Here is a 57,671-nt window from a genome sequence, read left to right on the forward strand (position 1 = left end):
CGGCTCGGCCAGCGTCAGGGCCTGCGGCTCGGCCAGCGTCACGGCCTGCGACTCGGCCAGCGTCAGGGCCTCAAAGCTGGTCGCAGTCCACAAGCACAGTGCGCGCGCCAAGATTTCCGGTGGCGTGGTTCTTGACCATACGGGCGTCGAAAAATTCAGCGCGGACGAATGGTGCGAATACCACGGCGTGAAGGTCTCCCGAGGCGTCGCCACGCTTTACAAGGCCGTTAACGACGAGTGGACGACCAGCCGAGGCGTGGACTACTCGCCAGGAAGCAAGCCCGCATGCAACGACTTTAGCGACACGGACGCGTGCGGAGGCGGTTTGCACTTCGGACCGACACCCGCACACGCGCTTTCGTACTTCCCGGAGGCGACGAAGTTTGTCGCAGTCGGCGTGCGCGTGTCGGAGTTGCGTCCGATCAACGGCGGCCCCGCGAAAGCAAAGGCGCCGCGCGTGGTTAGCGCATGCGTTGAAGTCGATATCCACGGCAAGGAGGTGACATGACCGCCGTCGTATTCGAACTGCTGGCCGAGCGCCGCAAGCGCAACCCGACCGCGCTCACGCCAGAGCAGCGCGCAGCCCACGCCGTCCACTGCGAGGGTGTGCGCATTGCGGCTCCCGACGACCTGGTGCAACAGGCGTGCGAGCTTGCCGCAGGCACCCTCGATTGCGGCGAGCAGATGCAGATCGCCATCAGCCGCGCGAACACATGGCTGCGCAACGCCATGCGCCAGCGCCAGCACTACACGGGCGGCGACCTGCCGCCGGCTGCGTGAGGAGATCGACATGCAACGCGAACACCGACTCGAAGGCCAGCTTGCGCCCTGCCCGTCCTGCGACCGCCAGCCGCGCGCGGTGAACACGCTGGGCCGCGACCTATGGCACCTGGAATGCGCGCCGTGCGAGCTGCGCACGACCAAGCGCGCCACGTTACAGGAAGCGGTCGAGGCGTGGGAATCGCTCCCGCGTGCTGTGGCCGTCTGAGTTCCCCCAGCCGGCCGCGCCGCGCAACCCCTCCGACACAAGCGGCGCGGTCGGCACCTACAACAACACCGCGCCGGACGGTTATCCGGCAGAGGACGACATGAACAGCGTAGCCACCATTGAACAATCCAAGTCTGTCGGCGTTCTGGCGACGCTAGCCAGTCATTACGGCATGGACAAGGGCGCATTCGTCCAGACGATCAAGGCAACCGTGATGAACGGCACCGACGTGAGCAACGAACAGCTTGCGGCGTTCTGCCTTGTCGCCAAGGAACACAAGCTCAATCCGTTCACGAAGGAAATCTTCGCGTTCCCGAGTCGCGGCGGCATCGTGCCGGTGGTCAGCGTTGACGGCTGGATGAAGCTAATCAATTCGCATCCCGACTTCGATGGGATGGAGTTCAAGGATAACGTGACGCCGGATGGTCAACTCCTGTCGATCACCTGCCGCATGTTCCGCAAGGGCCGCTCTCACCCCGTCGAAGTGACGGAGTACATGGCCGAGTGCAAACGCAATACCGATGTTTGGCGGCAATGGCCTGCTCGGATGCTGCGGCACAAGGCGACGATTCAGGCCGCACGTTATGCCTTCGGATTCGCCGGCATCATGGAGCAGGACGAGGCCGAGCGCATGGGCGATATCGACGGCGCACGAAAAGATGAAAACGTCGTCCCGGGCGTTTTTGTCGAGGACAAGCGGAAGGCAAGGCACGACGAAGCGGCCGAGCAGTATGCCGCCTCAATCGAGCTGATCAAGGATCGCATCAGCGAGTGGGACGCGACCCAGGACAGTGACGCGCTTTACACCGCGGCCGAGGCTTGGGCGGAAATTCCTTCCGCAGCGCAAATGGATTTGTGGTTGGCCCCGACAAAGGGCGGCATCTTTACAACTCACGAGCGCGACGTAATCAAGTCGAAGCTCCCCAAGATCGAGCAGGAGAAGTCCGAGTGAGCGACGCACAATTTATCAGCGGTCTGATCGTGAAAGCGCCGCACGAGCGCGCGCCGGAGTACGTCAAGGCGAAGCTGTCCATCAAGCGCGAGGAACTGATCGCGTGGCTGCAAGGGCAGGCTGGCGAGTGGATCAACGCGGACGTGAAGGTATCGGCTGGCGGGAAGTGGTACGCGGTGGTCGATATGTGGAAGCCGGACAACGCGAAACAGGCGCCGCGTGAGAAGCGGAAGAGCACGCCGGCCGGCAGAGACGTTCCGCCGCCAGACGACGACCTTCCGTTTTAATGCCGCGCCCGGCCTGGTCCCGTGAAACGCGGTCAAAGCAGTCAGGCACGGAGGCAACGCGAGCCCGGCGCCTTTGCGGGCTAACGCCTGAATTAAGCCGCGCCATTGGCGTCGGCTTGAATGAATTGTTAGGGCGCTGCCCGAGGAGAATGAAATGCCGAACAACTGCCATTGCGATCAGATGGGACTGGGCGATCCGACGCAAACATGCGGCGACTGCCCGGAGGACTACAAGCGCGCACGTGTTTTCAGCCCAGGTAGTGCGATTGAGCAGGAGGTTCAGATGCTCCGTGAGCTTCTGGCCGACGCCGATCACGCGCTTGCTGACCTGGGAGCGTGCGACATCCCGGATTGCGATGAACCGAACTGCTTGAAGGTGCGGCAGCGGATCGCCGCCATTCGGCTGCAACGCGTTGTTAGACCGCAGACATTGAGGGCTAGACATGAAAGAAACGAAGTGGCAAAGGGCCGAACGCTACGCGAAGCGCCTGATTGCCAATCTTGAAGGCAACAACGGAACTCTTGGTGAGTTGAGTCACGAGCGTATTGCACAAGTTGCTTTCCGGGATGGCGTTGAAACTGGGCTACGGGATGCAAAGCGCTCATATGGTATGAGCCGGGCGACTGCGACAAAACTTCTTGCTCTCGCGCAAGAGCGGGCGATGCTGAAGAACAAGCTGCGGTCTAACACCGAAGCTAAGCCGACCCGCGAAGCGGGTTCGGCTTGAGCGCCTTGTTAGGCGTCACGCGACAACAAACGGAGAACGACATGCAACATCGTGAACCTTTTTGGCTGGTCTGGAATCCGCAGGGTTACAACCCGCAGCGCAAACACAACACCAAGGAAGGCGCGACACGCGAGGCCGAAAGGCTTGCGCGAGCAAATCCCGGACAGACCTTCATTGTCATGGAGAGCGTTTGCGCGCTGGTGGTGGACAACATCCAGCGCACCGACTTGCGTCCCGGCAATGAACTGCCCTTCTGACGCCTAACAACCAAGTTCAGCCGTGACGCGATGCGGCATCGGCTGCAACGCGTGGTTAGGCATCAATTTTGAAAGGATGGTGGACGGCATGGAATTGGTACTGATTCGCGGGCTTCCCGGTAGCGGCAAGACGACTATGGCGCGCACGTTGGCGCTGGTTGGTTACGAACACCACGAAGCTGACCATTACTTTGAGCGTGAAGGCGCTTACAAGTTTGACCCTTCCGAGTTGCCAAAGGCCCATGCCCAATGCTTGGAGCGCACCAAGGACAGCCTCACTCGCGGGGTCAGCTGCGTTGTAGCCAACACGTTTACGCGGCGATGGGAGATGCAGCCTTACTTGGATGCCGCTAAGGCTATCGGCGTTCCGGTGCGCGTGATTGAGGCGAAAGGTGAGTGGGAGAACTGCCACGGCGTGCCGGCTGATGCGATTGAGAGGATGCGGGAACGGTGGGAATCAGTTGATGCCTAACACCTGAGCTAACCCGCGCCGCCGTGAGCGCGTGATTTCACAGTGAACCCGAAGCGGCGTCGGGTTGAATGAACTGTTGGGCGGCAACGATATGGAGATACGTATGGGAACAGAACACACGCCAGGCCCGTGGCATCAGCTTGCTGATGGATTCATCTACGCGAAGGATGGCGGGCGCGTAGCCGACCCTAAGCCATGGTCACCGGCGCATAAGGCGCGCACAGACGAGACGGTAAAGGCCAATGCTCGATTAATCGCAGCGGCTCCAGATCTACTCGACGCACTGATCGACCTTTTGCACCAATCCAAGCTCTCGAAAGACGAGGGTGGGTGGGATTTTGAGCAGGCCGAAGAGGCAATCGCGAAAGCAACCGGCTTGACGCCTAACAAGCGTTATCCGCCGAATCCGCTGGATACCACCGACTGAGCGAGGTAGTAACCGTGGCTGAGAACATCAACGATGGTGAGGCGACTGACCACCTGCGGCCGGAGGTAAGGGAAGCTGTCGAATACTGCGCTGAGGTTTTCGACGCTTCCGACAATGGCGAATGGGCGACTGTTCGCGCCGAGCTTGAGCGCCAGGCGGCGGAGATTGCGGAACTGCGCAAGGAGCGCCGCAAGCTGCGGAAGGTATGCGCTGCGGCCTATCAGGCAGCCGGCGCGTACAGCCTGCCCGTGCGGTTCCTCGACGCGCTCTTTGACGCCGCGCAAGGCGACATTGAGGCGAGGCAGAAAACGGACGCGCTGCTGCCGTGCGAAACGCCGGACTTTGTGCTTGAGCGCGACGAGCTGCGCGCGGAGATCGCGGAACTGCGGGCCAAATCAGCCGACCGCGACAGCCACGACCTGACCGAATGCATGCGTGAAATGTGCGTCGAACTGGCTGATGCCGGCGTCATCCCGCCGGGGTTTGCGCCCATGTTCGTAGTGGACGCCGTGCTGGCGCTGAAGACCGAGCGCGACGAACTGCGCGCCAAGCTCGACAACCCCGGCACCACGCACAGCGAGGGTTGCTGGACGTGGGGTCCAAAGCATTACGGGTGCGCGGAGAACCGCATCCAGGAACTGGAGGCCGAGCTTGCGGCGATGCGGGCGGAGTGGGATGCGGAATGACCGGCGACATGCAGCACGGCGGTACAAAGCCACGCGAGCCCGCGCGCTCTGGCGCCGAACAGGATGTTGTCTCGCGCTACTGGCGGCGGATGTGCTGCTACCTCGGCAGGCCCGGCGTTGCGGCATGGATCAAGCGCGCCATCCGCAGGCGCGAGCGGCGCGGCGCTATACCACTTGACGATGATTCGGTGGGGTAACGAATGAGCGACGGCCAGACCTGGTTCACCGTGAAGGAGGCAGCCGAATACTGCCGCTGCTCCGTGCGCGCCTTCTACCGTATGGGGATCGCCGCGCATGACTCCGGCGGCAGGAAGACCTATCATCGCGCGACCTTGGACGCAGCATTGCTCGCACGACCATGGCAAGGCTCTACAAGCGCGGCCCCTGCTACTACCTCGACTGGATCGAGAACGGCGAGCGTTTCCGCCGGTCCCTTGGCAAGATTGGCGCCCGTGAGGCTGAGGCCGTACAAGCCGAAAAAGAAGCCGAACTGCGCGGCCTGATCACGCCGACCCGTGGCGTCACCGTGGCGACCGTCATCGCGGACTATCTGCGCTGGTACGAACACGCCCGGCCCACCACCTACCGGCGCGCCCGCAGCGACCTGCAAAAGTTTCTCGACGCCTTCGCGCCGCTTGCTGCCGAGGGGATCGACCCGAACCAGGTGGAGATGTGGGTGATTCGTCACGCCGCCCGTGGATCGGCACATAAGGCCGTCAAGCTCGCCAAGGCCGCCTTCAAGCGTGCGATGAAGGCACGTCCCGCACTGATCCAGCACAGCCCGCTGGCGCTCGTGAGCGTGTCCGAGCCGCCCGTGAGCCGCGCGCCCGACTACTACCGCCCCAAACAGTTGGAAGCCCTCTACAAGACCGCCAGAGGGCCGCTGTGGCGCTTCCTTGCCAACACGGGGCTACGCAGGGGGGAGATAGCGAAAGCGCGGCGTAGCGACGTACGCGACGGCTCAATCTACGTGCAGAGCACTTCCGAGGGCAGGACGAAATCCGGGAAGTGGCGGATGGTGCCGCTGAACGCGGGCGCGAGGGCTGCGCTCAAGCGGCTTGGGAAGGATCGACTGGTAGAGGCCCACGCTGATACGCTGGGCGACTGGTTCGATGAGGACCGTCGGGCGGCCAAGGTGGGCGGCTCGCTGCACTGGCTGCGACACACGTTCTGCACGGCGCTCGTGCAGTCAGGCGTGCCGCTGAACGTGGTCAAGAATTTGGCCGGACATAGCTCGATCAGCGTCACGGAACGCTACGCCCATCATGCGCCCGGGCACGGCGTGGACGCCGTGAAAATGCTTGCGAAGTGGCACAGAAAAAGGCACAGTGGCACCGCAAGTGATTGAGGCCCCGTAGCTCAGCTGGATAGAGCGTCCCCCTCCTAAGGGGAAGGTCGCACGTTCGAATCGTGTCGGGGCCGCCATGCCTTCCCCGCCCGCCGGGTCCGGCGCCGGCCTCTGCTAGAATCGCGGCTTTACGCGGCGCCTCCGCGCCCGCCCGCTTTCCGCAGGAGCCTCCATGTCGCAGCAGATCCTCCAGGCGCTCGGCCTCGCCGAGACCAACTCCGGCACCTACCTCGGCAACGGCGAGTGGTCGAAGACCACCGACGCCGGCGTGCTCGCGCCGGTCAATCCGGCCACCGACCAGGTGATCGCCAGGGTGTACGCGAGCTCCGCCGCCGATTACGAGACGATCGTCCGGCGCGCCCAGGAGGCGTTCAAGGTCTGGCGCGCGACGCCCGCGCCGAAGCGCGGCGAGGCGGTGCGCCAGTGCGGCGAGGCGCTGCGCCGGCACAAGGACGCGCTCGGTTCGCTGGTCGCGCTGGAGATGGGCAAGATCAAGCCGGAAGGCGACGGCGAAGTGCAGGAGATGATCGACATCGCCGACTTCGCCGTCGGCCAGAGCCGCATGCTGTACGGCTACAGCATGCACTCCGAGCGTCCGGGCCACCGCATGTACGAGCAGTGGCACCCGCTCGGCCTGGTCGGCATCATTTCCGCGTTCAATTTCCCGGTCGCGGTGTGGGCCTGGAACAGCTTCATCGCCGCGATCTGCGGCGATATCAGCATCTGGAAGCCGTCGCCGAAGGTGCCGCTGTCGGCGATCGCGGCGATGAAGATCTGCAACGAGGCGCTGCGCGCCGGCGGCTTCCCCGACATCTTCTTCCTGTTCAACGACGCCGGCACCGAGCTGGCGGCGAAGTTCGTCGACGACCACCGCATCCCGCTGATCAGCTTCACCGGCTCCACCGCGGTCGGCCGCCAGGTCGGCGTGCGCGTGGCGCAGCGCATGGGCCGTTCGCTGCTGGAGCTGGGGGGCAACAACGCGATCATCCTCGACGAGAGCGCCGACCTGAAGCTGGCGATCCCGGCGATCGTGTTCGGCGCGATCGGCACCGCCGGCCAGCGCTGCACGACCACGCGCCGCCTGATCGTGCACGAAGCCATCGCCGCCGCGGTGGTGGAGAAGCTCGCCGCCGCGTACAAGCAGGTGGAGGCGAGGATCGGCGATCCCACGGACCCGAAGACGCTGATGGGCCCGCTGACCGACAAGGGCGCGGTGCAGCGCTACCTCGCCGCCATCGAGAAGGCCAAGGCCGCGGGCGGCACCATCGTCACCGGCGGCAAGGCGCTGACCGACCGCCCGGGCAACTTCGTGCTGCCGACCATCGTCACCGGTCTGAAGAATTCCGCCGAGGTGGTGCAGACGGAAACCTTCGCGCCGATCCTGTACGTGCTGCCGTTCAAGACGCTGGACGAGGCGATCGAGATGCAGAACGCCGTGCCGCAGGGCCTGTCCTCGGCGATCTTCACGCAGAGCGTGAAGGCCTCCGAACGTTTCCTGTCGGCGGCCGGCTCCGACTGCGGCATCGCCAACGTCAACATCGGCACCTCCGGCGCCGAGATCGGCGGCGCGTTCGGCGGCGAGAAGGACACCGGCGGCGGCCGCGAGTCCGGCTCGGACGCGTGGAAGGCGTACATGCGCCGGCAGACCAACACCATCAACTGGTCGGACGCGCTGCCGCTGGCGCAGGGCATCAAGTTCGATCTTTGACGGGACTCGGGACTCGGGACGAGCGAAACATCCGGCGTCATTCCCGCTTGCGCGGATGACGACGCTGCGATCGCTCCGGAGAGGACACCGCCATGAGCACGCCACTGCCTGCACGCCGCACCAGCAGCCTCGCCATCATCAGCCTGGTGTTCGGCGTGCTGTGCTGGTTCGCGCTGCCGGTGATCGGCGCGCTGATCGCCGTGGTCTGCGGGCACATGGCGCGCGGCGAGATCCGGCAGAGCCGCGGCGAGCTGGACGGCGACGGCATGGCGGTCGCCGGCCTGGTGCTGGGCTGGCTGCATCTGGCCGCGGCGATCCTGGCCGTGATCTCGGCCTTCCTGTTCTTCGGCGGCCTGCTGTGGTTCGCGCACTTCTTCAACGGTTGAGCCCTTCGTGTACGCCCTCGCCCGCCCGCTGCTGTTCTGCCTCGACGACGAGCGCGCGCACGATCTCGGCCTGGCCGGCATCGAGACCGCGCACCACCTCGGCCTGAGCGCGCTGCTGGCGAAGCGGCCCGCGCCGCTGCCGACGCGCGCCTTCGGGCTGGAATTCACCAACCCGGTCGGCCTGGCCGCCGGCCTGGACAAGAACGGCGCGCACGTCGACGCGCTGGCCGCGCTCGGCTTCGGCTTCGTCGAGGTCGGCACGGTGACGCCGCGGCCGCAGCCCGGCAACCCGAAGCCGCGCATGTTCCGCCTGCCGGAACACCAGGCGGTGATCAACCGCATGGGCTTCAACAACGACGGCATCGACGCGCTGGTGCGCAACGTCGAGCGCGCCCGCTACGGCGGCGTGCTCGGCATCAACATCGGCAAGAACAAGGACACGCCGAACGAGCGCGCCGCCGACGACTATCTGCTCTGCCTCGAGCGCGTGTACGCGCGCGCCAGCTACGTCACCGTCAACATATCCTCGCCGAACACGCAAGGTCTGCGCGACCTGCAGGGCGAGGAGGCGCTGAAGCGCCTGGTCGGCACGCTGCGCGACGCGCAGGAGCGCCTGACCGTGCGGCACGGCCGCTACCGCCCGCTGCTGCTGAAGATCGCGCCGGACCTCACCGAAGCCGAGCTGGACGGCATCGCCGAGGCGCTGTCGCAGGTCGGCGTCGACGGTCTGATCTGCACCAACACCACCGTCGACCGCGACGCCGTCGCCGGCGATGCGCGCGCGCAGGAAAGCGGCGGGCTGTCCGGACGCCCGCTGTTCGCGAAATCCACCGCCGTGTTGCGCGGCATGGCGCAGCGCCTCGGCGACCGCATCCCGCTGGTCGGCGTCGGCGGCATCCTCGGCGGCGAGGACGCCGCCGCCAAGATCCGCGCCGGCGCGTCGCTGGTGCAGTGTTACACCGGCCTGGTGTTCCGCGGGCCGGCGCTGATCGGCGAATGCGTGGAGGCGATCCGCGCCCTGCGGACGCGCGCCGATGCGGCCTGAGCGCGTCGACATGGGCGGCTACGCGCTGACCGAGGACGCGCCGCTGGCCGGCCGCAACACGCTGCGCGTCGCCGCGCGCGCGGCGCTGCTGGCCGAGGTGCGCGACGACGCCGCCCTGCCCGGCCTGTTCGCGCAACCGGCGCTGCGCGACGGCCAGGTGTTCGTGCTGGGCGAAGGCTCCAACGTGCTGTTCACCCGCGACTACCCGGGCACCGTCGTGCACCTCGCCACGCGCGGCGTCGAGGTGCTGCAGGAGCGCGACGGCGTGGCGCGCGTGCGCGTCGCCGCCGGCGAGCGCTGGGACGATTTCGTGCGTTGGTCGCTCGGCCAAGGTTTCGCCGGGTTGGAGAATCTGATCCTGATCCCGGGCACGGTCGGCGCCGCGCCGATCCAGAACATCGGCGCCTACGGCGTCGAGGTCGGCGAATTCGTGCACGCGGTGGAGGCGTTCGATCGCCGCACCGGCGCCACCGAGCGGCTGGATCGCGCCGCCTGCGCGTTCGCCTACCGCGACTCCGTGTTCAAGCGCGAGCCGCAGCGCTGGGTGGTGATCGCCGTCGAATTCGACCTGCCGCACGCGCACGCGCCGAGGCTCGACTACGCCGGCGTGCGCGAGGAGCTGGCGGCGATGGGCGTGGACAAGCCCGCGCCCTACCACGTCGCCGAGGCGGTGGTGCGGCTGCGCACGCGCAAGCTGCCCGACCCGGCGGTGATCGCCAATGCCGGCAGCTTCTTCAAGAACCCGCGCGTGCCGGCGGCGCAGGCCGCGGCGCTGCAGCGCGAACATCCCGCGCTGCCGGTGTGGCCGGGCAGCGACGGCATGGCGAAGCTGTCCGCCGCCTGGCTGATCGAAGCCAGTGGTTTCAAGGGCTTGCGCGAAGGTGATGCGGGCATTTCGAACCGCCACGCCTTGGTGCTGGTCAACCACGGCCGTGCCAGCGGCGCCGAGCTGTGGGCGCTGGCCGGGCGCGTGCGCGAAGGCGTGCGCGCGCGCTTCGGCGTGATCCTCGAGCCGGAGCCGGTGATCGTCTGAACCGCGTGGGGCGGCGGGCGGCGACGGGCGCACATCGCCCGCCATGCAAGCGCGCGGCCTCGGTTACCTCGCCGTGTTCGCCCTCGCCCTGCCGCCGCCGGCGGCCGCGGCGCCGGCGGACGCGGGACTCGCGCCCGGCCTCGCCGCGTGATGGAACGCCGCGTGCGCGACTGCTGCGAAGGCCCCGCGCCGCCGCTCACGCCGCGCGGCGCGGTCGCTCCAGGTTCGGCAGGAACACCGTGAGGATGCCGAGCAGCGGCAGGAAGGCGCACAGCCGGTAGACGAACTCGATGCCTTGGTGGTCGGCGAGCCGGCCGAGCACCGCGGCGCCGATGCCGCCCATGCCGAAGGCGAGGCCGAAGAACAGGCCGGAGATCGCGCCGACGCGGCCGGGAATCAGCTCCTGCGCGTAGACCAGGATCGCCGAAAAGGCCGACGACAGGATCACGCCGATGATCACCGTCAGCACGCCGGTCATCGCCAGGCCGGCGTAGGGCAACGCCAGGGTGAACGGCGCGACGCCGAGGATGGAACCCCAGATCACGTACTTGCGGCCGATGCGGTCGCCGACCGGGCCGCCGATCAGCGTGCCCGCCGCCACCGCGGCCAGGAACACGAACAGGTGCAGTTGCGCGGCCTGCACCGACAGGCCGAACTTGTGGATCAGGTAGAAGGTGAAGTAGCTGCTGATGCTGGCGAGGTAGAAGTATTTCGAGAACACCAGCGCGAACAGCACCGCCAGCGATAGCGCGATCGTGCGCCGCGGCAACCGCGGGTGCGCATGCTCGGCGGCGCGCGGACGCCTGGCGCGTTCGGCCAGGTGGTTGCGGTACCAGCCGCCCACCTGCACCAACACGACGATCGCCAGCAGCGCGGCCAGCGCGAACCAGGCGACGCTGCCGCGCCCGCGCGGCACCACGATCCACGCCGCCAGCAACGGGCCGAGCGACGATCCGACGTTGCCGCCCACCTGGAACACCGACTGCGCGAGCCCGTGGCGGCCGCCGGACGCGAGCCGCGCCACGCGCGAGGATTCGGGATGGAACACCGAGGAACCGCTGCCGATCAGCGCGGCGGCGACCAGCAGCATCGGGAAGGTGCTCACCGTCGCCAGCAGCAGCAACCCGGTCAGCGTGAAGCCCATGCCGACCGGCAGCGAATACGGCATCGGCCGCCGGTCGCTGTACAGCCCGACCAGCGGCTGCAGCAGCGAGGCGGTGAGCTGGTAGGTCAGCGTGATCAGGCCGACCTGCGCGAAGCTGAGCGCGAAACCGCTCTTCAGCAGCGGATAGAGCGCCAGGATCAACGACTGGATCATGTCGTTGAGCAGGTGCGAGAAGCTGATCGCGCCGAGCACGGAAAAGGCGGTGCCGTCCCGGGACGGCGCGGCGGGAAGCGCGAGTTCGTCGGTGCGGGTCTGCATGGCGATGGACGGGGTTCGGGAGGTCGGCCGACGACGCGCCTGCCGTTGCGCGACCGCGACGCGCACTCTAGAGTGCGCGGCGACGGCCCGCAAACGCGCTCGGGTCAATTTTCGTCGAATTCGGGCCATGCCCCATGCGCAACACCCGCGTCGACGCCTACGAAGACACGCCGCGCGACGTGGTCGCCGTCGGCAACGAATACGCGCCGCACCAGCGCCTGCCCGCCCACCGCCACTGCCGCGGCCAGCTGCTGTACGCCGCCACCGGCGTGCTGACCGTGACCACGCCGCAGGGCAGCTGGGTGGTGCCGCCCGAACGCGCGATCTGGATCCCGCCCGGCGTCGACCACGAGGTGCGCATGGGCGGGCGCGTCTCCACGCGCAGCGCCTACGTGCGCGCGGCAAGCGCCGCGGCCGCCGGCCTGCCCGAGCACTGCCGCGTGATCGCGGTCTCGCCGCTGCTGCGCGAGCTGCTGATCGCCGCGGTCGACTTGCCGGCGCACTACGACCTCGACGGCCGCGACGGCCGCATCATGGCGCTGATCCTCGACGAGATCCGCACCCTGCCGATGCTGCCGCTGAACACGCCGCTCGCGCGCACGCCGCGCCTGGCGCGGCTATGCCGCGCGTTGCTGGAAGCGCCCACGCTGGCGCTGCCGGTGGATGCGGCGGCGGCGAAGGCCGGCATGAGCCGGCGCCATTTCACCCGCCGGTTCCGCGCCGAGACCGGCATGAGCTTCGCCGCCTGGCGCCAGCAGGCCTGCCTGCAGGTCGCGCTGGCGCGGCTCGGCGCGGGCGAGCCGATCACGCGCGTCGCGCTCGACCTCGGCTACGCCAGCCCGAGCGCCTTCGGCGCGGTGTTCCGCCGCGTGCTGGGCGTGCCGCCCAGCCGCTACTTCGCCGCCTGAGGCTTCACGCCAGCGCCTCGGCGGCGGCGACGATGTCGGCCTCGCCCGGCAGCACCAGGAACGCGGCGCCGGCCAGCGGCGTGTAGGTGTCGGCGCCGACCACGCGCTGCAGCGGCATCTTGCCCAGCCCGGCCTCGACGATCGCGGTGATGATGCCCTCGCCCACGCCGGCGCTGCGGCGGCCTTCGTCGACCACCAGGATGCGCCTGGCGGTCTTCGCCTGCTCGGCGATGAAGGCCTCGTTCAACGGCACCAGCCAGCGCAGGTCGACCACGCGCACCTTCCAGCCGAGCTTGCGTTCGATCGTGCGCGCGGCGCGCAGGCTCATCGGCACGCCGTTGCCGAAGGTGAACACGACGAGGTCCTTCGCCTTCGGCTCGTACACGCGGCCTTCGCCCAGCGGCATCGCCTGCTCCGGCGGCGGATAGGCGAACTGCCAGGCGCCGTCGCCGGCCTCGTGGAGGTCTTTGGTCATGTACAGCGCGATCGGCTCGAGGAACGCGCACACGCGGCCGTCGACCTTGGCCAGCGCCATCATCGTGCGCAGCATCGTCGCCGCGTCGTCGCCGCGCGAGGGGCAGCCGACCACCAGGCCGGGGATGTCGCGCAGCGCGGCGATCGAGTTGTCGTTGTGGAAGTGCCCGCCGAAGCCGCGCTGGTAGCCGAGGCTGGCGATGCGCATGACCATCGGGTTGCGGTACTGGTCGTTGGAGAAGAACTGCAGCGAGCAGGCCTCGCCGCGGATCTGGTCGCAGGCGTTGTGGAAGTACGCGAGGTACTGGATCTCGGGCATCGGCAGCATGCCCATGTTGGCGTAACCTTGGGCGAGGCCGAGGATGATCGTCTCGTCCAGCAGCGTGTTGAACACGCGCGTGCCCTTGAACGCCTTGTGCAGGCCCTTGGTCACCGTGTACACGCCGCCCTTCTGCGCCACGTCCTCGCCGAACAGCAGCGCCTCGGGATACTTGCAGAACAGGTCGTGCAGCGCGGCGTTGATCTGCAGCGCGAGATGCCGCGGCGGCAGCTTCTCCGGCAGCTTGTCGGCGCCGCCGAACACGGCGAGGCGCCGGTCGGCGTAATCGGCGCGCGCGGCCTCGGCGGCCACCGCGTCCGGCGTGTACGGCGCCAGCGGCGCCATCACGTCTTCCAGGCGGTCGAGCTTCGGCCGGCGGTCGGCTTCCTCGGCGGCGGCGAAGCAGCGCTTGCGGATCGCCTCGTAGTGTTCGAGCAAGGATTCGCGGGTGAACAGGCCGGACTCCAGCGCGATCGCCGCCGAGCGCAGCAGCGGGTCGGTGGCCTCGACCGCGACCAGCTCCTCGATCGAACGCCATTCGATCTCGAAGTCGGTGCCGGCGTGGCCCATCACGCGCGTGGTGCGCAGGTGCAGGAAGGTCGGCCGGCGCGTCGTGCGGCAATGCTCGATCGCGCGCGCCACGTCGGCGTAGCCGGCGGCGAGGTCGAGGCCGTCGGCGAAGAAATAGTCGAGGTCGCGGCGGCCGCGGAAATTGGCGGCGATCCAGTCGGTCGGCGTCTTCACCGAGATGCCGATGCCGTTGTCCTCGCACACGAACAGCACCGGCGCCGGCAGCTTCTGGTAGGCGGTCCAGGCGGCGGCGTTGAACGCCGTCTGCGCGGTGGCGTGGTTGCTGGAGGCGTCGCCGAACGAGCAGATCACGATGGAGTCCTGCGGCACCGGCAGCGCGTGGCCGATGCGCCGCGCCTGCTCGATCGCCACCGCCGTGCCGAACGCCTTGGGCAGGTGCGAGGCGATGGTCGAGGTCTGCGGCAGCACCCACAGCGGCTTCGAGCCCCACACCTTGTGGCGGCCGCCGGAAGCCGGGTCTTCCTTGCTGGCGGCGAACGACAGCGCGGAATCCATCACCGGGTCCATGCCCGGCAGCTTGCGGAAGCGCTCGGCCATGAAGCCGCCGGAGCGGTAGTGCAGGAACGCGGGGTCGGTGTGGCGGGTGAGGCGCGCCACCATGGCGTTGCCCTCGTGGCCGGAGGAGCCGATCGTGTAGAACACCTTGTTCTGCACGCGCAGCACGCGCGCCATCAGGTCGAGATGGCGGCTGATCAGCTGCGACTCGAGCAGTTCGAGGAAGTCGCGCACCGTGCACGCGCTGCCCGGCAGCACCGGCGCGTCGGCGGCCGGCGCGCGCCGCGGTTCGCCGCGCCACTCGCGCACGAACTCGCTGAAATTCTGGTCGACGATCTCGGCGCGGTTGAAACCCTTGTGGCGGGCGGGGATCGGGCGGGGCGTGGCGGCCATGGCGGTCGGCGAAAGGGGGCGTGGCAAAGTCGCCAAGGATACCACCCCGCCCCTTCCGCTCCGGAAGGCGCTTGATCCCGGACAGGGCGGCCCGGCGGCCCTCCGGCTAGGGTGGCGCGCCCACGGGAGCGACGCCATGAGCTACCACGACCTGCGCGAATTCCTGCAAGCCCTCGAGGCCCGCGGCCAGCTGAAACGGGTGACGGTGCCTGTCGACACCCGCCACGAGCTGACCGCGTTCTGCCAGCGAGTGCAGAAGCGTGGCGGCCCGGCCCTGCTGTTCGAGCGCGCCGGCGGCAGCCGCCTGCCCTTCCTCGGCAACCTGTTCGGCAGCGTCGAGCGCATCGAGATGGCGGTCGGCGGGCGTCCGCTGGCCTCGCTGCGCGAGCTGGGCGAGCTGCTGGCGGCGCTGAAGGAGCCGCGCTGGCCGGGCAGCCTGCGCGAAGCGCTGGGCGCGCTGCCGGCCTATGCGCAGCTGGCGCACGTGGCGCCGCGTCAGGTCGACACGGCCGCCTTCCAGGAGCACGTGCGCGAAGGCGCGGACGTGGACCTCGCCGAACTGCCGATCCAGACCTGCTGGCCGGAGGATGCCGGCCCGCTGATCACGCTGGGCCTGGTGATCACCCGCAGCGAGCGCCTCGGCCGCCAGAACATCGGCATCTACCGCATGCAGGTGCTCGGCCCCAACCGCGTGATCATGCGCTGGCTGGCGCACCGCGGCGGCGCGCAGGACTACGCCGAATGGCGCGAGCGCCGTCCGAACGAGCCGTTTCCGCTGTCGGTGGCGATCGGCGCCGACCCCGCCACCACGCTGGCCGCGGTGGCGCCGGTGCCGGACACGCTGTCGGAGCACGAGTTCGCCGGCCTGCTGCGCGGCAAGCGCGGCCAGGTGGTGCGCTCGACGCTGACCGGCCTCGACCTGCCGGCCTCCGCCGAGATCGTGCTGGAAGGCCACATCCATCCGGGCGACACCGCGCTGGAAGGCCCGTTCGGCGACCACACCGGCTACTACAACGCGCAGGACCACTTCCCGGTGTTCACCATCGATCGCGTCAGCCGCCGCAGCGACGCGATCTACCAGGGCAGCTGGATGGGCCGCTCGCCGCACGACGAGCCGTCGATGCTGGCGATGGCGCTGAACGAGCTGTTCGTGCCGATCCTGCGCCGCATCTTTCCCGAGATCGTCGACTTCCACCTGCCGCCGGCGGCGTGCTCCTACCGCGTCGCCGTGGTCAGCATCCGCAAGCGCTACCCGGGCCACGCGCGCCGCGTGATGTTCGCGGTGTGGTCGTACCTGCGCCAGTTCACCTATACCAAGTTCGTGATCGTCACCGACGACGACATCGACGTGCGCAACTGGGACGAGGTGCTGTGGGCGGTGTCGACGCGTGTCGATCCGGCGCGCGACACCCTGCTGGTCGATCGCACGCCGGTCGACTATCTCGACTTCGCCAGCCCGCAGAGCAATCTCGGCGGCAAGCTCGGCATCGACGCCACGAACAAATGGCCCGACGAGACCGACCGCACCTGGGGCCGGCCGATCCGCGCCGATGCCGCCGTCGAGCAGCGCGTCGACGCCCTGATGCGCGAGGTGTTCGGCGCCGTTGACGCATGTCAATGAGGCTCGCAGGCCGCGTGATTACGCTGCGCGGGCACCGCCCGGTGTGCGCAGGGAAACCACGATGCAGCTGATCTGCCCCGCCGGCAGCCTGCCTTCGCTGCAGGCCGCCATCGACCACGGCGCCGACGCGGTGTACGTCGGCTTCCGCGACGAAACCAATGCGCGCGCGTTTCCCGGTCTGAACTTCGACGACCCCGACCTGCACGCCGGCGCCGCTTACGCGCACGCGCGCGGCCGCAAGCTGTACGTCGCGCTGAACACCTATCCGACGCCGGCCGGCCTGCCGCGCTGGCAGGAAGCGGTGGACCGCGCCGCCGACCTCGGCGCGGATGCGCTGATCGTCGCCGAGATGGCGGTACTGGAGTACGCGACGAAGCGCTATCCGAAGATGGCGCGCCACCTGTCCGTGCAGGGCTCGGCCACCACCCGCGCGGCGCTGCAGTTCTACTACGAGGAATACGGCATCGCCCGCGCGGTGCTGCCGCGCGTGCTGGCGATCCAGCAGGTCGAGCGTCTCGCCGAGAAGACGCCGGTGCCGCTGGAAACCTTCGCCTTCGGCAGCCTGTGCATCATGGTCGAGGGGCGCTGCCAGCTCTCCAGCTACACCACCGGCGTGTCGCCGAACCGCCACGGCGTGTGTTCGCCGGCCAGCCACGTGCGCTGGGGCGAGGAACCGGACGGCCGCACCGCGCGCCTCAACGACGTGCTGATCGACAAGTTCGCCGAAGGCGAGCCCGCCGGCTATCCGGTGGTGTGCAAGGGCCGCTACTACGTCAATGGCGAGGTGTTCCACGCGCTGGAGGAGCCGACCAGCCTGAATACGCTCGACCTGCTGCCGCGGCTCGCCTCCAGCGGCATCGCCGCGCTGAAGATCGAGGGGCGGCAGCGCAGCCCCGCCTATGTCGCTACCGTCACCGGCGTGTGGCGCAAGGCGATCGACCGCGTGATGAAGATGCGCGAGAGCTTCCGCGTCGAGAGCGCCTGGCAGAAGGATCTGTCGCGCGTCGCCGAAGGCACGCAGACCACGCTCGGCCCCTACCACCGTCCCTGGCATTGAGGTTCGCATGCGCCTGACCCTGGGCCCTATCCAGTATTTCTGGCCGCGCCTGCGCGTGCTCGAGTTCTATGCCGAAATGGCGCAGCTGACGCTGGACACGATCTATCTCGGCGAGACCGTGTGCAGCAAGCGCCGCGAGCTGCGCGGCGCCGACTGGCTGGAGCTGGCGCGCGAGCTCGCCGCGACCGGCAAGCAGGTGGTGCTGTCGACGCTGACCCTGCTGGAGGCGGAGTCGGAGCTGTCCAGCGCCAAGCGCATCGTCGAGAACGGCGAGTTCATGGTCGAGGCCAACGACATGTCGGCCGTGCAGCTGCTGCGCGAGCGCCGCCTGCCGTTCGTGGTCGGCCCCGGCGTGAACGTCTACAACCAGCGCGTGCTGGCGACGATGACGCGCTCGGGCATGCAGCGCTGGGTGCTCGGCGTCGAGCAGGGCCGCGACCTGCTGCACGAGATGCGCGAGCACGCGGCGGCGGAATCCATCGCCATGCCCGAGGTCGAGGTGATCGCCTGGGGCCGGCTGCCGCTGTCGTATTCCGCGCGCTGCTTCACCGCGCGCGCCTACAACGTACCGAAGGACGACTGCGGCTTCCGCTGCATCAACCATCCCGACGGCATGCCGCTGACCACGCGCGAGGGCGAGCCCTTCCTCAACATCAACGGCGTGCAGGTGCAGAGCGCCAAGGTCTGCGACCTCGCTCCCGAGCTGCCCGAACTGGCCGCTGCCGGCGTCGACCTGCTGCGCCTGTACCCGCAGTCGGAAGGCACCGCGGACGCGGTGCGCCGCTTCCGCGCCGCGATCGACAGCGGTGTCGCGCCGTCAGAGCGCGTCGGCGACTGCAACGGCTACTGGCACGGCGGCGCGGGCATGGCCACGCTTTGAGCCCTCCGCGCGGCGGAGGGGGCGGAAACGCGCCGCCAGGGGAATCGCCGCAAACGCTACTCGGTACGCGGCCTCGCCGCGCGCGGAGTTCAGGCAGCCTTGCCGCGATAGGCGTCGCGCGCGGCGGCCGCGAAGCGCGCGCTGCGGTTCAGCAGAATGCGCAGCGCGAGCGGCAGGCTCTCCCAGGGCAGCTGGTCGAGCAGGTTGCGCGCGGTCAGGCCGAGTTCGGTATCGCCGGTCACGGCCAGGCGGCGCTGGAAGAACAGCGTGTCCGGGTCTTCCATCCGGCTGGCCAGCAGCAGGAACTCGATCGCCTTGCCGCGCACCGCCGCCTCCGCCTCGGTACCGGGCGCGCAGGCGTGCAGACGCGTGTCGTCGCCCTCCAGCACCCAGCGCAGGTTGAGGTCGGTCACCTCGATCGCCAGCCGGCGTCCGCGCATGAAGGCGAGCTTGCCGGCGCGCTGCGGCGCAGCCAGCACGTGATTCACCGCGGCTTCCAGCAGGCGCGCGTGCCACGCGTAGGGCACGGCACGCAGCGGCACGGCCAGCCGCTCCGGCGGCGGCAGCAGGCGCAGCAGTCGCATGGCGGGGTCTCCGGCGTCGGGAAGGCGGACCATAGCGGGTAGCCGCGGGGCGCCGCCCTGATCCAGGTCAGGCCGCCGCTGCAGCTCCACCGCGCTATCGACGGCCGCACGCAGCAGGCGTTCACCGTCCTCTGCCGCGAGCCCACGTCGCTGCGCCCGCGAGCGTGCACGTTCCAGCACCGCGCCTTCCCGCGCCTCGTCGCGTATCGCCAGACCGAAGGCGCGTTTGCAGGCGCCGATCCCGCGCACGATGCGCTGGCGCAATGCCAGCAGGTCCACCAGCGCGTCGTCGATGGCGTCGAGCACGCCGCGGCGCAGGCGCAGGGTCAGCGGAATCGCTTCGCGTTCGGTCGGCATCGGCGGTCTCCGCGCGCATGGATACTCCAGCCGCGCGCCTCCCGCCTTGCCGCACGTCAAGCCGGCCAGGCTCGGCTTACTTGCCTGCCCCCTCCTTGGCGGCCGGCAGCTTCATCGCATTCGGATCGTAGGTGCAGCCCGGATAGACCGTGGCGATCTCCGCGATGTTCGGGCTGACGCAGGCGTACTGCACGGTCGGCTTGCCGTCGGCGCCCTTCACCACCCTGGGCAGGAAGCGCACGAAGGCGTTGTCCACGCCGATCGCGCCGGTGAACTTGATGGTGATCACGCCGCCGTGGCCGACGAACACCGCCTGGATCTCCTCGGTGGTGAGCGTGTACGGCGGCCCCATGTTGACGTCGCGGTTGCGCTCGGGCGGCGTCGAGCTGTTGAGGATGGCGTTCGCCACCGACTGCTTGGTGGTCGCCACCAGTAGCGAGTCGAGCGCCAGCCGCAGGGCTTCCGGCTTCAGCGCGGCGGAGGCGGTGCCGGCGGCCAGCAGGGCCGCGGCGGCGATGGAGGCGGTCAGCGTGCGGGTCATCTCGGTCTCCTGCCGTTCGGCACTCAGAACGCGTTGATGCCGGTAAGTTCGCGGCCGACCACCAGCTGGTGCACGGTCTCGGTGCCCTCGTAGGTGATCACGGACTCCAGGTTCAGCGCGTGACGGATCGCGGCGTGCTCGGTGGTGATGCCGGCGCCGCCGAGGATGTCGCGGCACTCGCGGGCGATGTCCAGCGCCATGCGCACGTTGTTCCACTTCGCCAGCGACACCTGGGTCGGCTGCATGGCGCCCTTGTCCTTGAGGCGGCCGAGCTGCAGCGACAGCAACTGCGCCGTGGTGATGCGGCGGGCCATGTCGGCCAGCTTGAGCTGGATCGCCTGGTTGGCGGCGAGCTTGCGGCCGAACAGCACGCGCTCCTGGGTGTAATCCAGCACTTCCTTCAGGCAGGCCTGGGCGGCGCCGATCGGCCCCCAGGTGATGCCGTAGCGGGCCTGGGTCAGGCAGCCCAGCGGGCCCTTCAGACCCTTCACGTTGGGCAGGCGGTTGGCCTCGGGCACGCGCACGTTGTCGAAGAACAGCGCCGAGGTCACCGAGGCGCGCAGGCTCATCTTCTTGTGCACTTCCTGCGCGGTGAAGCCCTTGCTGTCGGTGGGCACGATGAAGCCCTGGATGCCGTCCTCGGTCTGCGCCCAGACGATGGCGATGTGCGCGAGGTTGCCGTTGGTGATCCACATCTTCGCGCCGTTGATCACCCAGTCGCCGCCGTCCTTGCGCGCGTGGGTCTTCATGTTGGCGGGATCGGAGCCGCCGTGCGGTTCGGTCAGGCCGAAGCAGCCGATGACCTCGCCCGCCGCCATCTTCGGCAGGTAGTGCAGCTTCTGTTCTTCGCTGCCGTAGGCGTAGATCGGATACATGCACAACGAGCTCTGCACCGAGGCGAAGCTGCGCAGGCCGGAATCGCCGCGCTCCAGCTCCTGGCAGATCAGGCCGTAGCTGACGCCGCTCATGCCGGCGCAGCCGTACTTCTCGGGAATGGTCGCGCCGAGCAGGCCGAGCGCGGCGATCTCCGGGATCAGCTCCCTGGGGAAGCGCGCCTGGTCGAAACAGTCGCCGATGATCGGCAGCACCTTCTCGTCGACGAAACGCCCCACCGTGTCCTGCACCATGCGCTCCTCGTCGGTCAGCAGCGCACGCACGTCGTAGAGGTCGAGGGGGTTCAGGCTGGCGGCCATTGCGGGTTCCCGGCGGAAGGTGAAAGCCGCCATTCTACCGGCGCCGCCGCCGGGGGTCACGGCGGGGCGCGACGGCGCTCAGCCGGCGTTGCGCACGCCGTGCGGGACGTGGCCGGCGGCGACGTGGCGACTGGCCGATTCGACGTTGGCGCGCAGGTCGTCGAAGAAGATGTCGGCGCCGAAGGCCTTCAGGAACGGCCCCTTGTCGCGCCCGCCGAGGAACAGCGCCTCGTCGATACGCACCCCCCACTGGCGCAGGGTGCGGATCACGCGCTCGTGGGCCGGCGCCGAGCGCGCCGTGACCAGCGCGGTGCGGATCGGCGCGTCCTCGGCGGGGAACGCGGCCTGCAGGCGGCACAGCGCGGCGAGGAAACCGCGGAACGGCCCGCCCGAGAGCGGCTCGCCGGCACGCTCGGCCTCGAGGCGGTGGAACGCCTCCAGCCCCTGCTCGTGCGAGACGCGCTCGGACTCGTCGCCGAACAGCACCGCGTCGCCGTCGAAGGCGATGCGCAGCTGCGCGGAGGTGTCGCCGGCCGCCCGCGCCGGCAGGATGGTCGCCGCCGCCACGCCGGCGTCGAGCGCGCGCGCCACGTCCTCGGCGTTGGCGGACAGGAACAGGTCGGCGCCGAACGGCTGTACGTAGTCGGAGGTCGGCGCGCCGCTGGTGAATGCCGCGCGCACGATGTCCAGGCCGTAGTGCTTGATCGAGTTGAAGATGCGCAGGCCGGTGTCGCCGGAATTGCGCGACAGCAGGATCACCTCGACGCGCGGCGCCGCCGGCGAGCGGCTGTTCAGCGCCAGCAGCTTGCGCACCAGCGGGAAGGCCACGCCCGGCGGCAGCACCTCGTCCTCGTGCTCGATCTGGTAGCGCCGGTAGGCGTCCAGCCCCTCGCGCTCGAACAGCGCGTGGCTGTCGCCGAGATCGAACAGCGCGCGCGAGGAGATCGCCACGACCAGACGGTCGTCCCGCACGGATTCGGGGGCATGCACGTTGGGCGCGGCCATGCGTCAAGTGTAGCGTCGGGAGGGAGCGGCGAGCAGGGCGCGGGGTCGAGGGAGCCGGGTAAAGGGAGCGGCCAATGCGTTGTCGTCGCAGCCTCGTCCCCCGCTCCCTGCTCCATCCCCCCGCCCCTAAAGCACGAACTGCTCGTCCAGGATGCGTTGCTCCAGCCGGTGGTCGGCGTCGAACAGCAGGGTGACGCGGTGTTCGCGCGCTTCGGCGATTTCGACGTCGGCGACGTCGCGCACCTCGATGAAATCGGCGGTGGCGCTGACCGGCCGGTTGCGCGGGTCGCGCACGCGGAAGCGCACTTCGGTGGTCGCCGGCAGGATCGCGCCGCGCCAGCGCCGCGGCCGGAACGGGCTGATCGGCGTCAGCGCCAGCACGTTGGCGTCCAGCGGCAGGATCGGCCCGTGCGCGGACAGGTTGTAGGCGGTGGAACCGGCGGGCGTCGACACCAGGATGCCGTCGCAGACCAGTTCGGCCAGCTTCACCGCGCCGTCCAGCGATACTTCCAGGTGCGCGGCCTGGTTGGTCTGCCGCAACAGCGACACCTCGTTGAAGGCCAGCGCCTCGTGGCGCCTGCCGGCGGCGTCGGTGGCGCGCATCGCCAGCGGGTGCAGCGTCGCCGGATGCGCCGTCGCCAGGCGCTCGCGCAAGCCGTCGGCGTGGTAGCGGTTCATCAGGAAGCCGACACGACCGAACTTCATGCCATAGACCGGCAGGCGGCGCGCGAACGGCTGGTGCAGCGTGCGCAGCATGAAGCCGTCGCCGCCCAGCGCCACCACCACGTCGGCCTCTTCCACCGGCACGTCGCCATAACGGCGCGCCAGCTCGGCGCGCGCGCCCTGCGCCTCGGCGGTGGGGTTGGCGACGAAGGCGATGCGTTGCGACATGCGGCTTCCCCGCTGGGACGACGGCGCATGTTAGCTCACCACCGGGGCGGCATCGCGAGCCCGCCCCGCGCGCCGCCGAAACGGCGCCGGCGCGCGCTGCGCTTCGGGCACATCTCGCACCAGCCTGCGCGCAGGCGACCGCGACGCGCGTCGCAACGTGCATCGGCGCGCCGGTCGCGGGCACGCTCGCCCCTGCCGGCGCGGGGTGATGCGACCCTGTGGCGGGAGCCTGCCTGCAATCCCTGAGCGGGCGGCGGACTACGCCGCGCCGGCCTGCGCGAGCTGCGCCAGCCGCCGCAGCGCCACCGAGGCGATCGGGTAGTCGACGCTCTGGCTGCGGATCTCCGCCAGCATGCCCAGCGTGAACTTCAGCCCGGCGTCGTCGCGGCCGAGCCACGCGGCGACGGCGCCGTCGGCCTTGCCCTTGCCGATGCGCGAAAGCACCTGCACCGCCAGCGTGCGGTGCTGCGCGTTCAGCTCGTCGCGCAGCGAACCGCGTGCCTGGGCGTGCCAGCGGCTCTCGACGGGCAGCAGCTCGATCTGCTCGCGCAGCCAGTCCAGTTCCAGCGCCTCGCCCAGCTCGAAGAACACCGCCGCCACCTGCGCCTCCGGCTTGCCGCTGTCGCGCGCGACCTCGACCACGTCCAGCGCCGCGCCCAGCACCGGGATGGTCGCCAGCTGCTGCGCCAGCGACGGCGGCAGGCCGCGTTCCTTCCACGCTTCGACGTCGGCGGCGAACGCGGCCTGCCCCGCCGCGGTCAGCGCGGCGGGCAGCGCGCGGCGCAGTTCGGCGACGCCCGGCGCGTAGCGCTCGACGTTGCCGGCGATGTCCAGGCTGCCGCCCGGCCGGTTCAGCAGCCAGCGCGTCAGGTGGCGCAGCAGGTGCCAGATCTTCAGCATGGCGTCGCTCTGCACGGCGTCGCCCACCTTGCCGTCCAGCGCCTCGATCTCGCCCCACAGCGTGCGCGCGTCGAGGATCTCGCGCGCCGCGGAGTAAGCCTTGGCGATCGCCGCCGGCCCCTGGCCGGTGTCCTCCTGCATGCGCAGCATGAAGGTGGCGCCCATGCGGTTGATCGTCGAGTTGGTCACCGCGGTGGCGATGATCTCGCGCTTCAAGCTGTGCCGCTGCATGTGCGCGGCGTACGGCACGTGCAGCGGCTCGGGGAAGTAGCGCACCAGCTCCTTCGACAGGTACGGATCCTCCGGCACGTCGGAGTCGAGCAGCTGCTGGTAGAGCTTGATCTTGTCGTAGGAGAGCAGGATCGCCAGCTCCGGACGCGTCAGGCCCATGCCGCGCGCCTTGCGCTCGGCCAGTTCGGCGTCGCTCGGCAGCGACTCCACCTGGCGGTCGAGCAGGCCTTCGCCCTCCAGCGTGCGGATGAAGTGCGCCATCGAGCCCAGACGCGACACCGACATGCGCTCCATCAGGCTGATCGCCTGGTTCTGCCGGTAGTTGTCCCACAGCACCAGGCGCTCGACCTCGTCGGTCATCGCCGCCAGCAGCCTGTTGCGCGCCTCCAGCGTCAGCTCGCCGCGCTGCACGGCGTCGTTCAGCAGGATCTTGATGTTCACCTCGTGGTCGGAGGTGTCGACGCCGGCGGAGTTGTCGATGAAGTCCGTGTTCAGCAGCACGCCGTGCTGCGCGGCCTCGATGCGGCCCTTCTGCGTGAAGCCGAGGTTGCCGCCCTCGCCCACCACCTTGCAGCGCAGATCGGCGCCGTTGATGCGGATCGCGTTGTTGGCGCGGTCGCCGGCGTCGGCGTTGGTTTCCGAGGACGCCTTGACGTAGGTGCCGATGCCGCCGTTCCAGAGCAGGTCGACCGGCGCCTTCAGGATCGCCGACATCAGCTCGGCGGGCGACATCTGCGTCACGCCCTCGGCGATGCCGAGCGCGGCGCGCACCTCGGGCGAGACCGGGATCGACTTCAGCGAGCGCGCGTAGACGCCGCCGCCCGCGGAGATCAGCGACTTGTCGTAGTCGTCCCACGACGAGCGCGGCAGCTTGAACATGCGCTGGCGCTCGGCGAACGATTTCGCCGCGTCCGGGTTCGGGTCGAGGAAGATGTGGCGATGGTCGAACGCGGCGACCAGGCGGATGTGCCGCGACAGCAGCATGCCGTTGCCGAACACGTCGCCGGACATGTCGCCGATGCCGACGCAGGTGAAGTCCTCGCGCTGGCAGTCGCGGCCGAGCGCGCGGAAGTGGCGCTTGACCGACTCCCAGGCGCCCTTGGCGGTGATGCCCATGCCCTTGTGGTCGTAGCCGTTCGAGCCGCCGGAGGCGAAGGCGTCGCCCAGCCAGAAGCCGTACTCGGCGGAGATCGCGTTGGCGATGTCGGAGAACGTCGCCGTGCCCTTGTCGGCGGCGACCACCAGGTACGGATCGTCGCCGTCGTGGCGCACCACCGCGTCGGGATGCACCACCTTGCCCTCGACCAGGTTGTCGGTGACGTCGAGCAGGCCGCTGATGAAGATGCGGTAGCAGGCGATGCCCTCGGCCAGCACCGCGTCGCGGTCGCCGCCGGCCGGCGGGCGCTTGACGAAGAAGCCGCCCTTCGAGCCGACCGGCACGATCACGGTGTTCTTCACCATCTGCGCCTTGACCAGGCCCAGCACCTCGGTGCGGAAGTCCTCGCGGCGGTCGGACCAGCGCAGGCCGCCGCGCGCGACCGGGCCGAAGCGCAGGTGCACGCCTTCGACGCGCGGGCTGTAGACGAAGATCTCGCGGTACGGCCGCGGCTTCGGCAGGTCCGGCACCTGCGCGCAGTCGAACTTGATGCTGATGCAGTCCTTCGGCCTGCCGTCGCGGGTCTGGTAGTAGTTGGTGCGCAGGCTGGCGCGAATCACGCCCATGAAGCTGCGCAGGATGCGGTCCTCGTCCAGGCTGGCGACGTTGTCGAGCAGGGTCTTGATCGCCTCGATCAGCGCGTCGATCTGCGCCTGGCGCGGCTCGCCGCGCGCGGCGACCAGGCGCGCGACGAAGTCCGGGTGCGCCTTCGCGGTGGTTTCCGGCAGCAGCGCCGCCAGTTCCTGCTCGAACTGGCGGCGCGCGGCGGCCAGCGCTTCCGGCGCGGCGCTCTCGCGCTGCGGATCGAACTTCGCCTCGAACAGCTCGACCAGCAGGCCGGCGACCAGCGGATAGCGGTTGAGCGTCTCCTCCATGTAGCTCTGCGAGAACGGCACGCCGACCTGCAGCAGGTACTTGCAGTAGCCGCGCAGCAGCGCCACCTGGCGCCAGGACAGCCGCGCGCCGAGGATCAGGCGGTTGAAGGCGTCGTTCTCGGCCTCGCCGCGCCAGATGCGCTCGAACGCGTCCTCGAACGTCGCGCGCACTTCGGCGACGTCGAAGGTCATCGCCTGCGCGGGCTGCACCTTGATGTCCTGGATGAACAGCCGCGTGCCCTGCACGTCCAGCTGGTGCAGGTCCTCGGTCAGCACGCGCATGCCGAGGTTCTCGAGCAGCGGCAGCACCTCCGACAGGGCGATGTCGGCGCCGGAACGGAACACCTTGAAATGCAGCTCGTCGGGGCGGTTCGGCGAGCGGTACAGCGACTGGCGGATCGCGTCGGGCCCTTCCAGCGAGGCGGCCATCTCGACGTCGCCCGCGGCGACCGCCGGCGTGACCTCCTCGATGTAGCCCGGCGGCAGCGCGCGGCCGTAGCGGTTGGCCAGCTCCAGGCCGCGCTGCTCGCCGAGGCGCTGCACCAGCGTCTCGCGCAACTCGTCGTGCCAGTCGCGCACGATCTGCGCGAGGCGCGCCTCGATTTCCTCGGCGTCGAACTGCACGTGGTCGCCCGGCCGCGGGCGGATCACCAGGTGCAGGCGCGCCAGCGGCGACTCGCCCAACAGCATGGCGGAGTCGAGCCGCTCGCCGTGCAGCGCCTGCTTCAGCGTCGCCTCGATGCGTTCGCGCACGCCGGTGCTGAAGCGCTCGCGCGGCACGAACACCAGGCAGGAGACGAAACGGCCGTACTTGTCGCGGCGGGCGAACAGGCGCGTGCGCGCGCGCTCGCTCAGCTCGAGGATGCCCATGGCGATCGCGTACAGCTCGTCCTCGCCGGCCTGGAATAGCTCGTCGCGCGGCAGCGTCTCGAGGATGTGGCGCAGCGCCTTGCCGGAGTGCGAGTCGCGCTTCAGGCCGGAACGGTTCATCACCGCCTCGAACTTCTGCCGCACCAGCGGCACGTCCTGCGGGCGGCGCATGTAGGCGCTGGAGGTGAACAGGCCGAGGAAGCGCTGCTCGGCGATCGGGCGGCCGCCGGCGTCGAATTTCAACACGCCGATGTAGTCCATGTAGCCCGGACGGTGCACGGTGGCGCGTGCGCTGGTCTTGGTCAGGATGATCGCGTCCATCGAGCCCGACTGCGGCAGGGTGGCCGCCACCAGCGTCTTCAGCGAGCGCAGCGCCAGCGAGCGCTCGCGGCCGCTCATGATGCCGAGGCCGGAGCCTTCCACCGCCTTCAGCACCTCGTCGCCGTCGACCGCGGCGACCTCGTATTCGCGGTAGCCGAGGAAGGTGAAATGGTCGTCGGCCACCCAGCGCAGGAACTCCTGCGCCTCGGCCACGCCGCGGGCGTCGACCGGCATCGTGCGCCGCGGCAGCTCGTCGGCGATGGCGAGCATGCGCTCGCGCATCGCGCGCCAGCCGCCGACGGCGGCGCGCACGTCGTCCAGCGCGGCGGCCACGGCGGCGCGCAGGCGCTCCAGCTCGGCCGCGTCGGCGACGCGGTCGATCTCGAAGTGGGAAATCGACTCGGCCGCGCCCTCGCCCAGCTTCTGCAGGTGGCCGGCGGCGTCGCGCGCCACCGGCAGCACCGGATGCAGCACCACGTGGATCTGCAGGCCCGCGGCGGCCAGCGCCATGCCGATCGAGTCGACCAGGAACGGCATGTCGTCGGTGGCCACCTGCACGACGGTGCGCGCGCATTCCCAGCCGTTGCGCGAACGTTCGGGGTTGAACACGCGCACCGCGGCCACGCCCGGCGTGCGCACGCGCATGAACTCCAGCAGGTCCGCCGCCAGCGCGGCCCAGGTCGGCGTATCGTGCAGCGGCGTGTCGCCCGGCGCGATGCGCGCGAACAGGGCCGAGGCCAGCGCCCGCGCCAGCTCGAGGCGCGCTCCGGCTAGCGTGGGGGCGAATTCGCGAACGACCGTGGCGGCGAAGGCTGCGCCGTCTGCAGAACGCTGGGCATTCATGATGGGCGGGAATGGGACCGGAAAAAGTGAGGGTAAAGGGATGGGCGGCGGATAATCCGCGGAAGCATAGCGCCGGCCGACGGAACGAATCCACAACCGCGGCCGCATCCGCGGCGCGCGGCGGCGGATCGCGCGCGATTCGGCGCCATCGCGGGCCTCTAGGCCATTGGTTGGATTGGAGCCGTTGCGGGGCCGATATTAAACTTGCGGGTATACCGAAATCCGTTCGGACCCGGTTGTGCGGTGCCGTTCCGGTCCGTCGATCTCGCCCGCCGTTCCTGCCGCGACCCGCGCAGACCGCGCGACCGGGCGCGCAGCAAGCCTGTATCGGAAGAGAGACTGGGAATGTCCATGCCGTCGTTTTCCGCGCGCGCCCTGATGCTGGGAACCTTCGCCGCGCTGCTCGCCGCCTGCGGCGGCTCCAGGCAGGTGCCTCCGCCTGCCGCGCCCGAGGTGGGCGTGGTGCGCGCGCACGCCGAGGACGTGCCGCTGGTGCGCGACTTCGTCGGCCGCCTGAGCGCCTACCGCACCGCCGACGTGCGCGCGCGCGTCGCCGGCATCCTGCTGAAGCGCGAGTACACCGAGGGCACCGACGTCGCCCAGGGCCAGGTGCTGTTCCGCATCGATCCGGCGCCGCTGCAGGCCGCCCTGCGCGCCGCCGAGGCCGCGCTGGCGCAGGCCCGCGCCAACGCGCGGAACGCCGAGGAGACGGTGCAGCGCGTGCGTCCGCTGGCGGCCAAAGGCTGGGCCTCGCAGCAGGACCTCGACAATGCGCTGGCGAACGCGCGCAGCACCGCCGCCGCGGTCAAGCAGGCCGAGGCCAACGTCGCCAGCGCGCGGCTCAATCTCGGCTACGCCACGGTCACCGCGCCGATCGCCGGCCGCGCCGGCCAGCAGATGGTCACCGAGGGCGCGCTGGTCGGCCAGGACGGCCCGACCGAGCTGACCGTGATCCAGCAGATCGATCCGATCTACGTCAACTTCAGCCAGTCCTTCGCCGAGCTGCAGCAGCTGCGCCGGCAGCAGGCGCAGGGCCTGCTGAAGCCGGCCGGCAAGGGCCAGGTCGAGGTGCAGGTGGTGCTGCCCGACGGCACGCTGTATCCGCAGCCGGGCAAGCTCAGCTTCGCCGACATCGCCGTGGACCCCGGCACCGGCGCGCTGTCGCTGCGCGGCACCCTGCCCAACCCGGACCGGATCCTGCTGCCCGGCATGTTCGTCAAGGTGCGCCTGATCCAGGGCCGGCAGACGCACGCCTTCCCGATCCCGCAGGCGGCCGTGCAGCGCGACGCGGACGGCGCCTACGTGCTGGTGGTCGGCGCCGACGGCAAGGTGGCGCGCAAGCGCGTCGACCTCGGCGACATGCGCGACGGCCAGTGGGTGGTCACGCGCGGTCTCGCCGAAGGCGAGCAGGTGATCGTCAGCGGGCTGCAGCACGTGAACCCCGGCGACGCCGCCCGCGCCGTGCCCTACAAGCCGCTGCCGGCCGCCCGCGCCGGCGCGCGCTGAGGAGCCGCGCATGGCGCGCTTCTTCATCGACCGCCCGGTGTTCGCCTGGGTGATCGCCCTGCTGATCACGCTGGCCGGCACCATCGCCATCTTCAACATGCCGGTCGAGGCCTACCCCTCGATCGCGCCGCCCAGCATCAACGTCTCCGCCACCTATCCTGGCGCCAGCGCGCAGGTGATCGAGCAGTCGGTCACCTCGGTGATCGAGCAGCAGCTCACCGGCCTGGACGGCCTGCTCTACTTCAGCTCGACCTCCAGCCAGAGCGGCCAGGCGCAGATCACGGTGACGTTCGAGAACGGCACCAATCTCGACATCGCCGCGGTGCAGGTGCAGAACCAGGTCGACCGCGCCATGCCGCGCCTGCCGCAGGAAGTGCAGCGGCAGGGCGTGCGCGTGCAGAAGGCCAGCGCCGGCTTTCTGGAGGTGGTGGCGCTGCGCGCGACCGACGGCCGGTACGACAGCTACGCGCTCAACAATCTGGTCGCCTCGCAGGTGCTCGACCAGATCCAGCGCGTGCCGGGCGTCGGCAGCGCCAACCAGTTCGGCTCCGAATACGCCATGCGCATCTGGCTGAACCCGGAGAAGCTGCAAGGTTATGCGCTGACCGCGACCGACGTGCTCGACGCCGTGCGCGCGCAGAACGTGCAGGTCGCTGCCGGCTCGATCGGCGCGCAGCCGAACGTCGGCGGCCAGGCGCTCACCGCCGCGGTGACCGCCGAGAGCCGCTTCACCGACCCGCAGCAGTTCCGCGACATCATCCTGCGCGCCAACGCCGACGGCACGGTGGTGCGTCTAGGCGACGTCGCCCGCGTCGAACTGGGCGCCTACGCCTATACCCTCGACTCGCGCGTCGACGGCCAGCCGATCGCCGCATTCGGCATCCAGCTGCTGCCGGGCGCCAACGCGCTGCAGGTCGCCGAGGCGGTGAGCGCGCGCATGAACGAGCTGGCGCGCAACTTCCCGCCGGGCGTCAGCTGGTTCATTCCCTACGACAGCTCGACCTTCGTGCGCACCTCGATCGAGGAAGTGGCGAAGACGCTGTTCGAGGCGATCGTGCTGGTCGTGCTGGTGATGTGGCTGTTCCTGCAGAACATCCGCGCCACGCTGATCCCGACGCTGGTGGTGCCGGTGGCGCTGACCGGCGCCTTCGCCGGCATGTGGATCGCCGGCTTCTCCGTCAACGTGCTCAGCCTGTTCGGCCTGGTGCTGGCGATCGGCCTGGTGGTCGACGACGCCATCGTGGTGGTCGAGAACGTCGAACGCATCATGAGCGAGGAAGGCCTGCCGCCGAAGGAAGCGACGCGCAAGGCCATGGACCAGATCACCGGCGCGATCGTCGCCATCACCGTGGTGCTGGCCGCGGTGTTCATCCCCTCGGCGCTGCTCTCCGGCAGCGTCGGCGCGATCTACCGGCAGTTCGCCCTGACCATCGCCATCTCGATGGGCCTGTCGGCGCTGATGGCGCTGACCTTCACGCCGGCGCTGTGCGCCAGCCTGCTGAAGCCGGTGCACGGCGAGCCGAAGGGCATGGGCTGGTTCAACCGCGGGTTCGCGCGCGTCAGCGGCGCCTACCTCGACCGCGTCGGCAAGGCATTGCGCCACGCGCCGCGCTGGGTATTCGCCTACCTGCTGGTGGTCGGCGCCTGCGTGCTGCTGTTCTGGCGTCTGCCCACCAGCTTCCTGCCCGACGAGGACCAGGGCTACGTGTTCGCGCTGGTGCAACTGCCGCCGGGCGCGACCATGGACCGCACTGTGTCGGTCGAAGCGGAGATGACGCGCATCCTGAAGCGCCATCCCGCCGTGCAGCACGTGCTGACCGTCGCCGGCTTCAGCTTCATCGGCCAGGGCGAGAACGTCGGCCTCGGCTTCATCCGCCTGAAGGACTGGGACCGGCGCGACGTCGGCGCGCTGCAGTTCATCGACTGGGCGAACCGGCGCTTCGCGGGCATGCCGGAGGCGCGCGTCTTCTTCTCCAACCTGCCGACCATCCGCGGCCTCGGCCAGTTCGGCGGCTTCGACTTCCGCCTCGAGGACCGCGCCGGCCAGGGCCACGACAAGCTGGTGGCCGCGCGCGACCTGCTGCTGGCCAAGGCGGCCAGCGATCCCGACCTGCAGAACGTGCGCCAGAACGGCCTCGCGGACGCCCCGCAACTGCAACTGCACCTCGACCGCGTGCAGACGCAGTCGATGGGCGTGTCGATCGGCGACGTCTACAACGCCCTGCAGCTGATGCTGGCGCCGGTCTACGCCAACGACTTCTTCTACCAGGGCCGCGTGCTGCGCGTGGTCATCCAGGCCGACGCGCCGTTCCGCATGCACCCGGACGACCTGCAGCACTACTACACCAAGAACGCCGCCGGCGCGATGGTGCCGCTGTCGTCGGTGATCGACGCTGGGTGGACGGTGGGCTCGCCCAGCCTGGACCGCTACAACGGTTACGGCGCCGTCGCCATCACCGGCAGCGCGCCGCCGGGCAAGAGCTCGGGCGACGCGATGAAGGCGATGGAGCGCATCGTCGCCAACGACCTGCCGCAGGGCTTCGGCTTCGAGTGGTCCGGGCAGTCGTACCAGGAGATCCTGTCCGGGGCGCAGGCGCCGATCGTGTTCTCGCTGTCGCTGATCGTGGTGTTCCTGTGCCTGGCCGCGCTGTACGAGAGCTGGTCGATCCCGTTCGCGGTGATGCTGGTGGTGCCGCTGGGCGTGTTCGGCGCGCTGGTGCTGACCACCCTGCGCGGCCTGCCCAACGACATCTACTTCAAGGTCGGCCTGATCGCGATCATCGGCCTGTCGGCGAAAAACGCCATCCTGATCATCGAGTTCGCGGTCGCCGCGCAGCGCCGCGGCATGGGCGCGATCGCCGCCACCCTGCAGGCCTGCCGGCTGCGCCTGCGTCCGATCCTGATGACCTCGATCGCCTTCATCCTCGGCGTGCTGCCGCTGGCCGTCTCCACCGGCGCCGGCGCCAACAGCCGCCACGCCATCGGCACCGGCGTGATGGGCGGCATGCTCGGCGCCACCCTGCTCGGCGTGCTGCTGGTGCCGGTGTTCTACCTGGTGGTGCGCCGCCTGCTCGGCGACCGCACCGACGGCACCGAGGACAGCGGCGACGACGTGATCCGGCCGTTCGACTGAGCGGCGCGGCGCGATCCGCGGCGGCGGGTCCGCGGCTGCGCGCGGATCCGCCCTGCGCGGAGACTCAACGCAGCCCGGTCTCGTTGCGCGCGATCACGATGCGCTGGATCTCGCTGGTGCCCTCGTAGATCTCGGTGATCTTGGCGTCGCGGAAGTAGCGCTCCAGCGGCATCTCCTTCGAGTAGCCCATGCCGCCGTGGATCTGCAGCGCCTGGTGGGCGACGAACATCGCCGTCTCCGAGGCGTAGAGCTTGGCGATCGAGGCCTCGGTGCCGAAGCGGCCGCCATGCTTCTCGGCCTCGGCCTTGGCGAAGGCCGCGCGCAGCGTCAGCAGCGTGGCGGCGTCGAGCCGGCACTTCATGTCGGCGATCTTGGCCTGGGTCATCTGGAAACTGCCGATAGGCTGGCCGAACGCCTTGCGCTCGCGCACCCACGCCAGCGCGGCCTCGTAGGCCGCGCGCGCGATGCCGATCGCCTGCGAGGCGATGCCGATGCGGCCGGCGTCCAGCACGCCCATCGCGATCTTGAAACCCTCGCCCTCGGCGCCCAGCAGGTTCTCGGCCGGACACTTGTAGTCGGCGAACTCGATCTCGCAGGTGGCCGAGGCGCGGATGCCGAGCTTGGGCTCGGTCTTGCCGCGATGGAAGCCTTCCTTCTCGGTGTCGATGATGAAGGCGCTGACGCCCTTGGCGCCGACGCCCGGCTTGGTGATGGCGAACAGCACCGCATAGCGCGCCACCGGGCCGGAGGTGATCCAGCTCTTCTTGCCGTTGATCACGTAGTGGCTGCCGTCGGCGCTCTTCACCGCGCGGGTGTGCATCGCCGAGGCGTCGGAGCCGGATTGCGGCTCGGTCAGCGCATAGGCGCCGATCGCCTCGCCGGAGGCGATCGCGCGCACGTACTTCTGCTTCTGCGCCTCGGTGCCGTGCTTGAGGATGCCGTTGCAGAACAGCGAATTGTTGACCGACATGATGGTCGAATGCGCGGCGTCGGCCGCGGCGATCTCGATCATCGCCAGCACGTAGCTGATCGGGTCCATGCCGGCGCCGCCGTACTCGGTCGGCACCTCGATGCCCATCAGGCCGAGCTGGCCCATCTCGCGGATGTTCTCCAGCGGGAACTCGCCGCTGCGGTCGAATTCGGCGGCGACCGGGGCGATGCGCTTCTGCGCGAAATCGCGGGCGACGGCCTGGATCGAGAGCTGATCTTCGGTGAAGCGGAAATCCATGCGTGACTCCTGCGCCGCGCTGCTGGCGGCAATCGCTGCCTGAAGGGTGTCCGCGAACGCGACGAAGGCGCGTTGAACCGGACTATTTTAGCGGCTTTTCCCCGCCGGCGGCGCCGGCAGGCGCTGGTGCAGCATCCAGTCGAGCAGGCCGGGCGTGGCGTAGGCGCGCGGCCAGATCACGTGCGTCGCCGGCTGCGGGCCGTGCGCGTACTCGGTGTAGCGCGGATGGCCGCCGGCGGCGCGCAGCGCGCGCACCACCGCGCGCGAGCCGACCATCGCGCCGCCGTAGCCGGTCTCGACGTCGGTGTCGTTGTCGTCGGCGGCGTGGAACACCCACTCCGGCACGTCGACGATCGACGCCAGTCCGGCCAGTTCGGTCATGCCCGACATCGGCACCGCCGCGGCGAAGCGGTCGGGATACGCCTTCAGCAGGTCCCATACGCCGGTGCCGCCCGACGACAGCCCCGTGAGGTAGATGCGCCGCCGGTCCACCGGCCAGCGCGCCTCGATGTCCGCGATCACCGCCATCACGTCGGCGGGCTTCCAGTAGTCGACCGGATTCTGCGGCGCGGCGAACAGTACCGGGATGCACCGGCGCACCGCTTCGTCCAGGAGCTGCAGCGCGCCGTTGGCGCCGTAGGCGATCTGCGCCTCGTTGTCGTCGCCGTTCTGGCCGGCGCCGTGCAGGAACACGATCAGCGGCAGGCGCGCGCCCGCCGGCGCGAACGGCGGCACGTACAGGCGGTACGGCAGCCCGCCGGGCGCGCGCGCGCGCAGGAAGTCGTCCGCGCCGACCGCCGGCGCCGCGGTCGCGGCGCGCGCGGCGGGCATCAGCAGCAGGATCAGCGCGAGCAGCAGGCTTCGCATCGGCGTCGTCGCAGTCGGCAAAAGCGCGCAGCATACCGCGCGTCTTGACGCTGCGCGCAGGCGCCCCTAGGCTTATATCTTTCTATCGTGATGGAAGGATGAAAGCATGGACCTGGCCGCGGTATCGTCCCTGCTGCGCCTGCTTTCCGATCCCACCCGCGTGCGCCTGCTCGCCCTGCTGCAGCGCGAGGAGCTGACCGTCGCCGAACTGGCGGAGGTGCTGCACCTGGCGCAGCCGCGCGTCTCCACCCACCTCGCCAAGCTGAAGGAGGCCGGCCTGGTGCGCGACCGCCGCGCCGGCGTGTCCGCCTACTACCGCTTCAACGCCGATCTCGACGCCCGCGAGGAAAGTCTGCTGCGCGCGCTGGAGGCCAGCGTCGACGACGCCCTGCTGGCCGACGACGCCGCGCGCCTGCCTGCCGTGCTGGCGCAGCGCGCCCGCGCCTCCGGCTGGGCCGACACCGTGGCCGGCGACATGGAACGCCACTACTCGCCCGGCCGCACCTGGGAGACGCTGGCGCGCACGCTGCTGCAGTTGCTCGAAACCGGCGACGTGCTCGACGTCGCCTCCGGCGACGGCGTGCTGGCCGAGCTGCTGGCGCCGCACGCGCGCTCGATCGTCTGCGTGGACTCCGGCGAGCGCGTGGTCGAGGCCGCGCGCGAGCGCCTGAAGGCGCAGCGCAACGTCGAGGTGATCCGCGGCGACATGCACGCGCTCGACCTCGGCGCCCGGCGCTTCGACCTCGTGCTGATGATGCACGCGCTGACCTACAGCGACCATCCCGCGCAGGCCGTCGCCGAGGCCGCGCGCGTGCTGAAGCCCGGCGGCCGCCTGCTGGCGGCGACGCTGGCGCGGCACGCGCACAAGGCCGCGGTCGCGCCGTTCGACCACCGCAACCTCGGCTTCCGCCGCGAGGACCTCACCGCCTACGCGCGCCGCGCCGGCCTGGAGGTGCTGAGCTGCACCCGCGTCTCGCGCGAACGGCGGCCGCCGCATTTCGAGGTGCTGTCGCTGCTGGCGCGGAAGACATAGAAGCGCGCGGAAGCGCGCACCGTGCCATTTCGCCTCGCCCCCTTCTCGCTTCCACCCCTATCGCTCGACCGATGACCACCGCCCTCCCCTGGCTCCAACCTGAGCGCACCGTCAAGCTGCAGGACGCGCTGGCCCGCCGCATCCTCGTGCTGGACGGCGCGATGGGCACCATGCTGCAGGCGCACCGGCTGGACGAGGCGGGCTACCGCGGCGAGCGCTTCGCGGAAGGCTGCGACGGCGCCGTGCCGCATGCGCACGGCGCCGGCTGCGGCTGCGACCTGAAGGGCAACAACGACCTGCTGACGCTGACCCGCCCGGAACTGATCCGCGCGGTGCACGACGCCTATCTCGAAGCCGGCGCGGACCTGATCGAGACCAACACCTTCAACGCGACGCGCATCAGCCAGGCCGACTACCGGCTCGAGCACCTGGTGCCGGAACTGAACCGCGAGGGCGCGCGCCTGGCGCGCGCGGCCTGCGAGGCGATGAGCGCGCGCACGCCCGATCGTCCGCGCTTCGCCGTCGGCGTGCTCGGCCCCACCAACCGCACCGCGTCGATCAGTCCGGACGTCAATCGCCCGGACTTCCGCAACATCGATTTCGACACACTGGTCGCCGCCTACCTCGAGGCCGCCCGCGCCCTGGTCGAGGGCGGCGCCGACGCGCTGATGGTCGAAACCATCTTCGACACGCTGAACGCCAAGGCCGCGCTGTACGCGCTGGACACGCTGTTCGAGGAGCTCGGCGCGCGCGTGCCGGTGATGATCTCCGGCACCATCACCGACCGTTCCGGGCGCACCCTGTCCGGCCAGACCGCGGAGGCGTTCTGGTACTCGGTGCGGCACGCGCGTCCGCTGACCGTCGGCCTGAACTGCGCGCTCGGCGCCGCCGAGCTGCGCCAGTACGTCGATGCGCTGGCGCAGGTCGCCGACACCTACGTCAGCACGCACCCGAACGCCGGACTGCCCAACGCGTTCGGCGAATACGACGAGACGCCGGAAGCGATGGCGGCGACGCTGGGCGAGTTCGCCGCCTCCGGCCTGGTCAACGTGGTCGGCGGCTGTTGCGGCACCACGCCGGCGCACATCGCCGCGATCGCGCGGGCGGTGGCGGCGCTGCCGCCGCGCGCGGTGCCGACGCTCGAGCCGCACTGCCGCCTGGCCGGCCTGGAGCCGTTCGTGATCACGCCCGAGACCAACTTCGTCAACGTCGGCGAACGCACCAACGTCACCGGCTCCGCGCAGTTCAGGAAGTTGATCAAGGAAGACCGCTATGACGAGGCGCTGGAGGTGGCGCGCCAGCAGGTCGCCAGCGGCGCGCAGATCATCGACATCAACATGGACGAGGGCCTGCTCGACGCCGAGCAGGCGATGACGCGCTTCCTGCGCCTGATCGCCGGCGAGCCGGACATCGCCCGCGTGCCGGTGATGATCGACTCCTCCAAGTGGAGCGTGATCGAGGCCGGCCTGAAGTGCGTGCAGGGCAAGGCCGTGGTCAACTCGATCTCGCTGAAGGAAGGCGAAGGGCCGTTCCTCGAGCAGGCGCGCAAGCTGCGCCGCTACGGCGCCGCGGTGGTGGTGATGGCCTTCGACGAGCAGGGCCAGGCCGACACCGTGGAGCGCAAGGTGGCGATCTGCCGGCGCTCGTACGCGCTGCTGACCGAACGGGTCGGACTGCCGCCCGAGGACATCGTCTTCGACCCCAACATCTTCGCCATCGCCACCGGCATCGAGGAACACGACGGCTACGCGGTGGCGTTCATCGAGGCGGCCCGCCGGCTCAAGCGCGAATTCCCGCTCGCCCACGTCTCCGGCGGCGTCTCCAACGTGTCGTTCTCGTTCCGCGGCAACAACGCCGTGCGCGAGGCGATCCACTCCGTGTTCCTCTACCACGCCATCCGCGCCGGCATGGACATGGGCATCGTCAACGCCGGCGCGCTGGCGATCTACGACGAGCTGCCCGCGGAGCTGCGCGAGGCGGTCGAGGACGTGGTGCTGAACCGCCGCGCCGACGCCACCGAGCGCCTGCTGGAGATCGCCGAGCGCTACCGGCAGGGAGGCAGGGGGCAGGGAGCCGGGAGCCGGGAGGAGGAATGGCGCAGGAAGCCGGTGGCGGAACGGCTGACGCACGCGCTGGTGCACGGCATCGACCAGTACGTGGTCGAGGACACCGAGGAGGCGCGCCGGCAGAGCGCGCGTCCGCTCGACGTGATCGAGGGGCCGCTGATGGACGGCATGAACGTCGTCGGCGACCTGTTCGGCGCCGGCAAGATGTTCCTGCCGCAGGTGGTGAAATCGGCGCGGGTGATGAAGAAGGCGGTGGCGCACCTGATCCCGTTCATCGAGGCGGAGAAGGCGCGCAGCGGCGACACCATGAAGTCGAACGGCAAGATCGTCGTCGCCACCGTCAAGGGCGACGTCCACGACATCGGCAAGAACATCGTCGGCGTGGTGCTCCGCTGCAACAACTTCGAGGTGATCGACCTCGGCGTGATGGTGCCGGCGCAGAAGATCCTCGACACCGCGCGCGCCGAGAACGCCGACATGATCGGCCTGTCCGGCCTGATCACGCCGTCGCTGGAGGAGATGGGCCATGTCGCCCGCGAGATGCAGCGCCAAGGTTTCGAGGTGCCGCTGCTGATCGGCGGCGCCACCACCTCGCGCGCGCACACGGCGCTGAAGATCGAGCCGCACTACAAGGCGCCCACGGTGTGGGTGAAGGACGCCTCGCGCGCGGTCGGCGTGGCGCAGACGCTGGTCAGCAAGGAGCAGGCCGAGGCGTTCGTCGCCGGCATCCGCGCCGACTACGCCGAGGTGCGCGAGCGCCACCGCAACCGCGGCGCCGGCAAACGGCTGGTGCCGCTGGCGCAGGCGCGCGCGCAACGCTACGCCTGCGACTGGCGCGCCTATGCGCCGCCTGCGCCGCGCAAACCTGGGCTCACGGTGTTCGACAGCTACGATCTCGCCGAACTCGTGCGCTACATCGACTGGAGCCCGTTCTTCAACGCCTGGGAACTGGCCGGCCATTTCCCGGCGATCCTCGACGACGCCGTGGTGGGCGCGCAGGCGCGCGAGCTGTACCGCGACGCGCAGGCGCTGCTGGCGCGCATCGTCGAGGAGCGCTGGTTGACCGCGCGCGCGGTGATCGGTTTCTGGCCGGCCAACGGCGTCGGCGACGACGTCGAGATCTACGCCGACCCGGCGCGCCGCGAGCGGCTCGCCGTCGCCCACTTCCTGCGCCAGCAGGCGGAGAAGCCGGCCGAGCGCCCGGACTTCTGCCTGGCCGACTTCGTCGCGCCGAAGGACAGCGGCGTCGGCGACTGGATCGGCGGCTTCGCCGTCACCGCCGGCCTCGGCATCGAGGCGCATCTCGAACGCTTCCAGCGCGAGCACGACGACTACTCGGCGATCCTGCTGAAGGCGCTGGCCGACCGCCTCGCCGAAGCGTTCGCCGAGCGCATGCACCAGCGCGTGCGCACCGAATTCTGGGGCTACGCACCGGACGAGGCGCTGGACAACGAGGCGCTGATCGCCGAGCGCTACCGCGGCATCCGCCCCGCCCCCGGCTATCCGGCCTGCCCCGAGCACACCGAGAAGCGCACGCTGTTCCGCCTGCTCGACGCCACCCGCAACGCCGGCGTCGAGCTGACCGAGGGCTGCGCGATGTATCCCGCCGCTTCGGTTTCGGGTTGGTATTTCGCCCACCCCGACAGCCAGTACTTCGTGGTCGGCCGCCTCGGCAAGGAACAGGTGGAGGACTACGCGAAGCGCAAGGGCTGGACGCTCGCCGAGGCCGAGCGCTGGCTGGCCTCCTGGCTGGACTACGACCCCGAGTGAACGCGCCTCAGCTTTCCTCGGGACCGCCCGGGCGCACCACCTCGGGACGATGGTGGCGCAGGTGCACGACGACGTTGTACAGCGACACGAACATCGGGAAGGCGTTCTGGATGATGCCGACGGAGTCGTTCTTGCCCCAGATGAAGTAGCCCAGCGTCATCACGCTGCCGACGATCGACAGGTACCAGAACGACATCGGCATCACCACGCGCTTCAGCTTCTTGGTCGCGTACAGCTGCACGAACCAGCGCGCCGTGAACAGGAAGGTGCCGATGTAGCCGATCAGCTTCCACGGCGTGACCACGAGATGGCCGAGCTCGAGCAGGATCTGGTCCATGGGAGTGTTCCGCGAGGGGCAAGCGGCGGATTGTAGCAACCGCCCGCCGCAACGCCGGCCGGATCGCGCGCGCCGCGACGGGCAGCCCTCCGGCGCGGCCGGCAAGGGCCGGGTTTGAAAACCGGTCCGCCCCCCGAGCGCGGGCGCGCAGGGCCGAAGCCGAAGGGCGATCGCGTTGCGGCTGCGCGCGCTCTGCGAGCTGCGTCCGGCGCGAACGGCAGGGATCCGGACCATACCGCGGCTGCGCGGCCGCAGGTATTGACCGCACCCCGCGCAGCTCCTAGAATTCCGCGCTCTTTCGGGCGGTTAGCTCAGCGGTAGAGCACTGCTTTCACACGGCAGGGGTCACAGGTTCGAACCCTGTACCGCCCACCAGTCACGCAAACGAAAGGCCGGGCATCGACCCGGCCTTTCGCGTTTCGCGCCGTGCTCAGTTGCAGGTGTCGGTGGCCGCCATGGCCGATGCGTACGGCCGGCCCGACGAATCCACCCTGAGCAGGCTGCCCGGCACCTTCGCCGTGTTGCTGCCGACGCTGTCGCCGTCGCTGGCCTTGGCGCACACGCGCACGGTGGCGACGCTGCCGCTGTCGAGCCCGCCGGTCGGCAGGAACGTCAACGACGTCGCGCCGCGCATCGTCATGCCGGCGGCGGCCTGGCCGACGCGCATGACCGTGTTCGCGGTCGGGCAGGTCGGCCCCAGCGACAGGGCCGTGCCCGCCACCGTGGACGCGCCGGCGGGCGCGTTGCACAGCACCACCCAGCCGGCGTCGAACGGCGTCGAGCTGGTGCAGGCGGTGCCGTTGGTGCTGCCGCACATCGTCACCTGCATGTGCTGCGCGATCGCCTCGCCGCGCGCGAACTGGATGTCGGCGAGCAGATGGTTGGTCGCCGTGGTCACCGCGTTGCGGCGCATGAAGTCGCGAAAGTTCGGCAGCGCGATGCCGGCCAGGATCGCCAGCACGAAGATCGTCACCATCAGCTCGACCAGGCTGAAACCGGCGTGGCGTCTCGTCCGCATCTCGCTCGTCCTCATGGCTTGTCGCAGGTCTCGGCGATCCGGGCGCGCGCATCGGCGAGTGCCTTGGCGCGCTGCTCGGCGCTCAGCTTGGTGCCCTCGTCGACGCCGCCGCTGACGATCATGCGCTGCCCGCTTTCGAGCAGACGCAGGTTCTCGCGCGCCGTCGCGCACGCCTGCTCGCGGTAGCGGGCATCGGCCTCGCGCAGCGACCTGCCCTGGTCCGCGGGCCGCGTCGCCTCGGGCGGCGGGGCGATGCCGCTGCCGGCATCGACGCTGACGCGCTGGCTGGGGCGGCCCTGCGGCGGCCGTTGCGTGTAGTGCACCGTGCCGCTGGCATCGGTCCACTTGTAGTAGTCGCCGCCGGCGGCGGTCGCGGCCACGGCCAGCAGCACGAGCGGGAGCCACCGACGGACGTTCACGTCACTTGCCCCAGCAGTCGTCCGGCGTGGATGCGGAAGTGCCGCTGACGGTGCGCCGGCCGGCGCTGTCGAGGCCCAGCGTGCCGCACTGCGTGTCCTGCGTCTGCGCGCCGACCGGCGTCGCCTGCAGCGCGTACGCGGTGGTGCTGGCGCTGACGATGCCGAACGTGTAGTAGCTGCCGGCCGAGCTGCTGGACAGGCCGATCGAGGCCGCCGTCGCCGCATAGCGGTTGTTGGAATAGAAATACCGCTCCTGGCGCTGCGCGGCGTCCATCAGCGTGCGCTTGGCGTCCGTGCGGTGCGCACGCAGCGCGTACTGCCGGTAGGACGGAATGGCGATCGCGCCGAGGATGACGATGATCGCCACCACCACCATCAGCTCGATCAGCGAAAAACCGCGCGTGGTTCGCATGCTTCCCCCTTACTTGTCCGTCATTTCGCGCCAGGAGACCTCGCCCGGCTGCACCGACTGCAGCGTCAGGATCTTCTTGCAGATGATCGCGCCGGTCGAGGTCTGCACGCAGGCGGTCACCTCGCGAGCGCCGGTACCCTCGCCGACGTGCAGGCTGGGGGCCGCCGGCAGGCCGGCGCCGAGGGCGATCGCGCGCTTCACCGTGCCGTCGCTGGCGGTGCCGAAGGTCGCCTGCAGCGTGGGATCGGCGGTGCCGGTCTTGTAGTTCTGCCCGTACAGGAAGCCGCTGCCCACGTCCGTGCAGGTGTCGGTGCCCGGAACGTAGGTGGTGGTCAGCAGCACGCCGCCGATCAGCGCCTGGCTGGCGATCACGCGTTCGGCCGCGCCGACCGTCGTGCCGTCCGGCGCGGTGGTGGGCGTGGCCGGGGACGGTGCGGCCAGATTCATGAACCAGCCCAGTTGCGAGGCGGTGTCGAAGCTGTTCAGCAGCTGGCTGAAGGTGGACACGCCGGTGGGTATGCCGCTGCCGGTCAACGCGCCCGCAGTGGTGACGTTGAGGCTGGTGACGTCGACCAGGTCGCTGGTCGCCAGCGGCAGCGCCTTGTGCTGCACGTCGGCGTTCGGCAGCAGCGAGGTGTCGATCAGCCCGACGATCTTCTGCTGGCCCTTGGTCGCCATGTCGTACTTGGTGAAGATGCGGCCGGTGCCGAAGAACACCATCGGCGCGCCGCGGTTGTTGCGGCCGATGGTCGGGTGCGCGGTGATCGGCCGGTCGACGTTGTAGACCAGGTTCGCGGTCCAGTTCGCCGGATTGGCGTCCTCGTTGATGCCGATCTTGTACAGCGAACCGGAGAACTCGTTGGCGTCGGTGTTGCCGGCCGGGCGCTGATCGCGCACGCTGCCGAAGTACATCGACTCCGCCGCGTAGTTCAGATCGTAGTCGGAGGCCAGCAGGTCGCCGGCGAAGCTCTTCTGGCCGAGGCCGGTGGCGCCGACGTCGGTGAAGTCGAAGGTGCGCACCGGCGTGATCGAGTGGCTGGCACCGGCCAGGGTGGCGAGGTCGTACACGGCCACCTTCATGCCCACGGTGGACGCCGCGCGCCCGCCCTGGCTGCCGATGCCGCCGTTGTCGGTCGGGCCCGAGCCGACGAACAGGAAGAACTTGCCGACGCTGCCGCCGGAAGTGCCGCCGGTGATGATCTGGCCCTGCTGCACCGTCGGATGCACCACCGCGATCGCCGGCATGGACGCCGCGTAGGTGTTGCCCGGCGCCATGATCTCCGCCAGCAGCGTCGGCGCCTTCTCGGGGTTGGTGATGTCCAGCACCGCGAAGCCCGAGTACGAGGCCTTGGTGACGCACTTGCCGGTGCCGATCACCGGATTGGTCGGGTCGCAGCCGCTGGAGCCGTTGTCGGCCACCGGCTGGTTGATGGGGCCGCCGCCCAGGCGGAACGGCACGATCATGATCGTGCCCCAGCCGTCGACGTGGCCGGCGCTGTCGACGCAGGGATCGTCCGTGGGCGTGCACGAGCCGGTGTCGAACACGCGGGCGTCGGTGACCACCGGGTTGCCGTCCACGTAGAACACGTGGGTGTAGTCGGTGCGGGTCAGCCAGCGCAGGTGCGGCAGCAGGTTGCCCGGCACGTACGCCCACAGCTCGCTGCCGAGCGGCTGGGCGGTCGGATCGGCGGGCTGCGGCCCTCCGTTGGGCGTCGGCTGCACGGGGACGAAATTGCCGTTCGCGTCCTTCGGCGGCTGGGTTCCGATCTTCTGCTGCCGCGCGTTGAAGAACCCGCCGTTGAAGGCGTGCAGCATGCCGTCGTTGGCGCCCACGTAGACCACCTGGCGGCGGTTGCGGTAGGCGTTGCGGAACGCGCCGTAGGTGTCGTCGCCGTACAGCAGGTCGAAAGCCTCCGAGGGTGCGCTCACCACCACCGGCGTCGAGTTCACGATGTCGCCGAGGCGCATGGTGCGCAGCGTGCCGTTGTCGTCGTAGTCGATCACGCGCGAACGCAGACCCGACACTTCGTAGCCGCGGATCCAGTTGACGATGTTTTCGGCCTCGCCGCTGGTGCCGTCGCCCGGATCGTCGGTGTTGAGGAACTCGAAGTTGCCGGTATAGGTCGTGGTGGTCGTCTTGCCGGTCTTGGTGGTCGTCTTGCTGCCCCAGAAGCCGGGGCCGGCCGTGGCGCCGCTCCACACGAACGGCTGCTGCTCGCCGCTGTCGACCACGCCGTTATGGTTGGCGTCGATCCAGGTGAAGATGTAGCGGCTGGGGCCGGTGCCGGTAATGCCCGCCTGGTAGGTGCTGCGCTGGCCGGCGAAGGTGCTGCTGTTGCTCCACAGCTGCTTCTGCGCGCTCCACACCGTGCGCAGTTCGTCCAGCTCGTGCACCGTGTAGTTCGGCGAGGTCTCCGGATTGAAGGTCGACGGATCCTGCTGCTCGGACGCCGTCAGGGTGAAGCGCTTGAACTTGGTGCGCCGATCGACGGTGTCGTAGAAGAACGCGATCGCCGGATCGGTGTCGTAGTCGTCGAGCACGGCGTTGGCGTTGCCGTCCTCGCGCAGCAGGCCGAAGGTGTCCGTCCAGATGCCGTTCAGCGAGCCGATCCAGCTGACGACGCGGCCGGCCGCGTCCTTGCGCTCGGGCAGGTACAGGGCCTGGTAGGTCAGGCCGATGCCGCGCGCGCTGTTCGACACCACGGCCGCGGCGGTACCGGAACCGGCGCGCTTGAGGATGGAGTCGAACACCTGCGACAGGCGCGCGTACAACTGCGCCGGATTGCGCACCAGGAAGTAGTTGTCCGGGATGCCGTCGGCGCCCTTCTGGCCGGTGAAGTTGTTGGTGATGTCCCACTCCGACGGATCGCTGTAGGTGGGCAGGTTGTTGCCGTCCTTGTCGTTGAAGCCGCCGTACTTGGCGGCGAAGAACAGCGGGTTCTCCAGCGCACGCTGCTCGGCCGGGCCGGTGGTGTACTTCTCCACCGACGGCGGCGTCCAGTTGCGCGCGCCGCCGTAGCTGCCGAACAGCAGGCTGCCGTTGGTGTTGCCCGGCCGCAGCACGGTGAACTTGGCGCCGCTGGCGGCCTGGCCGTTGCCGGCGTTGAACGCGCCAGCGGTGGTGTAGCCGATCTGCAGGGCGTTGCCCGCGAAGGCGACCAGCGCCTCGGTGCGCACCAGGATCTGGCTGTCCTGGATGTTGCTGGCGTTGCAGGCGTTGGACGGCGTGCCCTCGCAGATGTCGGGCGTGCCGTCGTTGTTGCCGTCATAGCGGCACATGGCGCCGCGGCAGAAGCTCAGCAGCTCGGTGACGTCCTGGTCGTGGTCGTTGCCCCACTGCGAGTCCTCCCAGACGATCTCGAAGCTGCCCGAGGTCGGGCCGTGCGAATCGGACGTCGTCGGCAGGCCGAACACCCGGCAACTGGTCGACTTGTTGGTGGTCGTGGCATCGCAGGTGCCGGGACTGCTGGGCGACTGGTTGTTGACGATCTTCAGCCAGTCGCTCTGCGACAGCGTCGTGGACACCTTCTGACCGATCACCAGGTTGCCGAGATAGCAGCTGCGCCAGCCGGTGGTGCTGCCCAGCGTGGCGCCGCCGTTGTTGTTGGCCTGGCAGGCCGGCGTGATGGTGATCAGGTCGTAGTTGCCGCCGCCGGTGGAAACCGGGATCTGGAACGTCGGCAGGGTCTCCGCCAAGGCGATGGCGTAGGTCTGCACCTTCTGCGTGCCGCTCAGGTCCGGGCGGAGGTCGCTGGTCCAGGCCTCGTAGGCCAGGCCGGCGAGCTGGTAGCCGCCTTCCAGCGAGGGGATGTCTGGGCAGATGCCGTGCGCCTGCGCCAGGTCGGTCACCGTCTGCGGCAGGCAGGTGTCCTGGTAGGTCGTGCTGGTCAGCGGGCCGACGCGGCCCAGCAGCCACTGCGGCGGCGCGCCCGTGCTGGTCTTGGTATTGAGCTGCTCGTTGTTGCCGACCAGGGTGGTGGCGGCGTCGGCCTGCAGGTTCAGGTTCGGCACCGTACCGATGCCGTCGGAGTCGAACGAGTTGAGGCCGGTGGTGAGCACCACGATGTTGCAGTTGGCGCAGTACGGCGCGCCGTCGGGGTTGCTGGCGGTCTTGTACGGATCCTTCCAGGTCGCGTTCGGCAGGCCGGTCATCGACGGCACCGTCGCCGGCCGGTTGGACAGGTCGCTCAGCGACGATTCGCTGGGGTTGTAGCTGCTGGTCGGCGTGGCGCCGTTGCCGACGATGTAGCGCAGCGCCTCGGCGTACATCTCGGCCAGCGGATTGCCGGAGTCCTTGCACTTGTAGGCGGTCGTGTAGCCGCCGGAGCCGTCGGGGTCGAGCAGGTGGCCGTTGGCGCCCTGCACGTCGCGCTGCAGGATGCCGTAGGTGGGGCAGTCGGTGTAGACGTCGCTGTTGGCGTCCCAGCCGACGATGTGGAAACGGTTGAGGGTGTTGACGATGCCCTCGTTGCCGGAACTCTGGTTGCAGAACTGGCCGGTCTGCAGGTTGATTTCGTTCTTGCTGTTCGCGCAGGTGGCGTCGCCGCCGTTGTTGGCGATGAAATTGATGTTGCGGCGCAGGATGCCGCCGGTGCGCGGCGCCGAGTAGCTGCCGGAGATCAGGCCGAAGCGCATCTGCTGCTTCTCGCCGTACTTCTGCAGCAGGCCGACCGGCTTGTAGTGGGTGACGCCGCTGCCGTCGACGTAGGCCTGGCAGAACGATTCGCGCGTGCCGCTGGCGTTGCACACCTGCACGCGCACGTTCAGCTCGTCGAGCTTGTCGTTGCTGCGCGAGGCGTAGTCGCCCGGATTGATGTCGGCGCCGCTCCACTTGGCCGTGATGGTCTCGCGCCACAGGCACTGCTCGCGCGCCGTCGAGCCCCACTCGGTGTAGGCGCCCTTGGCCACGCGCAGCAACGGCGGGCTGTTGTTGGACAACGTCGTCGTGCTGTCGGCGATCGACACGTTGCACATCGAGATCGGATAGGTGCTGTACGGCGTGTACAGATTGACGTCGGCGTTGTTGTAGACCTTCACCCACGCGTGCAGGTCGCTGGGGATGAACGAGCGTTCCAGCACGGTCTGGGTGGTGGAGTCGACGGCGCGATAGCCGCCATACAGCACGTAGCGCAGCACGTCGATGCGGCTCATCGCCGCCCAGTTGAGGAAGTTGCCGCTCCACTGGCCGCTGCACTGGTGGTTGGTCGCCGCGCCGGAGGCGGTGAAGGCGCCGGACTGGCTGTTGACGCTGATCGTGGTGTCGTAGGTGTAGCAGACGTTGGGGTCGAAATAGCCGGAATAGTTGAAGTTGTTGTTGTAGGTGGTGTCGACGATGCCGTCGCCGTCGAGGTCCGTGTAGTCGGTATAGGCCTTGATGTAGAGCTGCTCGTCGCGCGACATCACGAACATCGTCAACGGCGGCACGGCGCTGGTGTTGATCACCGGATAGGCGGTGAAATCGCCCATCGTCTTGTCGGAGATCTGCGCGGCGGAAACGGGCGGCGCCGCCAGCATCGGCAGGGCGGCCAGTACCGCCGCCAGGCCGGCGGCGAAGCCCTTGGGGGAAAAGGTCCGGGTCAGCATGTCGACGCTCCTGCCGGGATTCAGTTGCGTACCGCGATGCGGTACTGGCTGATGGTGACCGCGCGGCCGTTGCCGGCCGCGGTGGCGACGCTCATCACTTCGAAGAACTTGGAAGCGCCGCCGCCGGCGGCGCCGCTGCCGATGCCGCGGTAGCCCGCCGCCTGCGCGCCGCCGCTGCCCTCGGAGAGCACGGTGCCGTCGGGCACCACGGCCAGCGCGGCGGTCGGATAGCCGTTGCAGCTGTTGCCGACGGGCGGCAGGCACAGCATCACGTCGGTCTTCCAGGTGTTCGGCGCGTACAGGTCCTCGCCCGCCTGCAGGCTGCCGTAGAGCAGCTCGGGATGGCCGTTGCTGTCGCGGGTGAGGCCGCGCTCGAACGCGTTCCAGGGCGCCTTGCTCGGGTCGAAATCGAAATTGTCGTCGGGAATGTCGCCGCTCCAGGACGCCGGCCAGCCGCGGTTGAAGATGTGCTCCTCGAAGATCGAGGTCGATCCGGACGTGGTCAGCGCGGTGCGCATCGTCTCCGATGTTTCGAAGGCGTGCTCGCTGCTGGCGACGTTGTTGACCATGCGCATTTCCAGCAGCGTGCCCTGCATCGCGATCACCGCGACCACGGACAGCACGACCAGGAACACCAGTCCCACGAACAGGGCGACGCCTCGTTGGCGACGCGCGGTGGTCACGTTGCTGCTCATCACTTGTTCCTGATGCGGTTGCGGATCTGCACGGTCTGCACGAAGGCCGTGCGCACGAACTTGCCGGCGGTGAAGCTGCCGCGCGAATACGGCGTGAAGCCGACGCACTTGCTGGTGTCGACGCTGGTCGGCGTGACCGAGTAGGTGCAGGCGTTGGCGTCGCCGGTCGCGAGATCGGGCGTCAGCGCGAACGTGCCCGAGTAGCCGACGCCCTGATCCGGCGTCTGCCCCACCGCCACCAGGCCGAGCTTGACCGCGATCACCTGCGGCCACAGGTTGCCGGAGGTCACCGCCGCGGCGGACAGGTAGCGCACCGGCACGATCTGGTTGGGGTTGGCGGGATCCATCACCCCGTACTCGACCTTCAGCTGCTCGATGCCCTCGACCACCGGCTCGGCGACGAGACCGGAGCTGCCGAGGCGCAGACGCATCAGCGTGGGCACCGGCTCCGCGGCGTCGCCGTCGTCGGCGGTGCCGCAGATGCCGTCGGCGCCGGCATCGCTGCAAGGCTGCAGGTAGTACATCTCGACGTGGTAGGGATAGACGTAGCGGCCGATCGCGCTGGCCGCGGGCGTCGTCGGCACGGTCTCGCCGTTCTTGAACATCGCCGCCTGCTGGCCGACCGCGGATACCACGAACGCCGCGACGGGCGTCGCCGCGATGGTGGAGGCCGCCGCCGGGTTGATGCCGTCGGGGCCGGAATAGCGCACCACCACCACGTCGGAGCCCTTGATGTAGTTGCTGTTGGGCACGCAACCGGCCAGCGGGAAGGAGCTGCCGCCGACGTAGCCGTAGATCTCGTTGGTGACGTCGCGCACCCAGCTCGAATCGCAGCCGCTGCGGCTGCTGAAGGTGGCGGTGTTCGCCTGGCTGGTGAACGTCACGTTGCCGGCGCGGTTGCCGCCCCAGAAGCCCGCCTCGCGCAGCGAGTAGCCGATGGCGCCGCTGGCGAAGCGCATGTTCTGCTGCGTGTAGTTGCCGCTCTCCTGCAGGTGGAAGGCCTTGCGGTTGGCGAGCAGGACGTTGATCAGGCCGGCCACGACGATCAGGCCGAGCACCATCGCGACCATCAGCTCGATCAGCGAAAAGCCGCGCTGGCGCGGCGCGCGGCGGATGCGGGATTGACGGCTCACGGCGCGCACCTCACGGCAGGTAGTCGAAACTGTAGGTGTCGCTGGCGTTGGTGCCGGTCGCGCTCTGGCCGGACCAGGTCACCGTGACCGTGTAGGCGCCGGTGACGCTGGACGGCCCCGCGATCGTGCCGCCGGCGCCGGCGGACTCCGTCTGCAGCCGCTGCAGCCACGAGTACACGTCGTTCGCCGCCACCTGGTCGGGCGTGCAGTTGCTGGCGCAGCTGACCAGCGCCGTGGGCGGCGTCGCGGCGGCGGTCACGTAGGCGCCGTGGCTGACGCCGACCGGATTGGCGCGCATGGCGTCGGCGATGCTGCGCGCCTGCATGATCGCGTGCGTGCGCGAGCCCGCCTCCTTGCCGAACTGCGCGCCCTTGATCTGCATCAGCGCCAGCCCGAGCAGGCCGAGGCTGAAGACGACGATCGCGACCATGACCTCGAGCAGGGACACGCCCCGCGCGGCGCGCGCCGAACCGAAATGCATCATCGACGGGACCCCCGATGGTCTTCCCCGCCTTCAGCATAGTCGGCGCCCGGGCGCCGGCCAGCGCCGGACGGATCGCCGGCGCGATTTCCCCGACGAGCGGCATGCGTCCGGCCGCGCCGTGTGACGCGGTTCACGCGCCCCGCGAAACGCGCGAGGCCCGGCAGGGCCGGGCCTCGCGCGGGCGCCCGTCCGATGGCCGGAGCGGAGCGCGGGATCTGGTGCCGGAAAAGGGATTCGAACCCCCGACCTACGCATTACGAATGCGCCGCTCTACCAGCTGAGCTATTCCGGCTGAAGAACGCGAAATTCTAGAAGGCGGCGCCGCGCCGCGCAAGCCGATCAGCCGGCCAGCCGCAGCTCCTTCGGCAGGGCGAAGGTGACGTCCTCGCTCTCGCCGTACAGCTCGCGCACGCCGGTCGCGCCCCACTCGCGCAGACGCGCCAGCACCTGCTTGACCAGCTGCTCGGGCGCGGAGGCGCCGGCGGTCAGGCCGATGCTGGTGACGCCCTCCAGCCATTCGCGGCGGATGCAGTCGGGGCCGTCGATCAGATAGGCCGGCACGCCCTGCTTCTCCGCCAGTTCGCGCAGGCGGTTGGAATTGGAGCTGTTGCGCGAGCCCACCACCAGCACCAGGCCGACCTGGCTGGCGAGCTGGCGCACGGCGTTCTGGCGGTTCTGCGTGGCGTAGCAGATGTCGTCCTTGCGCGGGCCCTCGATGCCGGGGAAGCGCGCGCGCAGCGCCTCGATGATCGCCTTGGTATCGTCCACCGACAGCGTGGTCTGGGTGACGTAGGCCAGCGCATCCGCGCGCCGCGGCGCCAGCCCGGCGACGTCGGCCACGGTCTCGACCAGATGGATGGCGCCTTCGTTCGAAGCGTCCCACTGCCCCATCGTGCCCTCGACCTCGGGATGGCCGGCGTGACCGATCAGCACCACGTCGCGGCCGGCGCGGCCGAGCCTTGCCACCTCCATGTGCACCTTGGTGACCAGCGGGCAGGTGGCGTCGAACACCTTGAGGCCGCGCCGCGCAGCTTCCTCGCGCACGGCCTGCGAGACGCCGTGGGCGCTGAAGATCACGGTGGCGCCGTCCGGCACCTCGTGCAGCTCGTCGACGAACACCGCGCCGCGTGCGCGCAGGCCGTCGACCACGTAGCGGTTGTGCACCACCTCGTGGCGCACGTAGATCGGCGCGCCGTAGGATTCCAGCGCGCGCTCGACGATGGCGATGGCGCGGTCGACGCCGGCGCAGAAACCGCGGGGATTGGCGAGCAGGACTTCCATCGGCGCCTCGAGGAACACAAGCGATCCGGATCATGCCCCCGCAAAGCGGCCATGGTCGCGACCGCGCTTGCGGGTCTGCGCCATGCGCCGCGGCCACGGTCGCTGCTGCAGGGCGGTACGCCGCGGATCCGGCGACGGGGCATTATCGCCCAGCCTGCGTCGCTTTCCCACCGAACAGGCCGAACGCGATCAGCAGCACCGCGCCGACGCTGATCGCCGAATCGGCCACGTTGAACGCCGGAAACGCCCACTGCCGCCAGTAGACCTGGACGAAATCGACCACGTGGCCGAGGCGCAGCCGGTCGATCAGGTTGCCGAGCGCGCCGCCCACCACCAGCGCCAGCGGCAGCGCGGTGCGCCAGTCGCGCCGACCGGTGCGCGCCAGCCACACCGCCAGCACCCCGCTGACCAGCACCGCCAGCGCCACGAAAAACCAGCGCTGCCAGCCGGCGGCGTCGGCGAGGAAGCTGAAGGCCGCGCCGGTGTTGAACGCCAGCGTCCAGTTCAGCAGCCCGGGGATCACCGCGTGCGGCATGTACGGCTCCAGCGCGGCCAGCACCCACTGCTTGGTCGCCTGGTCGAGCGCGATCACCGCGGCGGACAGCCACAGCCAGGACAGCGCGTTGGGTTTGGAGGTCGGGGTCATGCGCGTCTCAGAAGTAGCGGCGATCCTCGCCGGCGCCGACGACGTTCTCGACGCAGCGGCCGCACAGTTCCGGATGGTCCGCGTGCGCGCCGACGTCGGCGCGATGGTGCCAGCAGCGCACGCACTTCGCGGCGCCGCTGGCGGCGGCGGTCACCCACGCCTCGCCGTCCGCCAGCGCCACGCGCGCGGCGTCGGCGGGCCTGGTCGCGGCATCGGCCAGCGCCAAACCTGAAGTGATGAAGAAAAAGCGCAGCTCGTCGCCGACCTCCGCATAGCGCGCGCGCAGCGCGGCATCGGCGTGGACGACGACCTCGGCTTCCAGCGACGCGCCCAGCGTGCCGGCCTTGCGCATCTCCTCCAGCACCTTCGAGGCGCCCTCGCGCAACGCCAGCAGGTCGGCCCAGAAACGGCGCTGCTCGGGCGTGCCCTGCGTCGCCTGCAGGCCGGCGTACCAGGTCTCGAACAGCACCGACTCGCCGCGCGCGCCCGGCATGTGCCGCCAGATCTCCTCGCTGGTGAACGCCAGGATCGGCGCCAGCCAGCGCACCATCGCCTCGAGGATGCGGTACATCGCGCTCTGCGCGCTGCGCCGGCCGCGGCTGTCGGTCGGCATGGTGTAGAGGCGGTCCTTGGTGATGTCGAGGTACAGCGCGCCCATCTCGTTGGTGCAGAAGTTCTGCACGCGCTGCACGATCTCCGGGAAGTCGTAGCGCTCGTAGGCGGCGACGATCGCCTGCTGCGCGTCGTGGGCCTGCTGCACCGCCCACTGGTCCAGCAGCAGGCACTGGTCCACCGGCAGCAGGTGGCGCCCGGGATCGAAGCCGTCGAGGTTGCCGAGCAGGAAGCGCGCGGTGTTGCGGATGCGCCGGTAACTGTCGGCGACGCGCTTCAGGATCTCGTCGGACACCGACATCTCGTTGCGGTAGTCGGTCGCGGCCACCCACAGGCGCAGGATGTCGGCGCCGAGCGTGTCCATCACCTTCTGCGGCGCGACCACGTTGCCGACCGACTTCGACATCTTGCGGCCCTGCGCGTCCACGGTGAAGCCGTGGGTGAGCACGTGGTCGTACGGCGCGCGGCCGTGCATCGCCGACGAGGTCAGCAGCGAGGACTGGAACCAGCCGCGGTGCTGGTCGGAGCCTTCGAGGTACATCACCTTGTATTCGGCCGCGCCGTTCGCCTGCAGCTCGGGCCGCGCGCCGATCACGCAGGCGTGGGTGACGCCGGAGTCGAACCAGACGTCGAGCACGTCCTCGACCTTCTCGTAGCGCTCGGCCTCCGCGCCCAGCAGCTCGCGCGCGTCCAGCTCGTACCAGGCGTCGATGCCGCCCTGCTCCACCCGCCGCGCGACCTGCTCCAGCAGCTCGACGGTGCGCGGATGCGGCTCGCCGCCGGCGCGCTCGACGAACAGCGCGATCGGCACGCCCCAGGTGCGCTGGCGCGAGATGCACCAGTCCGGACGGCCCTCGATCATGCCGGCGATGCGCTCCTCGCCCCACGCCGGCACCCAGCGCACGCGCTCGATCGCGTCCAGCGCGGTCGCGCGCAGGCCGGCCTGCTCCATGCCGATGAACCACTGCGGGGTGGCGCGGAACGCCACCGGCGTCTTGTGCCGCCAGCAGTGCGGGTAGCTGTGCGTCAGCTTCGCCGCCGCCAGCAACACGCCGCGCTCGCGCAGCAGCTCGACGATGGCGTCGTCGGCCTTCCAGATGTGCTGGCCGGCGAACCGTTCGGTGCCGGGCAGGTACACGCCGCGTCCGTCGACGGGGTTCAGCACGCCGAGGCCATAGCGCTGGCCGACCGCGTAGTCCTCCTGGCCGTGGCCCGGCGCGGTGTGCACGGCGCCGGTGCCGGCGTCGGCGGTGACGTGCTCGCCGAGGATCAGCGGCACTTCGCGCGCATGGAACGGATGGCGCAGCCGCACATGTTCCAGCGTCGCGCCGTGCGCGCGGCCGAGCACCCGCACCGCGTCGACGCCGTAGCGCTTCAGCGCGGCCGCCGCCAGCGGCTCGGCCAGCACCAGCAGCACGCGACGGCCCGCGCGTTGCGGGCCCTCGACCAGCACGTACTCGAAATGGCCGTGTACCGCGACCGCGAGGTTGGCCGGCAGCGTCCACGGCGTGGTGGTCCAGATCGGCACGGCGACGATGGCGTCGCCGGCGTCCACGCCGAACTTGGCGGCCAGCACACGCGGATCGACCGCGTCGAAAGCCACGTCGATCGCCGGCGAGGTCTTGTCCTGGTATTCGATCTCCGCCTCGGCCAGCGCCGAGCCGCAGTCGAAGCACCAGTGCACCGGCTTGAAGCCGCGCGTGACGTGGCCGTTGGCGTAGATCTTCGCCAGCGCGCGCAGCATGTTCGCCTCGTAGGCGAAGTCCATGGTGCGGTAGGGGTTTTCCCAGTCGCCGAGCACGCCGAGGCGCTTGAAGTCGGCGCGCTGCAGGTCGATCTGCTGCGCGGCGTACTCGCGGCACTTCTGCCGGAACGTGCGCGCGTCCACGCTCTGGCCGTGGCCGACCTTGCCGAACTGCTTCTCGACGGCGATCTCGATCGGCAGACCGTGGCAGTCCCAACCCGGCACGTAGGGCGCGCGGTAGCCGGCCAGCAGCTTCGAGCGCACCACCATGTCCTTGAGGATCTTGTTGACCGCGTGGCCGATGTGGATCGCGCCGTTGGCGTACGGCGGGCCGTCGTGCAGGACGAACACCTTGTCGCGCGCGGCGGTGCGCTGCTGGATCTGCGCGTAGCGTCCGGCCCGCTCCCATTCCGCCAGCCAGCCGGGCTCGCGCTTGGGCAGGTCGCCGCGCATGGGGAAATCGGTGGCGGGCAGGTTGATGGTGTGCTTGTAGTCGATGCTCACGTTCGGGCTCCGGCGGCCGCGCGCGCGCCGCCCAGCAGGCGGCGCGCCTCGGCGGCGTCGCGATCCATCTGGCGCTTGAGCGCGTCCAGGTCGGGGAACTTCGCCTCCTCGCGCAGCTTGGCGACGAACTCCACCTCGATGCGGCGGCCATAGAGGTCGCCGTCGTAATCGAACAGGTGCGCCTCGAGCAGCGGCTCGCGGCCGTCCACCGTCGGGCGCACGCCGAGGCTGGCCACGCCCGGCCACGGGGCGTCGCCGATGCCGCGCACGCGCACCGCGAAGATGCCGCCGACCGGCGCGACGCGCCGGCCGAGGCGCAGGTTGGCGGTGGGATAGCCGAGCTTGCGGCCGAGCCGTTCGCCGCGCACCACGCGCCCGCCGATCGCGAACGGCCGGCCCAGCAGGCGCGCCGCCGACGCGAATTCGCCCGCGGCCAGCAGCGCGCGGATGCGCGAGGCGGACACGCGCTCGCCGTCGGCCGACACCGGCGGCAGCGCGTGCGCCTCGAAGCCGAGCGCGCCGCCGAGGCGCTGCAGCATGGCCAGATCGCCGCCGCGCCGGTGACCGAAGCGGAAATCCTCGCCCACCCAGATCTCGCGCGCGCCCAGCCGCGCGGCCAGCACCTCGCGCACGAAGGTCTCCGCGGGCATCGCCGCCAGGGCGGCGTCGAAGCGCAGCAGCAGCGTCGCCTCGATGCCGGCCTCGGCGAAGCCGAGCAGCTTCTCGCGCAGCGAGGACAGGCGCGGCAGCGGCTCGCCGCGCGCGAAGAACTGCCGCGGCAGCGGCTCGAAGCTGACCGTCACGGGAACCAGCGAGCGCGCCGCGGCGCGCTCGCGCACGCGCGCGAGCAGCGCGCGGTGGCCGCGATGCAGCCCGTCGAACGCGCCCACGGCGACGACGCTGCCGCCGGGGGCCAGGCACGGCCCCGCGACATCCCGGAAAACCTTCACCATGCCGCGAGTATAGCGGTTGCGCTGCGGTGCATCATGGCCGCGGCGCGCTTCAGTGCGCGCGCAGGTCGCGCAGACGGAAACCGGCGGCGAACAGCGCGCCGACATAGACCGCGCCGCCCGCGGCCACCAGCGCCGCCAGCCGCCACGCGCGCGTCGCCACCCGCACCTCCGTCCATTGCGCCCACGGCCAGAGCCAGAGCCCCGCGGCCAGCACCGCGACCATGGCCGCGCAGGCGAGCCCCAGGCGCAGCCAGTGCCGCGTCCAGCCGGGCTGGCGCCGGTACACCCCGGCGCGCTCGAGGTAGTGCCACAACTGCAGGAAATTGAGCCAGCTCGACAGCGAGCTCGCGAACGCCAGCCCGACGTGCAGCCCCGGCTGCCGGGCGACGCCCGCCAGCCACGGCAGGCGCTTCAGTTCGGGCGGCGCCCACAGCACGAACAGCAACGCGATCAGCGCGAAGTTGAACAGCATGTTGGCGACCAAGGCGACCACGCCCGCACGCACCGGCGTCTTCGTGTCCTGCCGGGCGTAGAACGCCGGCAGCAGCGTGCGCACCAGCGCGATCGCCGGCACGCCCAGGCCCAGCGCGAGGATCGCCAGCGCCGTCATCCGCGTATCGAAGGCCGTGTATTCGCCGTTCTGGAAGAACGTCGCCACGATCGGCTGCGCCAGCAGCATCAGCGCGAACATCGCCGGCATCGCGATCAGCAGGGTGACGCGCAGCGCCCAGTCCAGCGCGCCGGAGAAGCCGGCGCGGTCGGTGGCGACGTGGTGCCGCGCCAGCGAAGGCAGGATCACGGTGCCGAGCGCGACGCCGAACACGCCCAGCGGCAGCTCGAGGAAACGCGTGGCCTGGTACAGCCAGGTCTGCGAGCCGGTGACGAGGTAGGTGACCAGGATCGTGTCCAGCAGCAGGTTGAGCTGGGCGATCGAGGAGCCGAACAGGGTCGGCACCATCAGCCGCAGGATGCGGCGCACGCCGGGATGGTTCCAGCCCCAGCGCGGCAGCGCGAGCAGGTCGAGCCCGCGCACGGCCGGCAGCAGGAACAGCAACTGCAGGACGCCGGCGACCAGCACCGCCCAGCCCATCGACAGGATCGGCACCTGCAGGCGCGGCGCCAGCCACAGCGCGCCGGCGATCATGCACAGGTTGAGGATCACCGGCGCCAGCGCCGGCAGGGCGAAACGATGGAAGCTGTTGAGCACGCCGCCGGCCAGCGCCGTCAGCGAGACGAACAGCAGGAACGGAAACGTCAGCCGCAGCAGCTCGATGGTCAGGTCGAACTTGTGCGGCTCGTCCAGCGCGCCGGGCGCGAACAGCGACGCCACCTGCGGCGCGAAGAGCAGGCCGAGCGCCGTGACCACCAGCAGCACCCCGCCGAGGGTGCCGGCGACGCGCGCGGTCAGTTCCTTCAGCTCGGCGTGGTCGCGGGTTTCCTTGACCTCGGTGAACACCGGCACGAAGGCGGTGCTGAAGGAACCTTCCGCGAACAGCCGGCGCATGAAGTTGGGGATGCGGAACGCCACCACGAAGGCGTCGGTCGCGGCGTTGGCGCCGAAGACGTGGCTCATCGCCACGTCGCGCGCCAGACCCAGCACGCGCGAGAGCATGGTCATCGAACTGAACGACAACAGCCCGCGCAGCAGGCTGGGCCGGCTCATGCCCGCCCCCGGGGCGCACCCCCCAAGTAGTTGACCCTGTGGCGATTCTTCCGCATACTTAGCGCCTTTTTCCGACACCGGCGTTTGGAGTTTTCCCTTGGCTAACATCAAGTCCGCGAAGAAGCGCGCGAGGCAGGCGGAAGTGCGCCGCATGCGCAATGCCAGCCAGCGTTCGATGCTGCGCTCGGCGATCAAGAAGGTCGTGAAGGCCCTGGAGGCGAAGGACAAGGCCGCCGCCGAGGCCGCCTACAAGGCCGCCGAACCGGTGCTGGACCGCTACGCCAGCCGCGGCCTGATCCACAAGAACAAGGCCTCGCGCCACAAGAGCCGCCTGACCGC

47 protein-coding genes and 3 tRNA genes (1 of these 50 running past the window's edge) are annotated in these 57,671 nt (G+C 69.8%); 26 read left to right on the forward strand and 24 right to left on the reverse strand.

Annotation, left to right across the window (positions count from 1 at the left end; genetic code table 11):
- From MBSD_RS15555 to murB, 16 genes are all read left to right on the forward strand, one after another.
- On the forward strand, positions 1 to 508 hold a 508-nt coding region (locus tag MBSD_RS15555), incomplete at its 5' end, for a DUF7666 domain-containing protein (protein ID WP_201797503.1).
- On the forward strand, positions 505 to 780 hold the full coding sequence (locus MBSD_RS13990; RefSeq protein ID WP_062537910.1) for a hypothetical protein: 276 nt from the start codon (positions 505 to 507) through the stop codon (positions 778 to 780). The genes MBSD_RS15555 and MBSD_RS13990, both read left to right, overlap by 4 nt.
- Before the next feature lie 10 nt (positions 781 to 790).
- Positions 791 to 988 carry a hypothetical protein gene (locus tag MBSD_RS13995; protein ID WP_062537911.1) on the forward strand — a complete coding sequence of 66 codons (198 nt, stop codon included), beginning with the start codon at positions 791 to 793 and terminating at the stop codon, positions 986 to 988.
- Entirely contained in the window at positions 972 to 1,940 is a 969-nt protein-coding gene (locus MBSD_RS14000) for a recombinase RecT (RefSeq protein ID WP_062537912.1), read from the forward strand. The genes MBSD_RS13995 and MBSD_RS14000 overlap by 17 nt, the downstream gene beginning before the upstream one ends.
- Positions 1,937 to 2,227 carry a hypothetical protein gene (locus MBSD_RS14005; protein ID WP_062537913.1) on the forward strand — a complete coding sequence of 97 codons (291 nt, stop codon included), beginning with the start codon at positions 1,937 to 1,939 and terminating at the stop codon, positions 2,225 to 2,227. Before MBSD_RS14000 ends, MBSD_RS14005 begins: the two co-directional genes overlap by 4 nt.
- 443 nt (positions 2,228 to 2,670) lie before the next feature.
- Positions 2,671 to 2,955: a hypothetical protein gene (locus MBSD_RS15260; RefSeq protein WP_148667900.1), complete on the forward strand. Its 285-nt coding sequence runs from the start codon at positions 2,671 to 2,673 to the stop codon at positions 2,953 to 2,955.
- 41 nt (positions 2,956 to 2,996) lie between these two features.
- Positions 2,997 to 3,212: a hypothetical protein gene (locus MBSD_RS14010; RefSeq protein ID WP_082306689.1), complete on the forward strand. Its 216-nt coding sequence runs from the start codon at positions 2,997 to 2,999 to the stop codon at positions 3,210 to 3,212.
- An 88-nt stretch (positions 3,213 to 3,300) separates the two neighbouring features.
- Positions 3,301 to 3,684, forward strand: a complete 384-nt coding sequence (locus MBSD_RS14015; protein ID WP_187300702.1) for an ATP-binding protein — start codon at positions 3,301 to 3,303, stop codon at positions 3,682 to 3,684.
- 64 nt (positions 3,685 to 3,748) lie between these two features.
- Positions 3,749 to 4,111 (forward strand): hypothetical protein, encoded by a 363-nt coding sequence (locus MBSD_RS15265; protein WP_148667902.1) that lies wholly within the window; start codon positions 3,749 to 3,751, stop codon positions 4,109 to 4,111.
- Between the two features lie 14 nt (positions 4,112 to 4,125).
- Complete coding sequence (locus MBSD_RS14020; RefSeq protein WP_062537915.1) at positions 4,126 to 4,797, forward strand: hypothetical protein; 672 nt, start codon at positions 4,126 to 4,128, stop codon at positions 4,795 to 4,797.
- 358 nt (positions 4,798 to 5,155) lie between these two features.
- Entirely contained in the window at positions 5,156 to 6,145 is a 990-nt protein-coding gene (locus MBSD_RS15815; protein ID WP_062537916.1) for a tyrosine-type recombinase/integrase, read from the forward strand.
- Positions 6,146 to 6,222 (forward strand) — tRNA-Arg (locus tag MBSD_RS14030). It abuts the gene before it with no gap.
- 95 nt (positions 6,223 to 6,317) lie between these two features.
- Positions 6,318 to 7,853 carry an L-piperidine-6-carboxylate dehydrogenase gene (gene amaB, locus MBSD_RS14035; protein WP_062537917.1) on the forward strand — a complete coding sequence of 512 codons (1,536 nt, stop codon included), beginning with the start codon at positions 6,318 to 6,320 and terminating at the stop codon, positions 7,851 to 7,853.
- A 92-nt stretch (positions 7,854 to 7,945) separates the two neighbouring features.
- Entirely contained in the window at positions 7,946 to 8,239 is a 294-nt protein-coding gene (locus MBSD_RS14040; RefSeq protein ID WP_062537918.1) for a DUF4190 domain-containing protein, read from the forward strand.
- A 7-nt stretch (positions 8,240 to 8,246) separates the two neighbouring features.
- Positions 8,247 to 9,284, forward strand: a complete 1,038-nt coding sequence (locus MBSD_RS14045; RefSeq protein ID WP_062537919.1) for a quinone-dependent dihydroorotate dehydrogenase — start codon at positions 8,247 to 8,249, stop codon at positions 9,282 to 9,284.
- A complete protein-coding gene (gene murB / locus MBSD_RS14050; RefSeq protein ID WP_425478120.1) occupies positions 9,274 to 10,317 on the forward strand; it encodes a UDP-N-acetylmuramate dehydrogenase in 1,044 nt (347 codons plus the stop codon). The genes MBSD_RS14045 and murB overlap by 11 nt, the downstream gene beginning before the upstream one ends.
- 196 nt (positions 10,318 to 10,513) lie before the next feature.
- Here murB and MBSD_RS14055 read toward each other — a convergent pair whose 3' ends face one another.
- Entirely contained in the window at positions 10,514 to 11,740 is a 1,227-nt protein-coding gene (locus tag MBSD_RS14055; protein ID WP_062537921.1) for an MFS transporter, read from the reverse strand.
- Between the two features lie 134 nt (positions 11,741 to 11,874).
- Here MBSD_RS14055 and MBSD_RS14060 point away from each other — a divergent pair, with 134 nt between their 5' ends.
- Entirely contained in the window at positions 11,875 to 12,648 is a 774-nt protein-coding gene (locus tag MBSD_RS14060) for an AraC family transcriptional regulator (protein WP_062537922.1), read from the forward strand.
- Positions 12,649 to 12,652: 4 nt separating this feature from the next.
- Here MBSD_RS14060 and MBSD_RS14065 read toward each other — a convergent pair whose 3' ends face one another.
- Positions 12,653 to 14,920 carry a thiamine pyrophosphate-dependent enzyme gene (locus tag MBSD_RS14065; RefSeq protein WP_062537923.1) on the reverse strand — a complete coding sequence of 756 codons (2,268 nt, stop codon included), beginning with the start codon at positions 14,918 to 14,920 and terminating at the stop codon, positions 12,653 to 12,655.
- 136 nt (positions 14,921 to 15,056) lie between these two features.
- On the opposite strand from MBSD_RS14065, the gene MBSD_RS14070 reads away from it, so the two are divergent.
- The 3 genes from MBSD_RS14070 to MBSD_RS14080 all read left to right on the forward strand — a co-directional run bounded on the left by MBSD_RS14070 (position 15,057) and on the right by MBSD_RS14080 (position 18,478).
- Positions 15,057 to 16,541 (forward strand): UbiD family decarboxylase, encoded by a 1,485-nt coding sequence (locus MBSD_RS14070; RefSeq protein WP_062537924.1) that lies wholly within the window; start codon positions 15,057 to 15,059, stop codon positions 16,539 to 16,541.
- Between the two features lie 61 nt (positions 16,542 to 16,602).
- Positions 16,603 to 17,598 carry a ubiquinone anaerobic biosynthesis protein UbiU gene (ubiU, locus tag MBSD_RS14075; RefSeq protein ID WP_062537925.1) on the forward strand — a complete coding sequence of 332 codons (996 nt, stop codon included), beginning with the start codon at positions 16,603 to 16,605 and terminating at the stop codon, positions 17,596 to 17,598.
- A 7-nt stretch (positions 17,599 to 17,605) separates the two neighbouring features.
- A complete protein-coding gene (locus tag MBSD_RS14080) occupies positions 17,606 to 18,478 on the forward strand; it encodes a U32 family peptidase (RefSeq protein WP_062537926.1) in 873 nt (290 codons plus the stop codon).
- Between the two features lie 89 nt (positions 18,479 to 18,567).
- Here the strand turns inward: MBSD_RS14080 and ubiT are convergent, their stop codons facing one another.
- The 6 genes from ubiT to MBSD_RS14110 all read right to left on the reverse strand — a co-directional run bounded on the left by ubiT (position 18,568) and on the right by MBSD_RS14110 (position 28,245).
- The gene (gene ubiT / locus MBSD_RS14085; RefSeq protein WP_237071821.1) at positions 18,568 to 19,368 is read right to left on the reverse strand and encodes a ubiquinone anaerobic biosynthesis accessory factor UbiT; all 801 of its coding nucleotides are present in this window, start codon (positions 19,366 to 19,368) and stop codon (positions 18,568 to 18,570) included.
- Positions 19,369 to 19,495: 127 nt separating this feature from the next.
- The gene (locus tag MBSD_RS14090; protein ID WP_062537928.1) at positions 19,496 to 19,960 is read right to left on the reverse strand and encodes a hypothetical protein; all 465 of its coding nucleotides are present in this window, start codon (positions 19,958 to 19,960) and stop codon (positions 19,496 to 19,498) included.
- 23 nt (positions 19,961 to 19,983) lie between these two features.
- Complete coding sequence (locus MBSD_RS14095) at positions 19,984 to 21,153, reverse strand: acyl-CoA dehydrogenase family protein (RefSeq protein WP_062537929.1); 1,170 nt, start codon at positions 21,151 to 21,153, stop codon at positions 19,984 to 19,986.
- A 78-nt stretch (positions 21,154 to 21,231) separates the two neighbouring features.
- Positions 21,232 to 22,158 carry a 5'-nucleotidase gene (locus MBSD_RS14100; protein WP_062537930.1) on the reverse strand — a complete coding sequence of 309 codons (927 nt, stop codon included), beginning with the start codon at positions 22,156 to 22,158 and terminating at the stop codon, positions 21,232 to 21,234.
- 126 nt (positions 22,159 to 22,284) lie between these two features.
- On the reverse strand, positions 22,285 to 23,049 hold the full coding sequence (locus MBSD_RS14105; protein ID WP_062537931.1) for an NAD kinase: 765 nt from the start codon (positions 23,047 to 23,049) through the stop codon (positions 22,285 to 22,287).
- Positions 23,050 to 23,307: 258 nt separating this feature from the next.
- Positions 23,308 to 28,245 (reverse strand): NAD-glutamate dehydrogenase, encoded by a 4,938-nt coding sequence (locus tag MBSD_RS14110; RefSeq protein WP_062537932.1) that lies wholly within the window; start codon positions 28,243 to 28,245, stop codon positions 23,308 to 23,310.
- A 351-nt stretch (positions 28,246 to 28,596) separates the two neighbouring features.
- On the opposite strand from MBSD_RS14110, the gene MBSD_RS14115 reads away from it, so the two are divergent.
- Together MBSD_RS14115 and MBSD_RS14120 are read left to right on the forward strand one after the other, a co-directional pair.
- Positions 28,597 to 29,751: an efflux RND transporter periplasmic adaptor subunit gene (locus MBSD_RS14115; RefSeq protein ID WP_062537966.1), complete on the forward strand. Its 1,155-nt coding sequence runs from the start codon at positions 28,597 to 28,599 to the stop codon at positions 29,749 to 29,751.
- 10 nt (positions 29,752 to 29,761) lie between these two features.
- Positions 29,762 to 32,884, forward strand: coding sequence for an efflux RND transporter permease subunit (locus tag MBSD_RS14120; protein ID WP_062537933.1), 3,123 nt, complete (start codon positions 29,762 to 29,764; stop codon positions 32,882 to 32,884).
- A 64-nt stretch (positions 32,885 to 32,948) separates the two neighbouring features.
- Here the strand turns inward: MBSD_RS14120 and MBSD_RS14125 are convergent, their stop codons facing one another.
- Both MBSD_RS14125 and MBSD_RS14130 read right to left on the reverse strand, forming a co-directional pair.
- Positions 32,949 to 34,112: an acyl-CoA dehydrogenase family protein gene (locus tag MBSD_RS14125; protein WP_062537934.1), complete on the reverse strand. Its 1,164-nt coding sequence runs from the start codon at positions 34,110 to 34,112 to the stop codon at positions 32,949 to 32,951.
- A gap of 87 nt (positions 34,113 to 34,199) precedes the next feature.
- Positions 34,200 to 34,979, reverse strand: coding sequence for a carboxylesterase family protein (locus MBSD_RS14130; protein WP_062537935.1), 780 nt, complete (start codon positions 34,977 to 34,979; stop codon positions 34,200 to 34,202).
- 106 nt (positions 34,980 to 35,085) lie between these two features.
- Between MBSD_RS14130 and MBSD_RS14135 the strand changes: the two genes are divergently transcribed.
- Both MBSD_RS14135 and metH read left to right on the forward strand, forming a co-directional pair.
- On the forward strand, positions 35,086 to 36,012 hold the full coding sequence (locus tag MBSD_RS14135) for an ArsR/SmtB family transcription factor (protein ID WP_062537936.1): 927 nt from the start codon (positions 35,086 to 35,088) through the stop codon (positions 36,010 to 36,012).
- Positions 36,013 to 36,083: 71 nt separating this feature from the next.
- Positions 36,084 to 39,848 carry a methionine synthase gene (gene metH / locus MBSD_RS14140; protein ID WP_062537937.1) on the forward strand — a complete coding sequence of 1,255 codons (3,765 nt, stop codon included), beginning with the start codon at positions 36,084 to 36,086 and terminating at the stop codon, positions 39,846 to 39,848.
- A 7-nt stretch (positions 39,849 to 39,855) separates the two neighbouring features.
- Here the strand turns inward: metH and MBSD_RS14145 are convergent, their stop codons facing one another.
- The gene (locus tag MBSD_RS14145; protein ID WP_062537938.1) at positions 39,856 to 40,185 is read right to left on the reverse strand and encodes a lipid-A-disaccharide synthase N-terminal domain-containing protein; all 330 of its coding nucleotides are present in this window, start codon (positions 40,183 to 40,185) and stop codon (positions 39,856 to 39,858) included.
- Between the two features lie 300 nt (positions 40,186 to 40,485).
- Between MBSD_RS14145 and MBSD_RS14150 the strand changes: the two genes are divergently transcribed.
- Positions 40,486 to 40,560, forward strand: a tRNA-Val gene (locus tag MBSD_RS14150).
- Positions 40,561 to 40,615: 55 nt separating this feature from the next.
- Here MBSD_RS14150 and MBSD_RS14155 read toward each other — a convergent pair.
- The 13 genes from MBSD_RS14155 to murJ form a co-directional block, all read right to left on the reverse strand.
- The gene (locus MBSD_RS14155; RefSeq protein ID WP_187300704.1) at positions 40,616 to 41,203 is read right to left on the reverse strand and encodes a GspH/FimT family pseudopilin; all 588 of its coding nucleotides are present in this window, start codon (positions 41,201 to 41,203) and stop codon (positions 40,616 to 40,618) included.
- 11 nt (positions 41,204 to 41,214) lie between these two features.
- Positions 41,215 to 41,595 carry a DUF4124 domain-containing protein gene (locus MBSD_RS14160; protein WP_187300706.1) on the reverse strand — a complete coding sequence of 127 codons (381 nt, stop codon included), beginning with the start codon at positions 41,593 to 41,595 and terminating at the stop codon, positions 41,215 to 41,217.
- 28 nt (positions 41,596 to 41,623) lie between these two features.
- Positions 41,624 to 42,034 (reverse strand): type IV pilin protein, encoded by a 411-nt coding sequence (locus MBSD_RS14165; protein WP_062537941.1) that lies wholly within the window; start codon positions 42,032 to 42,034, stop codon positions 41,624 to 41,626.
- 9 nt (positions 42,035 to 42,043) lie between these two features.
- Positions 42,044 to 47,617, reverse strand: a complete 5,574-nt coding sequence (locus tag MBSD_RS14170; protein ID WP_062537942.1) for a pilus assembly protein — start codon at positions 47,615 to 47,617, stop codon at positions 42,044 to 42,046.
- A 20-nt stretch (positions 47,618 to 47,637) separates the two neighbouring features.
- On the reverse strand, positions 47,638 to 48,312 hold the full coding sequence (locus MBSD_RS14175; RefSeq protein WP_062537943.1) for a PilX N-terminal domain-containing pilus assembly protein: 675 nt from the start codon (positions 48,310 to 48,312) through the stop codon (positions 47,638 to 47,640).
- A complete protein-coding gene (locus MBSD_RS14180) occupies positions 48,312 to 49,445 on the reverse strand; it encodes a PilW family protein (protein ID WP_187300708.1) in 1,134 nt (377 codons plus the stop codon). The genes MBSD_RS14175 and MBSD_RS14180 overlap by 1 nt, the downstream gene beginning before the upstream one ends.
- Positions 49,446 to 49,455: 10 nt before the next feature.
- Positions 49,456 to 49,929 (reverse strand): type IV pilus modification protein PilV, encoded by a 474-nt coding sequence (gene pilV / locus MBSD_RS14185; protein WP_062537945.1) that lies wholly within the window; start codon positions 49,927 to 49,929, stop codon positions 49,456 to 49,458.
- Positions 49,930 to 50,145: 216 nt separating this feature from the next.
- Positions 50,146 to 50,221 (reverse strand) — tRNA-Thr (locus MBSD_RS14190).
- Between the two features lie 47 nt (positions 50,222 to 50,268).
- The gene (gene ispH, locus MBSD_RS14195) at positions 50,269 to 51,210 is read right to left on the reverse strand and encodes a 4-hydroxy-3-methylbut-2-enyl diphosphate reductase (protein WP_062537967.1); all 942 of its coding nucleotides are present in this window, start codon (positions 51,208 to 51,210) and stop codon (positions 50,269 to 50,271) included.
- 142 nt (positions 51,211 to 51,352) lie between these two features.
- Positions 51,353 to 51,856 (reverse strand): signal peptidase II, encoded by a 504-nt coding sequence (gene lspA / locus MBSD_RS14200; RefSeq protein ID WP_062537946.1) that lies wholly within the window; start codon positions 51,854 to 51,856, stop codon positions 51,353 to 51,355.
- A gap of 7 nt (positions 51,857 to 51,863) precedes the next feature.
- Positions 51,864 to 54,716, reverse strand: coding sequence for an isoleucine--tRNA ligase (gene ileS, locus MBSD_RS14205; RefSeq protein WP_062537947.1), 2,853 nt, complete (start codon positions 54,714 to 54,716; stop codon positions 51,864 to 51,866).
- Positions 54,713 to 55,669: a bifunctional riboflavin kinase/FAD synthetase gene (locus MBSD_RS14210; protein ID WP_062537948.1), complete on the reverse strand. Its 957-nt coding sequence runs from the start codon at positions 55,667 to 55,669 to the stop codon at positions 54,713 to 54,715. The genes ileS and MBSD_RS14210 overlap by 4 nt, the downstream gene beginning before the upstream one ends.
- A 49-nt stretch (positions 55,670 to 55,718) precedes the next feature.
- Positions 55,719 to 57,317 carry a murein biosynthesis integral membrane protein MurJ gene (murJ, locus tag MBSD_RS14215; RefSeq protein WP_187300717.1) on the reverse strand — a complete coding sequence of 533 codons (1,599 nt, stop codon included), beginning with the start codon at positions 57,315 to 57,317 and terminating at the stop codon, positions 55,719 to 55,721.
- 112 nt (positions 57,318 to 57,429) lie between these two features.
- Between murJ and rpsT the strand changes: the two genes are divergently transcribed.
- Positions 57,430 to 57,671 carry the 5' portion of a 30S ribosomal protein S20 gene (rpsT, locus tag MBSD_RS14220; RefSeq protein ID WP_062537950.1) on the forward strand. 22 nt of this gene lie beyond the right edge of the window, so 242 of the gene's 264 nt are visible here — the first part of the coding sequence; the start codon lies at positions 57,430 to 57,432; its stop codon lies beyond the right edge, outside the window.

Origin of the sequence: Mizugakiibacter sediminis (assembly GCF_000953855.2) — a bacterium.
GTDB classification, from domain to species: Bacteria; Pseudomonadota; Gammaproteobacteria; order Xanthomonadales; family Rhodanobacteraceae; genus Mizugakiibacter; species Mizugakiibacter sediminis.

Coding starts and splice junctions, on each gene's coding strand:
- MBSD_RS14090 (WP_062537928.1), bottom strand. CDS start 19,960: ATGACCCGCACGCTGACCGCCTCCATCGCCGCCGCGGCCCTGCTGGCC.
- MBSD_RS14070 (WP_062537924.1), top strand. CDS start 15,057: ATGAGCTACCACGACCTGCGCGAATTCCTGCAAGCCCTCGAGGCCCGC.
- MBSD_RS14055 (WP_062537921.1), bottom strand. CDS start 11,740: ATGCAGACCCGCACCGACGAACTCGCGCTTCCCGCCGCGCCGTCCCGG.
- MBSD_RS14135 (WP_062537936.1), top strand. CDS start 35,086: ATGGACCTGGCCGCGGTATCGTCCCTGCTGCGCCTGCTTTCCGATCCC.
- MBSD_RS13990 (WP_062537910.1), top strand. CDS start 505: ATGACCGCCGTCGTATTCGAACTGCTGGCCGAGCGCCGCAAGCGCAAC.
- MBSD_RS14060 (WP_062537922.1), top strand. CDS start 11,875: ATGCGCAACACCCGCGTCGACGCCTACGAAGACACGCCGCGCGACGTG.
- MBSD_RS14105 (WP_062537931.1), bottom strand. CDS start 23,049: ATGTCGCAACGCATCGCCTTCGTCGCCAACCCCACCGCCGAGGCGCAG.
- MBSD_RS14080 (WP_062537926.1), top strand. CDS start 17,606: ATGCGCCTGACCCTGGGCCCTATCCAGTATTTCTGGCCGCGCCTGCGC.
- MBSD_RS14115 (WP_062537966.1), top strand. CDS start 28,597: ATGCCGTCGTTTTCCGCGCGCGCCCTGATGCTGGGAACCTTCGCCGCG.
- MBSD_RS14125 (WP_062537934.1), bottom strand. CDS start 34,112: ATGGATTTCCGCTTCACCGAAGATCAGCTCTCGATCCAGGCCGTCGCC.
- MBSD_RS14175 (WP_062537943.1), bottom strand. CDS start 48,312: ATGAGCAGCAACGTGACCACCGCGCGTCGCCAACGAGGCGTCGCCCTG.
- MBSD_RS15260 (WP_148667900.1), top strand. CDS start 2,671: ATGAAAGAAACGAAGTGGCAAAGGGCCGAACGCTACGCGAAGCGCCTG.
- murB (WP_425478120.1), top strand. CDS start 9,274: ATGCGGCCTGAGCGCGTCGACATGGGCGGCTACGCGCTGACCGAGGAC.
- MBSD_RS14100 (WP_062537930.1), bottom strand. CDS start 22,158: ATGGCCGCGCCCAACGTGCATGCCCCCGAATCCGTGCGGGACGACCGT.
- amaB (WP_062537917.1), top strand. CDS start 6,318: ATGTCGCAGCAGATCCTCCAGGCGCTCGGCCTCGCCGAGACCAACTCC.
- MBSD_RS14145 (WP_062537938.1), bottom strand. CDS start 40,185: ATGGACCAGATCCTGCTCGAGCTCGGCCATCTCGTGGTCACGCCGTGG.
- MBSD_RS14110 (WP_062537932.1), bottom strand. CDS start 28,245: ATGAATGCCCAGCGTTCTGCAGACGGCGCAGCCTTCGCCGCCACGGTC.
- ispH (WP_062537967.1), bottom strand. CDS start 51,210: ATGGAAGTCCTGCTCGCCAATCCCCGCGGTTTCTGCGCCGGCGTCGAC.
- pilV (WP_062537945.1), bottom strand. CDS start 49,929: ATGATGCATTTCGGTTCGGCGCGCGCCGCGCGGGGCGTGTCCCTGCTC.
- MBSD_RS14210 (WP_062537948.1), bottom strand. CDS start 55,669: ATGGTGAAGGTTTTCCGGGATGTCGCGGGGCCGTGCCTGGCCCCCGGC.
- MBSD_RS14065 (WP_062537923.1), bottom strand. CDS start 14,920: ATGGCCGCCACGCCCCGCCCGATCCCCGCCCGCCACAAGGGTTTCAAC.
- lspA (WP_062537946.1), bottom strand. CDS start 51,856: ATGACCCCGACCTCCAAACCCAACGCGCTGTCCTGGCTGTGGCTGTCC.
- MBSD_RS14155 (WP_187300704.1), bottom strand. CDS start 41,203: ATGCGGACGAGACGCCACGCCGGTTTCAGCCTGGTCGAGCTGATGGTG.
- MBSD_RS14010 (WP_082306689.1), top strand. CDS start 2,997: ATGCAACATCGTGAACCTTTTTGGCTGGTCTGGAATCCGCAGGGTTAC.
- MBSD_RS14130 (WP_062537935.1), bottom strand. CDS start 34,979: ATGCGAAGCCTGCTGCTCGCGCTGATCCTGCTGCTGATGCCCGCCGCG.
- metH (WP_062537937.1), top strand. CDS start 36,084: ATGACCACCGCCCTCCCCTGGCTCCAACCTGAGCGCACCGTCAAGCTG.
- MBSD_RS14040 (WP_062537918.1), top strand. CDS start 7,946: ATGAGCACGCCACTGCCTGCACGCCGCACCAGCAGCCTCGCCATCATC.
- MBSD_RS13995 (WP_062537911.1), top strand. CDS start 791: ATGCAACGCGAACACCGACTCGAAGGCCAGCTTGCGCCCTGCCCGTCC.
- MBSD_RS14095 (WP_062537929.1), bottom strand. CDS start 21,153: ATGGCCGCCAGCCTGAACCCCCTCGACCTCTACGACGTGCGTGCGCTG.
- MBSD_RS14165 (WP_062537941.1), bottom strand. CDS start 42,034: ATGCGAACCACGCGCGGTTTTTCGCTGATCGAGCTGATGGTGGTGGTG.
- MBSD_RS14015 (WP_187300702.1), top strand. CDS start 3,301: ATGGAATTGGTACTGATTCGCGGGCTTCCCGGTAGCGGCAAGACGACT.
- ubiU (WP_062537925.1), top strand. CDS start 16,603: ATGCAGCTGATCTGCCCCGCCGGCAGCCTGCCTTCGCTGCAGGCCGCC.
- MBSD_RS15815 (WP_062537916.1), top strand. CDS start 5,156: ATGGCAAGGCTCTACAAGCGCGGCCCCTGCTACTACCTCGACTGGATC.
- MBSD_RS14120 (WP_062537933.1), top strand. CDS start 29,762: ATGGCGCGCTTCTTCATCGACCGCCCGGTGTTCGCCTGGGTGATCGCC.
- MBSD_RS14170 (WP_062537942.1), bottom strand. CDS start 47,617: ATGCTGACCCGGACCTTTTCCCCCAAGGGCTTCGCCGCCGGCCTGGCG.